Annotated in this window: 38 protein-coding genes and 5 tRNA genes; 30 read left to right on the plus strand and 13 right to left on the minus strand. The window is 68.4% G+C overall.

The features are described 5' to 3' along the window. Positions 1 to 493: alpha/beta fold hydrolase (locus tag IEZ09_RS39890; RefSeq protein WP_189259044.1), on the plus strand; the 493-nt coding region annotated here is incomplete at its 5' end. On the opposite strand, the gene IEZ09_RS39895 is transcribed toward IEZ09_RS39890, so the two are convergent. After that, on the minus strand, positions 479 to 2,056 hold the full coding sequence (locus IEZ09_RS39895) for a monocarboxylic acid transporter (protein WP_189259045.1): 1,578 nt from the start codon (positions 2,054 to 2,056) through the stop codon (positions 479 to 481). The genes IEZ09_RS39890 and IEZ09_RS39895 overlap by 15 nt on opposite strands. Continuing rightward, complete coding sequence (locus tag IEZ09_RS39900; RefSeq protein ID WP_189259046.1) at positions 2,053 to 2,463, minus strand: DUF485 domain-containing protein; 411 nt, start codon at positions 2,461 to 2,463, stop codon at positions 2,053 to 2,055. The genes IEZ09_RS39895 and IEZ09_RS39900 overlap by 4 nt, the downstream gene beginning before the upstream one ends. A gap of 334 nt (positions 2,464 to 2,797) precedes the next feature. On the opposite strand from IEZ09_RS39900, the gene IEZ09_RS39905 reads away from it, so the two are divergent. The 6 genes from IEZ09_RS39905 (at position 2,798) to IEZ09_RS39930 (ending at position 8,557) form a co-directional block, all read left to right on the plus strand. Beyond that, positions 2,798 to 5,419, plus strand: coding sequence for a sensor histidine kinase (locus IEZ09_RS39905; protein ID WP_229813365.1), 2,622 nt, complete (start codon positions 2,798 to 2,800; stop codon positions 5,417 to 5,419). After that, positions 5,416 to 5,835: a roadblock/LC7 domain-containing protein gene (locus IEZ09_RS39910; RefSeq protein WP_189259048.1), complete on the plus strand. Its 420-nt coding sequence runs from the start codon at positions 5,416 to 5,418 to the stop codon at positions 5,833 to 5,835. Before IEZ09_RS39905 ends, IEZ09_RS39910 begins: the two co-directional genes overlap by 4 nt. Positions 5,836 to 5,912: 77 nt before the next feature. Then, the gene (locus tag IEZ09_RS39915; RefSeq protein ID WP_229813370.1) at positions 5,913 to 6,383 is read left to right on the plus strand and encodes a DUF742 domain-containing protein; all 471 of its coding nucleotides are present in this window, start codon (positions 5,913 to 5,915) and stop codon (positions 6,381 to 6,383) included. Further along, positions 6,364 to 6,981, plus strand: coding sequence for an ATP-binding protein (locus IEZ09_RS39920; RefSeq protein WP_189259050.1), 618 nt, complete (start codon positions 6,364 to 6,366; stop codon positions 6,979 to 6,981). The genes IEZ09_RS39915 and IEZ09_RS39920 overlap by 20 nt, the downstream gene beginning before the upstream one ends. 195 nt (positions 6,982 to 7,176) lie before the next feature. After that, a complete protein-coding gene (locus IEZ09_RS39925; protein WP_189259051.1) occupies positions 7,177 to 7,743 on the plus strand; it encodes a Uma2 family endonuclease in 567 nt (188 codons plus the stop codon). Positions 7,744 to 7,810: 67 nt separating this feature from the next. Beyond that, a complete protein-coding gene (locus IEZ09_RS39930; RefSeq protein WP_189259052.1) occupies positions 7,811 to 8,557 on the plus strand; it encodes a DUF5919 domain-containing protein in 747 nt (248 codons plus the stop codon). Here the strand turns inward: IEZ09_RS39930 and IEZ09_RS39935 are convergent. Then, positions 8,528 to 9,067 carry a hypothetical protein gene (locus tag IEZ09_RS39935; RefSeq protein WP_189259053.1) on the minus strand — a complete coding sequence of 180 codons (540 nt, stop codon included), beginning with the start codon at positions 9,065 to 9,067 and terminating at the stop codon, positions 8,528 to 8,530. The genes IEZ09_RS39930 and IEZ09_RS39935 overlap by 30 nt on opposite strands. A gap of 92 nt (positions 9,068 to 9,159) precedes the next feature. On the opposite strand from IEZ09_RS39935, the gene IEZ09_RS39940 reads away from it, so the two are divergent. Beyond that, positions 9,160 to 9,624, plus strand: coding sequence for a GbsR/MarR family transcriptional regulator (locus tag IEZ09_RS39940; protein ID WP_189259054.1), 465 nt, complete (start codon positions 9,160 to 9,162; stop codon positions 9,622 to 9,624). 10 nt (positions 9,625 to 9,634) lie between these two features. Beyond that, positions 9,635 to 10,738: an ankyrin repeat domain-containing protein gene (locus IEZ09_RS39945; RefSeq protein ID WP_189259055.1), complete on the plus strand. Its 1,104-nt coding sequence runs from the start codon at positions 9,635 to 9,637 to the stop codon at positions 10,736 to 10,738. Here IEZ09_RS39945 and IEZ09_RS39950 read toward each other — a convergent pair. Genes IEZ09_RS39950 through IEZ09_RS39960 form a run of 3 tightly spaced genes read right to left on the minus strand, consistent with a single transcriptional unit; the run spans position 10,717 to position 13,338 of the window. Beyond that, positions 10,717 to 11,634 (minus strand): COX15/CtaA family protein, encoded by a 918-nt coding sequence (locus IEZ09_RS39950; RefSeq protein WP_189259056.1) that lies wholly within the window; start codon positions 11,632 to 11,634, stop codon positions 10,717 to 10,719. The genes IEZ09_RS39945 and IEZ09_RS39950 overlap by 22 nt on opposite strands. 19 nt (positions 11,635 to 11,653) lie before the next feature. Further along, the gene (locus IEZ09_RS39955) at positions 11,654 to 12,412 is read right to left on the minus strand and encodes an ABC transporter permease (RefSeq protein ID WP_370467789.1); all 759 of its coding nucleotides are present in this window, start codon (positions 12,410 to 12,412) and stop codon (positions 11,654 to 11,656) included. After that, positions 12,409 to 13,338 (minus strand): ABC transporter ATP-binding protein, encoded by a 930-nt coding sequence (locus IEZ09_RS39960; RefSeq protein WP_229813366.1) that lies wholly within the window; start codon positions 13,336 to 13,338, stop codon positions 12,409 to 12,411. The genes IEZ09_RS39955 and IEZ09_RS39960 overlap by 4 nt, the downstream gene beginning before the upstream one ends. 203 nt (positions 13,339 to 13,541) lie before the next feature. Between IEZ09_RS39960 and IEZ09_RS39965 the strand changes: the two genes are divergently transcribed. Both IEZ09_RS39965 and IEZ09_RS39970 read left to right on the plus strand, forming a co-directional pair. Continuing rightward, on the plus strand, positions 13,542 to 14,117 hold the full coding sequence (locus tag IEZ09_RS39965) for a DUF998 domain-containing protein (RefSeq protein ID WP_189259057.1): 576 nt from the start codon (positions 13,542 to 13,544) through the stop codon (positions 14,115 to 14,117). Then, positions 14,114 to 16,105: a glycosyltransferase gene (locus IEZ09_RS39970; protein ID WP_189259058.1), complete on the plus strand. Its 1,992-nt coding sequence runs from the start codon at positions 14,114 to 14,116 to the stop codon at positions 16,103 to 16,105. The genes IEZ09_RS39965 and IEZ09_RS39970 overlap by 4 nt, the downstream gene beginning before the upstream one ends. Here the strand turns inward: IEZ09_RS39970 and IEZ09_RS39975 are convergent. Beyond that, on the minus strand, positions 16,086 to 19,745 hold the full coding sequence (locus tag IEZ09_RS39975) for a patatin-like protein (protein ID WP_189259059.1): 3,660 nt from the start codon (positions 19,743 to 19,745) through the stop codon (positions 16,086 to 16,088). The two genes, IEZ09_RS39970 and IEZ09_RS39975, sit on opposite strands and share 20 nt — an antisense overlap. A gap of 369 nt (positions 19,746 to 20,114) precedes the next feature. Here IEZ09_RS39975 and IEZ09_RS39980 point away from each other — a divergent pair, with 369 nt between their 5' ends. Then, positions 20,115 to 21,320 (plus strand): HNH endonuclease signature motif containing protein, encoded by a 1,206-nt coding sequence (locus IEZ09_RS39980; protein WP_189259060.1) that lies wholly within the window; start codon positions 20,115 to 20,117, stop codon positions 21,318 to 21,320. Between the two features lie 444 nt (positions 21,321 to 21,764). On the opposite strand, the gene mptB is transcribed toward IEZ09_RS39980, so the two are convergent. Beyond that, on the minus strand, positions 21,765 to 23,297 hold the full coding sequence (gene mptB / locus IEZ09_RS39985) for a polyprenol phosphomannose-dependent alpha 1,6 mannosyltransferase MptB (RefSeq protein WP_189259061.1): 1,533 nt from the start codon (positions 23,295 to 23,297) through the stop codon (positions 21,765 to 21,767). Positions 23,298 to 23,421: 124 nt separating this feature from the next. On the opposite strand from mptB, the gene IEZ09_RS39990 reads away from it, so the two are divergent. The 14 genes from IEZ09_RS39990 (at position 23,422) to IEZ09_RS40055 (ending at position 31,328) form a co-directional block, all read left to right on the plus strand. Beyond that, positions 23,422 to 24,093 carry a helix-turn-helix transcriptional regulator gene (locus IEZ09_RS39990; protein ID WP_229813367.1) on the plus strand — a complete coding sequence of 224 codons (672 nt, stop codon included), beginning with the start codon at positions 23,422 to 23,424 and terminating at the stop codon, positions 24,091 to 24,093. Then, on the plus strand, positions 24,090 to 25,544 hold the full coding sequence (gene sufB / locus IEZ09_RS39995) for a Fe-S cluster assembly protein SufB (RefSeq protein WP_189259062.1): 1,455 nt from the start codon (positions 24,090 to 24,092) through the stop codon (positions 25,542 to 25,544). The genes IEZ09_RS39990 and sufB overlap by 4 nt, the downstream gene beginning before the upstream one ends. Position 25,545: 1 nt before the next feature. Beyond that, a complete protein-coding gene (sufD, locus tag IEZ09_RS40000; protein ID WP_189259063.1) occupies positions 25,546 to 26,700 on the plus strand; it encodes a Fe-S cluster assembly protein SufD in 1,155 nt (384 codons plus the stop codon). After that, positions 26,697 to 27,011, plus strand: a complete 315-nt coding sequence (locus IEZ09_RS40005) for a non-heme iron oxygenase ferredoxin subunit (protein ID WP_189259064.1) — start codon at positions 26,697 to 26,699, stop codon at positions 27,009 to 27,011. The genes sufD and IEZ09_RS40005 overlap by 4 nt, the downstream gene beginning before the upstream one ends. 27 nt (positions 27,012 to 27,038) lie before the next feature. Further along, positions 27,039 to 27,812, plus strand: coding sequence for a Fe-S cluster assembly ATPase SufC (sufC, locus tag IEZ09_RS40010; protein WP_189259065.1), 774 nt, complete (start codon positions 27,039 to 27,041; stop codon positions 27,810 to 27,812). A 27-nt stretch (positions 27,813 to 27,839) separates the two neighbouring features. Further along, the gene (locus IEZ09_RS40015; RefSeq protein WP_189259066.1) at positions 27,840 to 29,117 is read left to right on the plus strand and encodes a cysteine desulfurase; all 1,278 of its coding nucleotides are present in this window, start codon (positions 27,840 to 27,842) and stop codon (positions 29,115 to 29,117) included. Further along, positions 29,117 to 29,557, plus strand: a complete 441-nt coding sequence (gene sufU, locus IEZ09_RS40020) for a Fe-S cluster assembly sulfur transfer protein SufU (RefSeq protein ID WP_030470337.1) — start codon at positions 29,117 to 29,119, stop codon at positions 29,555 to 29,557. Before IEZ09_RS40015 ends, sufU begins: the two co-directional genes overlap by 1 nt. After that, positions 29,554 to 29,940, plus strand: a complete 387-nt coding sequence (locus tag IEZ09_RS40025) for a metal-sulfur cluster assembly factor (RefSeq protein ID WP_189259067.1) — start codon at positions 29,554 to 29,556, stop codon at positions 29,938 to 29,940. Before sufU ends, IEZ09_RS40025 begins: the two co-directional genes overlap by 4 nt. A 392-nt stretch (positions 29,941 to 30,332) precedes the next feature. Further along, positions 30,333 to 30,405 (plus strand) — tRNA-Gly (locus IEZ09_RS40030). Between the two features lie 14 nt (positions 30,406 to 30,419). Beyond that, a tRNA-Leu gene (locus IEZ09_RS40035) sits at positions 30,420 to 30,493 on the plus strand. A gap of 1 nt (position 30,494) precedes the next feature. Then, positions 30,495 to 30,567: transfer RNA gene (locus tag IEZ09_RS40040), tRNA-Leu, on the plus strand. A gap of 95 nt (positions 30,568 to 30,662) precedes the next feature. Continuing rightward, positions 30,663 to 30,739: transfer RNA gene (locus tag IEZ09_RS40045), tRNA-Ile, on the plus strand. A 1-nt stretch (position 30,740) separates the two neighbouring features. Continuing rightward, positions 30,741 to 30,815, plus strand: a tRNA-Val gene (locus tag IEZ09_RS40050). A gap of 63 nt (positions 30,816 to 30,878) precedes the next feature. Then, positions 30,879 to 31,328: an NUDIX domain-containing protein gene (locus IEZ09_RS40055; RefSeq protein WP_189259068.1), complete on the plus strand. Its 450-nt coding sequence runs from the start codon at positions 30,879 to 30,881 to the stop codon at positions 31,326 to 31,328. Between the two features lie 15 nt (positions 31,329 to 31,343). On the opposite strand, the gene IEZ09_RS40060 is transcribed toward IEZ09_RS40055, so the two are convergent. Next, positions 31,344 to 31,754: a CBS domain-containing protein gene (locus IEZ09_RS40060; RefSeq protein WP_189259069.1), complete on the minus strand. Its 411-nt coding sequence runs from the start codon at positions 31,752 to 31,754 to the stop codon at positions 31,344 to 31,346. A gap of 136 nt (positions 31,755 to 31,890) precedes the next feature. On the opposite strand from IEZ09_RS40060, the gene IEZ09_RS40065 reads away from it, so the two are divergent. From IEZ09_RS40065 to IEZ09_RS40075, 3 genes are read left to right on the plus strand one after another with little or no spacing between them, the layout of a single operon-like run. Continuing rightward, a complete protein-coding gene (locus IEZ09_RS40065) occupies positions 31,891 to 33,168 on the plus strand; it encodes a prenyltransferase/squalene oxidase repeat-containing protein (RefSeq protein ID WP_229813368.1) in 1,278 nt (425 codons plus the stop codon). Next, entirely contained in the window at positions 33,165 to 34,268 is a 1,104-nt protein-coding gene (locus tag IEZ09_RS40070) for a cytochrome P450 (protein ID WP_189259071.1), read from the plus strand. The genes IEZ09_RS40065 and IEZ09_RS40070 overlap by 4 nt, the downstream gene beginning before the upstream one ends. Further along, a complete protein-coding gene (locus IEZ09_RS40075; protein ID WP_189259072.1) occupies positions 34,256 to 35,086 on the plus strand; it encodes a UbiA prenyltransferase family protein in 831 nt (276 codons plus the stop codon). The genes IEZ09_RS40070 and IEZ09_RS40075 overlap by 13 nt, the downstream gene beginning before the upstream one ends. Here the strand turns inward: IEZ09_RS40075 and IEZ09_RS40080 are convergent. The 4 genes from IEZ09_RS40080 to IEZ09_RS40095 form a co-directional block, all read right to left on the minus strand. After that, positions 35,083 to 35,883, minus strand: a complete 801-nt coding sequence (locus IEZ09_RS40080; RefSeq protein ID WP_189259073.1) for an SAM-dependent methyltransferase — start codon at positions 35,881 to 35,883, stop codon at positions 35,083 to 35,085. The genes IEZ09_RS40075 and IEZ09_RS40080 overlap by 4 nt on opposite strands. 71 nt (positions 35,884 to 35,954) lie before the next feature. Beyond that, a complete protein-coding gene (locus IEZ09_RS40085) occupies positions 35,955 to 37,019 on the minus strand; it encodes a carboxylate-amine ligase (protein WP_229813369.1) in 1,065 nt (354 codons plus the stop codon). 153 nt (positions 37,020 to 37,172) lie between these two features. Beyond that, positions 37,173 to 38,846, minus strand: coding sequence for a GGDEF domain-containing protein (locus IEZ09_RS40090; RefSeq protein WP_189259075.1), 1,674 nt, complete (start codon positions 38,844 to 38,846; stop codon positions 37,173 to 37,175). Positions 38,847 to 38,888: 42 nt separating this feature from the next. Then, positions 38,889 to 39,854, minus strand: a complete 966-nt coding sequence (locus IEZ09_RS40095) for a lycopene cyclase family protein (protein ID WP_189259076.1) — start codon at positions 39,852 to 39,854, stop codon at positions 38,889 to 38,891. 10 nt (positions 39,855 to 39,864) lie between these two features. On the opposite strand from IEZ09_RS40095, the gene IEZ09_RS40100 reads away from it, so the two are divergent. Continuing rightward, positions 39,865 to 40,323, plus strand: coding sequence for a nitroreductase family deazaflavin-dependent oxidoreductase (locus tag IEZ09_RS40100; RefSeq protein ID WP_189259077.1), 459 nt, complete (start codon positions 39,865 to 39,867; stop codon positions 40,321 to 40,323). Positions 40,324 to 40,726: the final 403 nt, after the last annotated feature.

Consider the following 40,726-nt stretch of genomic DNA (forward strand, 5'->3'; position numbering starts at 1 on the left):
ACCTTGTGTCACAACAACCGAGACAAACCTGCGACAGATCACCCGAGACACGACAGCCGACACCTTCGCGCAGGCGGAGACCCCGCAGGGCAGGCGGAACCGCAACGACATGGCCGACCGCCTGCTGCGCGAGGGCATGTCCGGGTACGCGGACGAGGTGCTGTGGAAGATGGTGGCCCGGCACAACGCAGGCCCCGTCTCCGAGCACGTGTCGCGGATGATGCACAACGCCCCGGCGGAAGGGGCCGCGGCGGCGTTGCGGGGCCGCGCGGAACGGCCCGACTACACCGAGTTGCTCGGCACGATCACCGTGCCGACCCTGGTCGTCGTCGGAAGTGACGATGAATACACCCCGGTGCCGGACGCGGAGTACATGCACGAGCGCGTCCCCGGTTCGGCACTGGTCGTGGTCGACGGTGCCGCCCACATGCCGAACCTGGAACGCCCCGAGGTGTTCAACAAAGCGGTGAGCGAACTCCTAGCGCAGGCCTGAGCCGATGCCGGTGAGCCCGCGGACCTCCATCTCCGACTGCTTGGCCGGGTCCGCGGGTTCCTTGCTGAGGATCGTGCCGAGGAACCCGGCCAGGAACGACAGCGGGATCGACACGATGCCGGGGTTGGACAGCGGGAAGTACGCGAAGTCGGCGTCGGGGAACACCGACGACTTCGACCCCGAGATGGCGGGGGAGAACACGATGAGCAGCACGCACGACGTGAGTCCGCCGTAGATGCTCCACAAAGTGCCGCGCGTGTTGAAACGCTTCCAGAACAGCGAGTAGAGCAACGTCGGCAGGTTCGCCGACGCGGCCAGCGCGAACGCGAGAGCGACCAGGAAGGCGACGTTCTGACCGTTCGCCGCGATACCGCCGGCAATCGCGAGCACACCGACGCACACCGCGGTGATCCTGGCGACCCTGACCTCGTCGCGCGGGTCGGCCTCACCGTGCTTGATGACGTTTGCGTAGACGTCGTGCGCGAAGGACGCGGACGCCGTCAGCGTCAGACCGGCGACCACGGCGAGGATCGTGGCGAACGCCACCGCGCAGACGATGCCGAGCAGCACCGTGCCGCCGACCTGGAACGCGAGCAGCGGCGCGGCCGAGTTCTCGCCGCCGGGAGCGCCGGTGATCTTGTCCGTGCCGACCAGGGCCATCGCGCCGAAACCGATGACCAGCGTGCACGAGTAGAAGATCGCCATCATCCACGTGGCCCACACGACCGACCTGCGCGCTTCACGCGCGTTCGGCACGGTGTAGAAGCGCATCAGCACGTGGGGGAGAGATGCGGTGCCCAGCACCAGGGCCAGGGCCAGCGACAGGAAGTCGAGCTTCGACAGGTCGCTCCCGCCGTACTTCACGCCCGGCGCCAGCACCGCCTCACCGAGCGGCGACTTCTGCGTCGCGCGGTCGAGCATCGCGGACATGTCGAAGCCGAACTTGCCGATCAGGAAGATGGTCAGCAACGTGACGGAGAGGATGAGCAGGACGGCCTTGATGATCTGCACCCACGTCGTGCCCTTCATGCCGCCGACCAGCACGTACAGCACCATCACGATGCCCACGACGGCGATGATGATCGCCTGGCCCACCTTGCTGTGCACGTCCAGCAGCAACGCCATCAGGCCGCCGGCGCCCGCCATCTGCGCGATCATGTAGAACAGCGAGATCACGAGCGTCGCGTTGGCCGCGGCGGCGCGGACCGGGCGCTGGCGCATGCGGAACGCCATGACGTCGCCCATCGTGTAGCGGCCGGTGTTGCGCAGCCGTTCCGCGATCAGCATCAGGCCGATCAGCCAGGCGACGACCCACCCGATCGAGTAGAGGAATCCGTCGTAGCCGTTCACCGCGATGGCACCGGAGATGCCCAGGAACGACGCCGCGGAGAGGAAGTCACCCGAGAGCGCGATGCCGTTCTGGGTGCCGGTGAAGCTGCTGCCCGCCGCGTAGTAATCCGAGGCGCTGACGTTCCGCGTCGACGCCCGGTACACGATGTACAGCGTCAGCAGAACGAAGATGCCGAAGACGGACAGGTTGATCGCGGTGTTCGCCCCGGTCACGCGAGCTCCTCATCGGTTTCCGCGAGTGCGCGGACCTTTTCGACCTGCGGGTCGAGCCTCTTCTTGGAGTAACGCGCGTACGCCATCGTGATGATGATGGTCGTCACGAACTGGAGGAATCCCATCGTGAGCCCGACGTTCACCGTTCCGAAGAGCGGCGTGCTCATGAAGTCGGCGGCGTAAGCGGAAAGCAATACGAACGTTACGTACCAAGCGAGGAACAGCAGTGTTGCGGGGAGAATAAAACGCGTCACGCGCCGCTTCAGCGCGAGGAAATCCTCACTCGTTTGGATGGCACCGAAATCAGGCTCACCGTCACCATCGATAAGCAATGAGTGATGACGCTCGTCAAAGGTCGCGAAACCGGGGGTGGCCGGGCGTGACACGGAGGGCAGCGCCTTCGTCATCAACCGCTCGCATTCGTTACGGGGAGTACCCGGCGACCGCCGTGGAGGCGGCTTCGGCCGGACCGGGGGTGGAGGGCGCAAGCGTAACCACGCGTGGCGGTGAGTCAATCCCCCGAACCCGCAGGACCACCCCATGAGGTGGGCTGTCACGGTGCGTGATCGGTTGGCCACGCCCCAGGTCGTTGTCGCGTCACGCTCTCTGGCCTACTATCCGCTAACACCCGATACGGCTGATCGGCGATATCGAGCTGCGGGTGACTCAAGTCGCGGGGATTCACCAGGCCAGGAGGTAGCCGATAGTGGGGCACTTCGAGCGCGCCTTGGGGATCATTTCGTGAATGTCGAGTGGAGAAAGATCAGCGACTGGCGCAACTGGCGCCTGCCGGTCAAGCTCGGCGTCGTGCTGCTGGTGCCGGTCGCCGTGGCGATCGGTGCGGGCACACTGCAGATCTCCGGTTACGTCGACCGGTCCAACAACTACGTGCAGATGCAGGGCCTGGTCCGGCTGCGGGCAGATCTCGCGCCATTGATCTCCAGCGTCCAGCAGGAACGCACGCTCGCCGCCCAGAGCGCGACGAGCGGTTCGGGCGTCGGCGCGTACCAGAACCAGATCAGCGCCACCGACAACGCCGCCGCGACCGTGCGCCGCCGCGTCGACCGCACCGATGGTCTGAGCGAGGTCGCCCGCAACCGCTTCACCGAGATGCGCAGCCAGCTCGACACGTTGAAGAGCGTGCGGGAGAAGGTCGTGCAGGGCGGCGACGGCGGCGACCCGAGCGGCGGCACCATCGGCTACACGAGCGTCGTGAAGTCGATGCTGGACTTCGAGCAGGCCCTCATCAGCCAGCTCGGTGACGAGGCCATCGCGGGTACGGCACTCGCGCTGCACAACATGGTCATCGCGCAGGAGCAGGTCTCCCTGCAGCACGCGATCGTCTTGGCCGGGATCGGCCGGACCAAGCTGCTCGGCGCCGAGGTGCGCTCGCTGGAGCAGTCCGACATCCGGCTGCAGGACCGCCTGGGCGACTTCCAGGCCATCGCCACGACCGAACAGCGCCGCGACTACGAGCAGACCGTCACCGGCATCGCCGTGGCGACCCGCAACACGCTCGTCGAACGCGCGCTCACCCAGCCCGACGGCGTTCCGGCGCCCACCACGCGGGCCGGTCAGCCGAAGCCGCCGCCGTCGTTCGGCATCGCGGTCGACGAGTGGAACACCGCGTCCAGCACGACCACGCGCCTGATGGAGAAGGTCACCCGCGCGCTGCAGGACGAGCTCGGCAACTCGGCAGCCGCGCTGCAGGACGACACGTCCAACAAGGCGGGCGCGGCCGCGGTCATCCTGCTCGCGATGCTGATCATCGCGGGTGCGCTCGGCTTCGTCATCGGCCGCTACCTGCTGCGCTCGCTGTCCGAACTGCGGCGCTCCGCGCTCGACGTGGCGCACCACCACCTGCCGGAGGTCGTCGCCGCGATCCGCGCCGACCGCAAGCCGGACACCGAGATCGAGCCGGTGCCCGTGCACACCACCGAGGAGTTCGGCCAGCTGGCGCGCGCGTTCGACGCCGTGCACGAGCAGGCCATCCGGTCCGCGGTCGAGCAGTCGACGCTGCGGTCGGGCATGAAGAACATCTTCGTCAACCTGTCGCGCCGCTCGCAGGGTCTCGTCGAACGCCAGCTCAAGCTCATGGAGGAGCTCGAGCGGCACGAGGAGAACCCCGAGCAGCTCGCCAACCTCTTCAAGCTCGACCACCTCGCGACGCGCATGCGCCGCAACAACGAGAACCTGATGGTGCTGTCCGGCACCGACGTCGCCCGCCGGTTCCACCAGCCGGTGCCGCTGGCCGACGTGCTGCGCGCGGCCGCGTCGGAGATCGAGCACTACCAGCGCGTCGTCGTGAAGTCGACGCCGTCGGTGGAGATCGTCGGCTACGCGGCCAGCGACCTCGTGCGCCTCGTCGCCGAGCTGCTGGACAACGCCACCGCGTTCTCCGCGCCCACCACCCAGGTCATGATCGGTTCGCGGATCGACCAGCAGGGTTCGGTGCTCGTCGAGGTCGCCGACCAGGGCATCGGCATGGGCCCCGCGGAGCTGACCGAGGCGAACGAGCGGCTTTCCTCTGGTACAGAGGACGATGTGCCGGTTTCGCGCCAGATGGGTCTTTTCGTCGTCGGTCGTCTCGCGGCCCGCCACGGCATCACCGTCCGCCTGCGCGCGCCGGGAGAGGGTCGTGAGGGTCTGCGCGCGTTCGTCCTCGTGCCGTCGGAGCTCGTCCGCTCGCACGAGATGCCGGCCGAGCCCGCCCAGCCGCGCCACGCCGCGCTGCCGCAGCCGAAGCAGGTCGCGGCGAAGCCGCACGTGGTCGTGAAGACCCCGAACCTGGCCCCGCCGCCCGCGCCGGCTCCGGTCGCTCCCGCCATCGACCACCCGCGCGAGTCGGCCGAGTGGACCTCGTTCCGCGGCGCCGCGATCGAGGAGCCGTTGCCACAGCGGCAGTCCCGCCCGGCGCCGAACGGGTCGCCGAACGAGACGCGGCCCACCCCTGTTGAGACGACGTCTTCCTGGTTCGCCGGGAGCGGCGTCTCGGACGAATCGATCAACGGTGATCATTCGTCGCCAGCCTCCCGACCCGGACCGTCACCCTCCGCAGCGGCTTCCTGGTTCGGCAAGAAGCCCGCGGGCGGGGTCTGGGAACAGCCGGGCGACCCCGCGACGGACGCCGGTGAGACAGACGCCGGCTTGCCGAAACGGGCTCCGCGCAAGAATCTGCTCCCCGACCTCGCGGCACGTCCCGAGGGCGGCACACGTCCGCCGGCACCGCCGAAGCGCGATCCGGAGCGAGCACGAGGCTTTCTCGCGAGCTACCAGACAGGCATCCGCCAGATGCCGCTGGGCAGCAACGGGAACGGAAACGGCCAGGGGAAGAACGGCCTGGGGAACGGGGAAAAGGCATGAGCACGCCTCAGTCGCGCCAAGTGGACCAGTTCGGCTGGCTCATCACGAACTTCACCGATCGCGTGCCCGGTGTCGCGCACGCGATCGTCATCTCGGTGGACGGGCTGCTGCTCACGAAGTCCGCCGGTCTGCCACCGGATCGCGCGGAGCAGCTGTCCGCCATCGCGTCGGGCGTCGCGGCGCTCACGATGAGCGCGTCACGATGCTTCGAAGGTGGCGGAGTGTTGCGCACCGTGATCGAGATGGACTACGGGATCATGCTCCTCATGTCCATTCGAGACGGATCTTGTCTGGCGGTTCTCGCCGCGCCCGACAGCGACGTCGGCCAAGTGGCCTACGAGATGACCGTGGTCGTCGACCAGGTGGGCCAGATCCTCACTCCCGAACTGCGAGCGCAGCTGCACAGCGTGAGGTGATCATGAGTTCGGCCGCTGACGCGCACCGACGACGCAGGCGGGCGGAAACGCCAGCCGAGCAGACGTTCGCCGACCTGATGAATGGGTTTTCCCTGGACTCAGGCCGAAAGCGAACGCGCTCCGCGTCCTCTGTGCCCGCGCGGGAAGCGACTCCGGTTGCAGAGCCGCAGGAAACACCGGTCTTCGAGACTGTGGTCCCGGAGCCGCCCGACGCCTCGATCGTGCGTGCATATGCCTGGACGGGCGGGCGCACACGGTCGAACATCAACCTCGAGATCGAGACACTTGTCTCCGCCAATGATCAGAGTCGGCAGTCTGCAGGTATCTTGCAGGCTGAGCACCAACACGTCGTCGAGTTGTGCCGCTCGCCGCGATCCGTCGCGGAGGTGGCCGCACTGATGCGGCTCCCGCTGGGAGTCGTCAAGGTGCTGCTCGGCGACATGGCGGAACGAGGTCTGGTGGACGTGCACCAGACCGCTTCCGCGGGCGGTGTGACGCCGGACCTCGGGTTGATGGAGAGAGTGCTGAGTGGACTACGTCGGCTCTAGATTTCCCGATTTCGGGCCCCCTGGGCCGCCTGGTCGGGAGCTGACTTCGGCCAAGGTCGTCGTCGCCGGTGGCTTCGGCGTCGGCAAGAGCACTTTCATCAGGTCGATCGTGGAGAACGATCTGCTGACCATGACAGCGCTCCCACCGGAACGCGCAGGTCTGGTCACCGAGCTGGTGCGCATCCAGTTCGGCCGCGTGTGGCTCGATCCGGGCCTCGCCCTGCACCTCTTCGTGGCCCCGCAGTGGCAGGACCCGCGCGCGGGCTGGAACGACGTGGTGCGCGGTGCCGTCGGCGCGGTGGTGCTGTTCGACGTGATGCGTCCCGCGGACTCCGTGGACGCCATGCGGTACTTCGAGGATCACAAGATCCCGTACGTGCTGGCGCTGAACAACGTGCACGCGTCTGTCCGGTCGGACGTGAAGGCCATCATCCGCGGGATGGGCATCGCTCCCGAGGTTCCCGTGGTGAACTGCGATCCGCGGGTGCGGTTGTCGGTGCGCGAGACCCTGATCTCGCTGGCGGAACACGCGAAGCTGGACCGCTGGCGGCGTCGCCCCGGACCCGACGAGACCACACCTCTCGCGCCTGTCTGCTGACTTGGAATCGCTCCACGTGGAGCGATTCCAAGCGGTAACTCCTTCCGGTTGTTTGGCCCCGAGAAAGTGGTGCCAGGGGTGTCGGCGCCATAGCGTCTCTGCTGATGGCCGTCGCTTCTGTGGCAGCCGTGGCGGCACGTGCAGCACTGAATCGTGGGCCGACCGGAATCAGAGTGCCAGGCAAGGGGTGACGCGATGACCACCGCGCGGCGTCTGGACGGCTACACCCTGGACGACTGGGAGAGCCTTGATCCCCAAGAGGGCCGTCGCATCGAGCTGGTCGGCGGGCGGTTCGTGGTGACTCCCACTCCTGCTGCCAAGCACCAGAGGGTCGGCGACAGGCTGGCGCGAATCCTCGACGATGCGGTTGCCGCGGAGGGTATGGAGGCTCTGACCGCCATTGGCGTCCGGGTCAGCAAGCACTTCGGCTACATCCCGGACGTGGTCGTGGCGACCGAGCGCGTCGAGACCGTGTCCGTCGACGTCGCGAACGTCGCACTGGTGGTGGAGATCGTCAGCCCGTCCACGAAGAAGAGCGACCGCCTGGAAAAGCCCGCAGCCCTGGCCGCCGCCGGTGTGCCCGCTTACTGGCGTGTTGAGCTCGACGGTGCAGACGACCCGACCATCTACTGCTACCGCCTGGACAACGGCACCTACACCGAAGTCGCCACGTTGATCTCGGGCAACGCGGGAGCTGTGGCCGTCACCGGCACCATCTCGGTGTCCTTCGATCCGGCGGATCTGCATCGCCCGCGTCGCTGAATTTCCAGCCGCCACACCGCACGTGCGCCGTAACCTTCCACCGAAACGGCGATGAGCGGAGGAATGGTTGAGCGGCTGGATCGGCAGAGCACGGGCGTTCGTCACCGACGACAACCTCGACCTCTACCTCCTCGCCCTGGTAGGCCTGGTCTTCACCGTCCTCGGCATCACCGGCCTGTCCGACGTCACGACGCTGGCCTCCGCCGTGCTGGCACTCCTCGCGATCCTCGCCTTCTCGCAGATCAAGTCGAGAAAGCTGACCCAGCGGATCAACGGGGCCCGCAGCGGTGCCGTCGCGCTGCGCGGTGAGTTCCCGCCGGACCTGATCGACCGCCGCGCGAGCGCCTCGGACATCCTCCTGATCGGTCTCACCATGACCAGGACCGTGCAGGGCATGCGCACGGACCTGCCCACGGTGCTGAAGACCGGCGGACGGGTGCGCGTGCTGGTGCTCGATCCCACCGACGAGCGCCTGATGGTGATCGCGGACCGGCACCGGGCGCACTCCCAGGGCGTCGAGCACCTGCGCGCCAGGATCCGGGCGACGCTGGACGACCTCACCTCGGTGCGGGAGCGGCACGGCGGCCGGCTGGAGATCCGGGTGCTGTCCACCATCCCGTCGGCGGGCTTCAACTGCCTGGACGTGCGCAAGCCGAACGGCGTCGTGTGCGTGCAGCACTACGAGTTCCACCCCGAGGGCGAAGCGGCTCCGATCATGGTGTTGTCGAAGGACGACGCTCCCTGGTACCAGCGTTTCGCCGCGGAGGCCGAGCGGCTGTGGGAGTCAGGCGCGGACTGGCCTGCGAAGGTCTAGCAGCTGCTGGGTGTGCAGGGGCACGTGACCTGACGCGAGCCCGTTGACGAGATCGGCGAGCGGGACGGGCTGGTCCAGCAGGAGTTCGTCGTTCGACATGAGGAACGACGGCACGAGCACCGCGGCGGCCTGCTCGGTGAGCCGGTCGGCGATGTCGCAGAGGATGGCGGCCTGGTCGCGGACGCGTGCGATGAGCGCGGTCCTGCCGGGGTGTTCGGCGATGATCCGGTCGAGGTTCCAGCGGTCGAGGCAGATCCGGTTGTCGAACGTGGGACGTGCACCGGACACCACCCCGAGCACGACGGCGGCCGTCGCGGCGTCGACGCTGAGCATGTGGGCCAGCACCTGGTCGGCGTTCCACCCGCCGTCGAGGGCTTCGCCGAGGTCGGGTGCCGCCGCCACTTCGAAGAACTTCTCGTAGGCGAGGCGAAGTGCGGTCGTGTCCATCGGTGCTTCCTTGTCGACGTGGGGAGTGATGCGCAACCGATGGTTGCACGTCTGGGTGATCACTTGCAACCTTCCGGTTGCACAAGCATTGACAAGATCGCTACGATGACTTCAGTGTTGACCGAAAGAAACGCCCCTGGAGAAAGGGCACCGTCATGAGCCTGGGCAGGGAAACCCGGCTGTCCGCCTGGATCGAACGGTTCGCGGCCCACTTCGCCGAGGAGGGCATCCCGCTGATCGGCGGCCGCATCCTCGGCTACCTCCTGGTCTGCCAGCCGGTGGAGCGCACCGCCGCCGAGCTCTCCCAGGAGCTGGAGGCGAGCAGCGGGTCGATCAGCACGAACCTGAAGTACCTCGTCAACGTCGGCCTGGTGACCAAGCGGACCCGGCGCGGCAGGCAGGCCGCGGAGTACCGGATCAACGAGAAGGCCTGGTCGGAGTTCGTGCAGCGCAAGCTCAACGCGATCGCGAGCGTCCAGACGCTGACCGACGACGGCATGCGGCTGCTCAGCGGTGACCCGGAGCGCGCGATGCGGCTGCGGACCGTCGACCACCTCTACGGTTGGCTCTCAGCGGAACTTCCGGCTTTGTGGGAGCGCAGGCCCGCCGCACCCAAGTAGCTTGGGATGCATGTGGCACCCGTTTCGCGACGACATCGAGTACTACGAGGAGCGGGCCAGAGGGCTGCTCGCCTCGGCGTGGGACGGTGTGCCCGGTGCGCTCGAGGTCTTCGACGACGTGCCGCTGACCGACGAGGGCGCGCACACCGTTCTCGCCCAGGCGCACGGGTGTGCGGACTGGAAGGCGTTCAGGGCCCACATCCGCAAGCCGCGCCCGTTCGCCCGCGCCTACCAGGCCATCGAGCTGCAACACCCCGATGAGCTGAAGGCGATCATCACGCGCGACCCGTGGCTGGTGAAAGCCAGTGGTACCAACGGGAACGACCTGCTCGGGCTGTCCGCGGCCAAGTGCGACGAGCGCCTCGTCAGGGTGCTGCTCGACGACGGCGCGGACGTCAACCACCAGAACGTCCACGGCTGGACGGCGTTGCACCAGGCGGCCTACAAGGATCTCCCGCAGCTGGCCCAGCTGCTGCTCGACCGCGGCGCGCGCACCGACCTCGAAGCCCGCGGCGAGGGCGGCACCCCGCTCACCATCGCGTTGTTCTGGGGCAACAGGCAAACCGCGGAACTGCTGACACAGCACGGAGTTCACCCGCCGAACCTGCGCACGGCGGCGGGCCTCGGCAACCTCGACCTCGCCACCGAACCGGAGGCGAAGCGCGGCTATTACCGCCCGCACAGCGGTTTTCCGCGCTGGTGGCCGACGAACGACCCGCAGGAAGTCCTCGACGAGGCGTTGTCGTGGGCCGCCCGCAACGACCGCGCCGAGGTGTTCGGCGATCTGCTCAAGCGCGGCGCCAGGATCGACGCGGACGTCTACCGCGGCACGGCGCTGGCGTGGGCGGCGTGGCGCGGCCTGGAGAACGCGACCCGCGCGCTGCTGGACCTGGGCGCGAACCCCAACCAGCGCACGGGTTTCGGCGGCCCGATGCACGGCGAGGGCGTCACGGCGCTGCACCTCGCTGCCGAACGCGGCCACCTGCCGATCATCCGGATGCTGCTCGACGCGGGCGCCGACAGGTCCATCAGGGACGTGAACTTCGAGGCGACGCCCGCGAACTGGGCCGGGCACAACGACCAGCGGGAGGCTCAGGCCTTGCTCAGCGCCTGATCGCCGGAAGCGGGCAGCTCGACCTCGTGCGTGCGCTCGCGCGACGACGTCCACAACGCCGCCGTGGCAACGACGACCGCGCCGGCGCCGAGCACGTGGAGCGACACGAGCACCTCGGGGACACCCGTCCAGTACTGGACCATGCCGAGCGCGCCCTGAGCGAGGACGACGCCGACGAGCGTCCAGTAGGTGCGGGTCCGCGTGAAGAACCCGACCGCGATCAGCAGGCCGAGGAACAGGAACAGCAGGTCCGCGTGGATCTGCGCGAGCGTCGCGACCTCGATATCCAGGCGCGGCGTCGAGGCGTCACCGGCGTGTGGCCCGGCGGCCGTCACCCAGGTGCCCGCGAGCAGCAGCGCGCCGAGCACGGCGGCCATTACCACCTGGAGCTTCATCAGCGGGGCCGGCACGAGCAGCCGGGCGGGGCCGTCGCCCTCGGACAGCGAACGGACGAGCAGCACGGCGAGCCACACCAGGACCATCGAGATCATGAAATGGATCGACACGGTGTACCAGGCCAGTCCGGCCAGCACCGTGATGCCGCCGACGACCGCCTGCAGCGCAACGCCACCGAGCTGGATGAGCGCGAGCGTCAGCACCCTCTTGCGGCGCGGCAGGTGGAACCAGGCCGCCAGCACGCAGAGACCCGCGATGACGCCGACGACACCCGTCAGCGTGCGGTTGCCGAACTCGACCCACTGGTGCAGGGCGGCGACCTCGGGGTGCTGCACCGGCACGACGCTGCCCTCGACGCACTGGGGCCACGTCGGGCAGCCCAGTCCGGAGCCGGTCACGCGGACGATCGAGCCGGTCACCGCGATTCCTGCCTGCGCGATGACGACGGCAATCGCGAGCGCGCGCTGCCAGGAAACGAGGAGGGCGGTCAGCTTCGACACGCCTTGATGGTAGGTGTGGTCAGGTGAGCTTCGTCGTCCGGGTGGCCAGTGCCCCGGCCACAACTCCCCAGGCCACGAGCACTGCGACGGGGCCCACACCCGGTGCAGTGCCGTACACCACAGAGGTTTCCAGGGCCTGCGCGAGAGCGGCCGACGGCAGCAGGTGCACGAAGCCGACCGGCACCGACAACGCCACACCGCCGACCATCAGCAGCACGAACCACACGATGTTCGCGAGCGCCAGCACGATCTCGGCTCGCAGCGCGCCACCCAGCAGCACGCCCAGCGCACCGAACGACAACGTGCCCAGGATGATCAGCAGGATCACCCACGGCAGGCCGGACAGCGGGAAACGCCACCCGAGGATCAACGCGGTGATGCCGAGCAGCAGGATCTGGATCGCCACCACGGCCAGCGCGCCGCTCACCCGCCCGGCCACGAGCAACCACCGCGGCAACGCCGAAGCCGCCAGCCGCTTCAGCACGCCGTAGCGCCGGTCGAACCCGAGCGCGATGGCCTGCCCGGTGAACGCCGACGAGATGATCGCGAGCGCGAAGATCCGGGCGGTGGCCGAGCCCACGCGCGGCTCCGGCATCGGGATCACCGTCATCAGGCTGAGAGCGACGAGGAGCGCCAGCGGGATGATGACGGTGAGCAGGATCTGCTCGCCGTTGCGCAACGTCAGCAACGCTTCCGTGCGGGCGTGCACGAACAGCATCTTCGGCAGCGACCCGCGGCCGGGCGCGGGCTTGAACGTGCCGGGAGCGAAGGTGGTCACGAACGCAGCTCCCTGCCGGTCAGCTCCAGGAAAACGTCTTCGAGGCTGCGCTTGGCCACCGTCAGCTCCTCGGCCAGCACACCCTGCTGCGCGCACCACGACGTGACGGTCGACACGACCTGCGGGTCGATCAGCCCCTCCACGACGTACGCGCCCCGCGTCGCCTCGCGCACCTTCAGCCCCTCCGGCAGTGCGGCGGACAGCAACGACGTGTCGAGCCCCGGCCGGGCGCGGAACCGCAGCTGCTGGTCGTCCGCGCGGTTCGCGGTGAGCTCGGAGGGCGAGCCCTGCGCCACGACGCGACCCTGATCGATGATCACGACGTCGTCGGCCAGCGCCTCGGCCTCGTCCATGAGGTGCGTCGTCAGCAGCACGGACACGCCGTCGTCCTTCAACGCGCCCACGAGGTCCCACACCAGCCGGCGCGCCTGCGGGTCCATGCCCGCGGTCGGCTCGTCGAGGAACACGAGCTCGGGGCGTCCGATCAACGCGCACGCGAGCGACAACCGCTGCTGCTGGCCGCCGGAGAGCCTCTTGTAGGGAGTGCGGACGGCACCGGAGAGCCCGAGCACCTCGATCAGCCACTTCGGATCGAGCGGGTTCGCCGCGCACGCCGCCACGAGGTTCAGCATCTCCTCGGCGCGAATGCCGGGATATCCGCCACCGCCCTGCGGCATCACGCCGATGCGCGGCCGCAACGACTCGTCGGCCGGAGAGAGGCCGAGCACGCGCACGGTGCCGTCGTCGGCCGAGCGGAAGCCCTCGCAGATCTCGACCGTCGTCGTCTTGCCCGCGCCGTTGGGCCCGAGGAGGGCCAGCACGGTGCCGGGCTGCTGGACGAGGTCGAGGCCGTCGACGGCGGTCTTCGAGCCGTACCTCTTGACCAGCCCCGACACTTCCACCGCAGGCTGGGGATTCGGGCTCACGAACGGCAAGCCTAGGCGGTCCCGCCCGCCTGGGAACGCGGGGGCCTTGCGTTCCCCAGAAGGAAACGCAAGGCCCCCGCGTTTCCTGAAGCACGGCTGAAGAGGGTGGGGCTGGCCCTACCCCCAGGAGTCAGGGACACCTCAGGGTTTGCTCGGGGGAGTTCCCCATTGGTTGATCAACGCCGTCGCAAGAGACTTTTGACGTGCTCGAAACGGGGGCGAACAGACGAGGACTGGTGGTCGGGGGACTGGTGTTGTCACTGGTTCCGATTTTTTACCTGCATGTCGTGTCGGCAGGGCAGCTGAACCCGATCACGGATGTGATCAGCGACTACGTGTTCGTTCACAACGGCACGGGCTGGCTGGCGGCGACGTCGCTTTGTCTCGCCGCCGTTTCGATGTTGCTCGCCGTCAACCTGCGAGGTGTAGGCAGGTCAGCGCAGTGGCTGATCGGCATCTGGTCGGCAGGCCTGACCGTGTCGACGATCTTCCCGACCGATCCGACGGGGGCGCCGACGTCCATGTCGGGCTACATCCACCGGTACGCCGGCGCGGTGATGTTCGTGGCGTTGCCGGCGGCCGGAGTGCTCATCGCCCGCAAATTTCCGGCTCTGCTCGGTATCGCAATAACGGCCAGCGTGTCGAGTGCGGCATTTCTGGTCAGTCACGTTTCGTTCGCCGGATTCGAGGCGCGCGGCCTGACCGAACGCGTTTTGTTCGCATCCCTTTACGGACTTCTCTTCGCCATAGCGGCCCTACAGGTGAGGCGCACGACATGACCCTGCTCGCCATTGCGCTCGCCGTGCTCGGCGCCGTGTGCTTCGCGCTCGCGGCCCGCCTGCAGCACGACGCGGTCGCCGAGACCGGGGCACGGGTCGGCGTCCTGCGCCAGCCGCGGTGGCTCGGCGGGCTCGCCCTGCTCATCGCCGGTGCCGGGGTGCACGCGGTCGCGCTCGGCATGGCGCCGCTCACCGTCGTCCAGCCGATCGGCGTGCTCGCGATCGGGATGACCGCGTTGCTGGACCGCCGTTTCCGCGAGCTGCCGGCGATCCTCATCACAACCGTGGGCGTCGGTGCGTTCGTGTTCCTCGCGTCCGGCAGTGCCACCGCCACTCAGGTCGCGCCTGATGCCGAACTCACGGCCGGTTTCGTGGTCCTCGGCGCGATCGCGGTGCCTGGAGTGATCGCCGCGCTCACGACGAACGCCCGCATCAGGGCCGTGGCGTTCGCATCGGCCGGTGGTGTCGCGTACGGGTACGTCTCCGTGCTCATGCGCGCCGTCTCGCAGTCGGTGCAGCAAGGCGGGTTCGGGCTCTCGCACGTCGCGTCCGTGCTCGGCATCGCCCTCTCGCTCGCCGTCGGTGGCTGGCTGGTCCAGCACGCCTACGCCGGCGGGCCCCCTCATCTCGCCGTCGCCTGCCTGACCGTGGTGGATCCGCTGGTCGCGGTCGGCATCGGCGCCTTCCTGCTCGGCGAGGCCGCGCACCTGTCCCCGTGGACCGGTGCCGCGCTGATCGCCTGCGCGCTCGCCGCAGCCAGCGGTGTGTTCGCCCTCGCTCGTCAACCACAACTCGTGCCGAACACTCGATCGGAGCTTCCCGTGAACACCTCCAGCGCGCTGCGCGTCGTCATCGCCGCCGACACGTTCCCGCCGGACGTCAACGGAGCCGCGCGGTTCGCCCAGCGCCTCGCCATCGGCCTCGCGTCCCGCGGACACGACGTCCACGTCATCGCCCCGGACTCGCCCAGGGCCACCGAGATCGACGGCGTGACCGTGCACCGGCTCCGATCGCACCGGCTGCCGTTCTACCCCGACTTCCGGTTCTGCCTGCCGTGGCAGGCGTCGAAGGAGGCCGACGAGCTGATCAAGTCGCTCAAGCCGGACGTCGTGCACGTCCAAGCACACTTCGTGGTGGGCCGGTTCGTCCTGAACTCCGCCGTCGCCCAGGGCATTCCGACGCTCGCCACGAACCACTTCATGCCGGAGAACCTGTTCAGCCACGCGCACGTGCCCGCGTTCCTGCAGGGCCTGTCCCGCAAGTGGGCCTACCGCGACCTGGCGCGGGTGTTCGGCCGGGCCGACATCGTCACCGCGCCGACGCCGCGTGCCGTGCAGTTGTTGCACGACAGCGGTTTCCCCGAGCGCGCGGTGCCGGTGTCGTGCGGCATCGACATCTCCCGCTACCAGCGTTCCGTGACCCGCAACGACCGCCCGACCGCGTTGTTCGTCGGCCGGCTGGACGAGGAGAAGCGCGTCGACGAGTTCCTGCGCGCCCTGGCCCGCGTGCCCGGCGCGTACGGCGAGATCGTCGGCGACGGCACGTGCCGCGCCGAGTGGGAGCTGCTGGCCCGCGACCTGGAGATCACGGACCGCGTGAAGTTCCACGGCTTCGTGTCCGAGGACGACCTGCTCGACGCGTACGCCCGCTGCGACCTCTTCGTCATGCCGGGTGTCGCCGAGCTGCAGAGCCTCGCCACGATGGAGGCGATGGCCGCGGGCAAGCCGGTGATCGCCGCGAACGCCATGGCACTGCCGCACCTCGTGCACACCGGCCGCAACGGCTGGCTGTTCGAGCCCGGTGACGTGAACCAGCTGGCGCAGCGCCTGCACACGCTGGTCCACGACGCGCCGATGCGGGCCCGCATCGGCGCCGCCAGCAGCGAGATCATCTCGCACCACGCGCTGGCGGCGACCCTGGAGCGCTTCGAGGCCCTCTACGCGCGGGCGATGGGCCGCCCGGCGCCGGTCATCGCGCTGGCGGCCTGAGCTTCTGCTCGATCCGTTGCGCCACCACCAGTCCGGTGGGGGAGAGGGTGAGCTTCGAGGGGGGCTCACCCTCTCCCCTGATGAGGAACCGGTAGAGCGAGGCGTGACCTTCCAGCCGTTCGCGCAACGTCTCCGCGATGTCGCAGCCGTCCGGGTAGATCGCCGGAATCGCCTCACCGACGAGCTGCCTGCGGATCCTGCGGCGTTCCGCCCGCGGCACGTACCAGGACGTGATCAGCAGCAGCGTCAGGCCGAACGCCAGCGCCGTGCCGATCACCGCCTGCCAGCCCCACCCGCTCGGCCCGATGATCAGCAGGACGTCGGCGATCGCGAGGTAGCCGATGCCGTAGACGGCGGCCCAGCCCGCCGTCGCCGCGGCAGGCGGCTCCGCTCGTTCGGTGCCCCAGACACCTTCGACCCGGCGCCAGCGCTGCAACGACTTGCCGCCGCTCAGCGCCATCCAGATCCCGAACGCTCCACAGAGGACGGACGTCGGGATCACGAGCCAGGGCTTGGTGTGCAGCTCGAACTGCCAGATGCCCCAGACCAGCCCTGCCGCCACCAGCGCGATCAGGGCCTGCTTCCACCGGCGCCTGATGATGTCGATCGGCTTGAAGTCGGCCAGCACCGCCAGCGGTGTGCGGATCGGCGCCGGGAGCGAGCCCAGCACGAGCAGCGCGGTGACCACCACCGCCACGCCCGCCACGGTGACCGTGCCGGTCGTGATCTGCGCCCGGTCGTCCGGCAGCCGGTCGACGGCTATGGCCGCCAACGGGATCACGGGTGACAGCAGCACCAGCCCGTGCAGCATGGTGCCGCTTCTCAGTGCCGCGTAACCGAAAGCGGCGAGAAGACTGGCCGCACCGATCGCCGCGCCCGGCCCCGCCGCCCACGTGGGCAGCAACCCGAACAACGCCATCACGACCAGCGCGCCACCGACCGCGAGCCCGAGCAACCCCAGGAACTGCGCCAGGTTGCCGCCTCTGGTGAGCCCGGTGATCGTCCAGTACGGAAGCAGCGCCGCGCCCCGCAGCGTGCGGGTGATCGGCCGGACCGCCCGCAGCCCCGCCCGTTCGGAGTCGGCGACCGTGACCGCGACGGCAGCAGCCGTCGCGGCCGTGCGGATCATCTGGTCCGACGCGGCTTCCTGCGTCAGCGGCTCGCGGCCGATCCCGGCGCGGTCGAACGCGGTGAGCGCCGCCATGCCCAGCGTGACCGTGTGCTCCTGCGGGTATTCCAGGCGCCGCAGCAGGTCCGCGTGTTCTTCCAGGAAGAGTTCGCCGCGTGAGCGCTTGTCCGCGCCGTCGCCCCGGTCGGCGATGATCGCGGCCCTCAGCCGGGGGAGCTCCTCGCAGATGATCCGCCAGTGCAGACCCCACGCGGCCAGTTCGGCGAGCTTCATCGACGACGGCGACAGCTCGTGCTCCGCCTCGTAGATGCCCTGCAGCTCCTTCTTGGCCTCCTCGGCGCACACCGCCACCTGCATCGGCAGCTCGGGCCCGAACATCGCCTTGATCACCGTGTCGACGACGGCCGCCGCGCGCTGCTCCGCCGTGCGCTGGTCGCCCTCCGGCCGCCCGAGCATGTCCATGCGACGCAGCCGGCGCGGGTCGAACAGCACCCGGCACAGCATCGTGGCGCCGTCGAGCCGGCCCCAGATCCAGTCGTTGACCCGCCACGACCGCTTGAGGAACCCGGAGAACCGCGACAGCGACGCCCCGCCAGCCTTGTCGTCGGCCGTGATCGACTGCTGGGCGAACGCGTTGCGCGTCTGCAGCGACACCTGGACCAGCTCGACCGGCGTGTCCAGGCCCGTCGACGCGTCGTCGGACAGGCAGGTGCCCGCGATCTCCAGGGCCAGCAAGCGACTCAGCCAGCGTTCACCGTCGCTCAGCCCGGCTTCGGAGTCCGTGGCCTCGGAGTTGAGCAGCGCGTGCCAGCAGCCGAGCCCGCCCAGCCCGAGCCTGCGCTCGTCGAGGCCGTTCATCACCTGCTGGGCCGCGCCGACGATCCGGCCGATCTCGGCGACCTGCGCCTTGACCTCCAGCCCGAGATGCCCGTCGATCATGTGCTCGTGGTAGCTCGCGAGCCGCCCGGTCCAGTACTCCTCGCCGAGTGAGTCCGACGGCTCCCACGCGAACAGCTCGGTGCGCAACCGGCGCAGCTCCGCCCGAACCTGGTGCAGCTCACGCCGCGTCGTGGCGATCTCGTCGGCCTGCCCGTCCGGCGCCACCCACACGATCCGCTTGAGCAGGTCGAGCGCCGACGCGCCGAGCCGCTCGGCCATCGTGATGCCCCACTCCCAGCCCAGGTCCTCACGGCACACCGTGCTCGGCAGCTTCACCCCCGGCACGTACGGCAGCACGCCGTGCTTCTTCTTCCACTTGCGCTGAGCCGTCTCCGCCGCCCTGCGCGCCCGTTCGAACGACCAGTTGGCCGGATTCCCCTTGGGCAACGCGAACTGCTGCGCGGCGAGCTGCCGCGCCGCGAGCCGGATCTCGACGTCCTCGTAGTGCCCGAAGAGCTTGTCCGCCAACGAGTACACCTCGTCGACGACGTTCTCCCCACCGGCGTGCAACCGCTCCAGCAACGCCATCCGACCACCGCGACTGCTCGCGGCCCGCCGGTTGTGCTCCTCGATCTTCTCGACGTACGTCCGCCCGGCCTGGCTCGACATGGCGCTCAACAACTTGGCCCCGGAACTGACCGTGGTCATCGCCTTGTCGATCGTGTCCGCCACGGGCTCCGACCCGAGCGGCTCTGCGTGCGGGAACACCAGCAACATCACCCGCCGCACCGGCCCGTCCGCGGGCATCCGGTCGATGGCCTCGAGCGCCTCCTTGGTCGGCGTGTTGACCAGCACCCCGCCGTCCACCGCGAACCTGCTCCGGTCACCACCGTTGGCCCAGCTCGCCACATCCGCCATGTCCGGCCGGTCGGGCGTGGCCTGCCCACCGACGGGGATGAAGCTGGGCTCGAACGCGAACGGGAAGCTCGCGGAACTCCGCGCAGCCAGCGCCAGCTGGAGCACGCGATCGTTGAGCGTGTCGGCGGCGAAGTCGTCCCGCGTCTCCTCCGCCACCCAGTCGTAGGGATCGCGCCGGAACGAGAACGACCCCTGGTGCACCGACTGCGTCAGCGGCTGCCCCAGATCGTCGTAGGTGACGGTCGGCACGCCCCCGAGCAGCGTGGTGGTGATCCTGAGGTCGATCGGCCGCTCGTGAGGCTCGGTGGGCTCGAAGTCCGTCGTGAGCCTGGCCAGCGCCTCCTGGAGCCTCGGCAGGAAGAACTCGTCCCCCTTGAGCAAGCTCGCCGGCTCACCCCGGAACGGCGTCCTGAGCAGCTGCTCCATCCGCCCTTGCTCGGCCCACAGATCCCGCAGTCTGCTCAAGTCGGCCTGCTTGTTGACCTGCGACAACGCCAACGCGGCCCCGTTGATGCCCCCAGCCGACGTGCCGGCGATGACATCGGCCCGCGCAGTGCAGCCCACGAGGTCGAGCAACGGCTGATACGTCGTTCCGGCCCTGGTCAGCCGGTCCAGCTCCAGCACGACGCCGCCCATCCAGACGGCGAGGCTCACGCCACCGTTGAGCACGACGGCGAAGCGGACCTCTTCCCGCGACATGGGTTGCTCGGTCATGCCGCACCACCCCCTCCGGCTTCGATCTTCCCCCTAGTGAGTACTCGTCCGCCGAAGGGATGTGGTTACTGACCCGGTTGCACCAGTGGTGGCGTCGTCCGGTCTGGTGGTGCGGGTGACGAGCCGGGTCATTTCATCGTCGCTTCGCGACGATTGCGATTGGGGCTTGACTTCGGGGCCCTTGCGAGGCGCAGGTCGGCCTTCAAAAGCCGGGCAGGGCAGCACCTCACACCCAAAGTCAAGCTCCAATCGCGAGTGCGTGTGGTTGCGTTAGGCGGTCGGATTCCGGGAATTACCGCTTCCCAGTTCACTCGATGGTGTTCATTTTCGACCGTAATATTCTCGTGATCTTGCGGTAGGGTCGAACACGTGAGCGACCCCCGGCTTTCCCTCCTCTCCACTGACGAGCTACTGCGCAGCATCGTCGGCAAGGTGACGGAAATCCGGGCCCGCGAATATGCAGTGATGCAGGACATCGCCGAGCTGAATCGGCGCGGAGCCGCCGCCGAGCTGGGGTACAAAACTCTGCCGCAGGTGTTGCGGCACGCCCTCCGCTGGGACAACCAGACCGCCAAGCGCTGGGTTGATCAGGCCGTCCTGCTCAGCAGTGAGATCACCCCGACCGGCAGCGAAATCACCCCAGCCCTTCCGGTGACCGCCGCGGCGGCGGCCGAGGGCGCGTTGTCGCTCGATCACGTCGCCGCGGTCGCGGAGGCGATGAAGAACCTGCCCGCCGAGGTCGAGAACCTGGTCGTGGAGTGTGCCCGCGACCACGAGCCCGCCGCGGTGCGCGCCTTCGGCAAAGACCTGGCCTACGGCCTCTACCAGAACGACCCCGAACCCCGCGACCCCGAACCCGCGCCCGAAGGCAACCGGCTCACCCTGCGCCAGAACAAGACCGGGGACTGGAAGCTCGCGGCAACCCTGGACGCCCTCACCGGCGCCAAGTTCGCGACGCTGCTCGACCCGCTGGCCAAGCCCCGCCCGGCCACCGAGGAAGGCCCGGACCCGCGCTCGCTCGACGAACGCCAGGGCGACGCCCTGGCCGAACTGATCGACCTGATGCTGCGCGCGGATCAGCTGCCCGAGCACGGCGGCGAGCCGGTCACGCTCACCCTGACCATGGCTTATCAGGATCTGGCCGAGCAGGTCGGTCACGCGGTGCTGGACAACGGCGAGCGCGTCCCCGCTGACCAGGTCCGTCAGCTCGCTTGCACCGCGGGGATCATCCCGATGGTGATGGGCGGCCGGTCGCAGCCGCTCGATGTGGGTCGCCGGTCGCGGCTGTTCACCGCCGGCATCCGCCGCGCCCTGGTCGCCCGTGACCACGGCTGCGCGTTCCCCGGCTGCCACCGGCCGCCCAAGCACTGCGATGCCCACCACATCCACCACTGGGCCGACGGCGGCGACACCCGCATCGACAACGGCGTCCTGCTCTGCCGCCACCACCACACCCTGATCCACCGCAGCGGCTGGGAAGTCACGATCGAGCAGGGCGCGCCGGTCTTCTACCCGCCCGCCTGGCTCGACCCGCTGCGAAAACCCAGACGCAACCTGCTCCACACCGCCGCCTGACCCCGACCAGGGGAACGCGAGCGGCCCACCACGCCAACCGCCACGGCCGTGCAGCTTGACCACGGCCGTGGCACAGCCATGCCCACGATCCGGCCAGGCCCGGCTATACGACACCAACCGCAAAGCCCCGGCCGCCACGCATCTCCAACGGCAAAGCTCCCGCTACCGCGCATTGTCAACGGTAAAGCCGAGGTGCACCCCGGAAACCGCGAAGGCGAAGCCGAGCCGGACAGCACCCGATGCACGCCCGTCCAAGCGGTAATTTCCGGAACCCGACCACCAAAACGCAACCACGTACGAAAGAGATTGGGGCTTGCTGCTTTACCTGCCCGGCTTTTGAAGACCGATCTGCGCCTCGCAAGGGCCCCGAAGTCAAGCCCCAATCGCAATCGTCGCGAAGCGGCGATGAAATGACCCAGCACGTCCATGCGCCGACGAAACGACTCAGGCCGGATCAGACTTCAGAAACGGCCCAACCCGCTTCCGAGCGATCAACACACAAACCGCAAACGTGATGACCGCCCCGGCAACGGCCTGCGGCACCGTGTAAGCCCGCCCGTCGAACGCCGACCCGGTAGGCGGCAAAATCACGGCGATCACAGCCGACGTCACCATCGCGAACGTACGGAACTTGGGCCCGACCACCGCAGTGGCCAGCGGAAGCGCCGCCCACAACACGTACCAGGGCTGCAACACGGGCCCGAGCACCAGGATCGCCCCGAGCGCCGCCCCCAGCCCGTTCATGGCCTTGATCCGCCCCTTGAAGCTGCGCCACAGCAAAATCACCGTGATCACGACCGACACGCCCTGCCCCAGCAGCCGGGTCAGCGAGATCATCGCCTCGGTGTGGTTGCCGAGGCCCAGCATGATCCCGGTTCCCGCCCCGAGGAACCCGAGCGCGGTCGGCGGCGACATCCACGACTTCACGGTCGACGCGACGTTCAGGGTCTCGATCCACCCGAACCCGAACCCGGTGCCCAGGCAGATCGCCACCACACCGACCCCGGCGATGACGGCCATCACCCCGGCCACCAGTACCAGGTGTTTGACCTGGCCGCCGAGTTTGCGCGCCACCAGAACGCCCAGGAACCCGAGCGCGGCCATCGCGGGGATCTTCACCATCGCGCCGCACACGATGATCGCGGAGCCCAGGGTGATCCACGACCACCGCAGCGGTTCCAGCCCGCGCATCGCGAGCTCGAGCCCGACCAGCATCAGGCCGAGCGCCAGGCCGTCGTTGTGCACGCCGATGACGATGTGGAACAGCACCAGCGGGTTCAGCGCGCCCAGCCACAGCGCGCCCACCGGTGGCACGCCGAAGCGGGCGGCCAGGCGGGGCAGCGCCCACACGATCATCGCCAGGCCGCACAGCACCAGCAGCCGGTGCACGAACACGCCGGACACGACGTGGTCGCCGGTGATCATCGCGGTGACCCGGCCGAACGCCAGGAACAGCGGGCCGTACGGGGCCGGCGTCTCGCGCCAGATGTTCGGCACACCGCGCGTGAGGATGTGGTCGACGCCCAGCGCGTTGGCCGGGCCCAGGACGTACGGGTCGAGGCCGCGCGCCGCGATCTCGCTCTGCGCCAGGTACGAGTACACGTCGCGGGAGAACATCGGCACGCAGAAGACCAGCGGCACGGTCCACATCAGCAGCGTGCGGTCCATCTGGCTGCGCGAGACCAGGCGCGCGCGGCCGGGACGCACGAACCGGCCCAGCGCCAGCCAGGCCGAGACGATCATGAAGATGCCGGTCCAGACGACCCCCATCGCGACTGAGGGCATCCTCGAGAAAAGCCCGAGAACAGGCACGCCGTAGAGCGGCGAGTAGATCGGTGCGGCACCGCCGCCGAGTGATCCGACGGTCAGCAACAAGGCGCCGATGGTGCCCCAGCGGCGGACGATGTCCAGCTGACGACGCTCTCGACCGTTCAAGAGGTCGCTCTCCGGAGTCACTGCTCCGCCGGAAGTGGGCATGCGAGCAGGGTATCCAGCCACGTTCAGCCGTGAGTCAGGTCACCCTGTGACCGCGATCTTTGCGACCTCAGGCTAAATACGCAACACTGGTGTTGTGAAAAACGCCGAGACCCACCTTGACGCCGTGCAACAGCACGACGGCAAGACTCGGCGCGCTGTCGCCAGGCTCCTGTTGGAGCAGGGTCCGGTCACCGCGGCAGCTGTTGCCGAGGAACTGGGCATCAGCCCCACGGCCGTGCGCCGTCACATCGACGCACTGCTCGCGGACGGCGAGGCGATCACGAGGGACGCTCCGCGCCAGACCCAACGCGGTCGTGGCCGTCCCGCGAAGCTCTTCCTGTTGACGGATGCCGGACGCGCCCGGTTCGGCCACGCCTACGACGACCTGGCGGTCGCCGCGATCAGGTTCCTCGCGCAGACAGGTGGCGAGGAAGCGGTCAAGGCGTTCGCGCAGAGTCGCGTCGACGCGCTCGTGGACCGGCACCGTTCGGCGATCGTGGCCCAGGCCACACCCGCTGAACGGGCCAAGGCCCTTGCGGCCGCGTTGACCAGGGAGGGCTACGCTGCGTCGGCACGTCACGTAGGCGTGGGCGAGCAGTTGTGCCAGCACCACTGCCCGGTTGCCCACGTGGCGGCTGAGTTCCCCCAGCTGTGCGAGACCGAGACGGAAGCTTTCGCGAACCTCCTCGGTTCTCATGTTCAGCGCCTCGCGACGATCGCCCGCGGCCACGCCGTGTGCACGACGCACATCCCGAACACCTCACGGATCCCAGATGATGGAGGGGAGCCCGCATGACTGCCGCTGCCGAGCAGCGCACGCCCACCACGGTGCAGTCTCCGCTCACGCAGGAAGAGACCATCGCGTCTCTCGGCAACTACGAGTTCGGCTGGGCCGACTCGGACACTGCCGGCGCGAGCGCCCGCCGAGGCCTCAACGAGGACGTCGTCCGCGACATCTCGGCGAAGAAGGACGAGCCCGAGTGGATGCTCGAGTACCGGTTGAAGGCGCTGAAGCTCTTCGACCTCAAGCCGATGCCGAACTGGGGCGCCGACCTCTCTGGGATCGACTTCGACTCGATCAAGTACTTCGTGCGTTCGACCGAGAAGCAGGCCACCAGCTGGGAGGACCTGCCGGAGGACATCAAGAACACCTACGACCGCCTGGGCATCCCGGAGGCCGAGAAGCAGCGCCTCGTCGCCGGTGTCGCCGCCCAGTACGAGTCGGAGGTCGTCTACCACAAGATCCGCGAGGACCTCGAGGAGCAGGGCGTCATCTTCCTCGACACCGACTCGGGTCTGCGGGAGCACCCGGAGCTGTTCAAGGAGTACTTCGGCTCCGTCATCCCCGCCGGTGACAACAAGTTCTCCGCGCTGAACTCCGCGGTGTGGTCCGGCGGCTCGTTCATCTACGTGCCGAAGGGCGTGCACGTCGAGATCCCGCTGCAGGCCTACTTCCGGATCAACACCGAGAACATGGGCCAGTTCGAGCGCACGCTGATCATCGTCGACGAGGGTGCCTACGTGCACTACGTCGAGGGCTGCACCGCACCGATCTACTCGTCCGACTCGCTGCACTCGGCCGTCGTCGAGATCATCGTGAAGAAGGGCGGCCGCTGCCGCTACACGACGATCCAGAACTGGTCGAACAACGTCTACAACCTGGTCACCAAGCGCGCCAAGGCCGAAGAGGGCGCGACCATGGAGTGGATCGACGGCAACATCGGTTCCAAGGTGACCATGAAGTACCCGGCCGTCTTCCTGATGGGCGAGCACGCCAAGGGCGAGGTCCTCTCGATCGCGTTCGCGGGCGAGGGCCAGCACCAGGACGCCGGCGCGAAGATGGTCCACCTGGCGCCGCACACCTCCTCGACCATCGTGTCGAAGTCGGTGGCGCGCGGCGGTGGCCGCACGTCGTACCGCGGCCTGGTCCAGGTCAACAAGCGGGCGCACCACTCGAAGTCGACGGTGAAGTGCGACGCGCTGCTGGTCGACACCATCAGCCGGTCGGACACCTACCCGTACGTCGACGTCCGCGAGGACGACGTCGCGATGGGCCACGAGGCCACGGTCTCGAAGGTCTCCGAGGACCAGCTGTTCTACCTGATGTCGCGCGGCCTCAACGAGGACGAGGCCATGGCGATGATCGTGCGCGGGTTCGTCGAGCCCATCGCGCGCGAGCTCCCCATGGAGTACGCCCTCGAACTGAACCGCCTGATCGAACTGCAGATGGAAGGGGCCGTCGGCTGACATGGCCGCCCTGTCGACTCAACCTCACTCCCACGGCCTGGTTCCGGTCGCTTCGCGCGCCGAGCACTTCACGTCCTACGACGTCGAGGCGTTCGAGGTGCCGGGCGGCCGTGAGGAAATCTGGCGTTTCACGCCTCTCAAGCGTCTTGCCGGTCTGCACTCCGGCGCTGCGGCAACGGGTTCGGTTGCCGTTGAGGTGAACGCCGCAGCCGGTGTCACCGTCGAGACGGTCGGTCGCGACGACGAGCGTCTCGGCAAGGCCGGTGTGCCCGGTGACCGCATCGCGGCGCAGGCGTACTCCTCCTTCGAGAACGCCACCGTCGTGACGCTGCCCGGCGACGCGAAGTCCGAGCCGACCACCGTCACGGTGACCGGCGCCGGGGAAGGCGCTGTCGCCTACGGCCACGTCCTGGTCAAGGCGTCGCAGTTCGCCGAGGGCACGGTCGTCCTGGACTACCGCGGTTCCGGCGCGTACGCCGAGAACGTCGAGTTCCTCGTCGCGGACGGCGCGCACCTCCAGGTGATCGCCATCCACGACTGGGCCGACGACGCGGTGCACGTCTCGCAGCACCACGTGAAGCTCGGTCGCGACGCGTCGATCAAGCACACGGTCGTGACGCTGGGCGGCGACGCCGTCCGCATCACTCCGGTCGTGCAGTACGCGGGCAAGGGCGGCGACGCCGAGCTCTTCGGTCTGTACTTCGCGGACGCGGGTCAGCACCAGGAGCACCGCCCGTTCATCGACCACTCGCAGCCCAACTGCCGCAGCAACGTGGTCTACAAGGGCGCGCTGCAGGGCGAGGGCGCGCACACCGTGTGGATCGGTGACGTGCTGATCCGCGTGGCGGCCGAGGGCACCGAGACCTTCGAGCTCAACCGCAACCTGGTGCTCACCGACGGCGCGCGCGCCGACTCGGTGCCGAACCTGGAGATCGAGACCGGCGAGATCGAGGGTGCGGGCCACGCCAGCGCCACCGGCCGGTTCGACGACGAGCAGCTGTTCTACCTGCAGGCGCGCGGCATCCCGGAGGAGCAGGCACGTCGTCTCGTCGTGCGCGGCTTCTTCCAGGAGCTGATCGCGAAGATCGCCGTTCCCGAGGTGCGCGAGCGCCTCGAGGCCGCCATCGAGGCAGAGCTCGAGGCGGTCGGGGCGTGATCCGCGTGTGTGCACTGTCCGAACTGGACGACCGCAAGCCGTTCGCCACCGAGGTCGACGACGTTGCCGTCGTCCTGGTGCGCAACGGCGAGCGGGTGCACGCGCTCGCCGACGAGTGCTCGCACGCGGCGGTGTCGCTGAGCGAGGGCGAGGTCTCCCGCAAGGGGATCGAGTGCTGGTTGCACGGGTCGTGCTTCGACCTGGAGACCGGCAAGCCCAACTCGCTGCCCGCCACCGAACCGGTTGACGTCTACGCCGTCGACATCCGTGACGGAGACGTCTTCGTCGATGTCACCGTCACCACGAACTGACTTCAGCACCAGGAGATTTAGGTAGTCATGGCCACGCTTGAGATCAAGGACCTGCACGTCTCGGTCGTCAGCGAGGACGCCCCCAAGGAGATCCTCAAGGGCGTCGACCTGACGATCAAGGCGGGCGAGACCCACGCCATCATGGGCCCCAACGGCTCCGGCAAGTCCACGCTGTCGTACGCGATCGCCGGTCACCCGAAGTACGAGATCACCTCGGGCTCCGTCACCCTCGACGGCGAGGACGTCCTGGAGATGTCCGTCGACGAGCGCGCCCGCGCCGGCCTCTTCCTCGCCATGCAGTACCCGGTCGAGGTCCCCGGCGTCTCGATGTCGAACTTCCTGCGCACCGCCGCCACCGCTGTGCGCGGCGAGGCCCCGAACCTCCGCCACTGGGTGAAGGAGGTCAAGGGTGCGATGGCCGACCTCGACATCGACCCGGCGTTCGCCGAGCGTTCGGTGAACGAGGGCTTCTCCGGCGGTGAGAAGAAGCGCCACGAGATCCTGCAGCTGGGCCTGCTCAAGCCGAAGGTCGCGATCCTCGACGAGACCGACTCCGGCCTGGACGTCGACGCGCTGCGCGTCGTGTCCGAGGGCGTGAACCGCTACAAGGCCTCCGGCGACGTCGGCGTCATGCTGATCACGCACTACACCCGGATCCTCAAGTACATCGAGCCGGACTTCGTGCACGTGTTCGCGAACGGCCGCATCGTCGAGTCCGGTGGCCGCGAGCTCGCCGACCAGCTCGAGAACGAGGGTTACGTGAAGTACACCGGCAAGGCGGAAGCCGCCAGCCTGTCCTGACGTTGCAGGTGTTGGAGAGGAGGCGCTGTGACCACCACCGCAGCACCACTGGATGTAACCGCCCTGCGGGCGGACTTCCCCATCCTGTCTCGCACCGTTCGTGACGGGAAGCGCCTGGTCTACCTGGACTCCGGCGCCACCTCGCAACGCCCGACGCAGGTTTTGGACGCGGAAAAGGCGTTCCTGGAGCAGCACAACGCTGCTGTGCACAGGGGCGCCCACCAGCTCGCGGAGGAAGCGACCGACGCGTACGAGGGTGCGCGTCAGCGCATCGCGGACTTCGTCGGCGCCGACTTCGGCGAGCTGGTGTTCACCAAGAACGCCACCGAGGGCTTCAACCTCGTGGCGTACGCGATGGGCAACGCCGCCACGTCCGGCCCCGAGGCCGCGCGGTTCGTGCTGAATCCCGGTGACGAGATCGTCGTGACCGAGATGGAGCACCACGCGAACCTCGTGCCGTGGCAGCAGGTCGCCCAGCGCACCGGCGCCGTGCTCAAGTGGTTCAAGCTGAACCCCGACGGCCGTCTCGACCTGTCCGATGTGGACAGCGTGATCACGCCGCGCACCAAGGTCGTCGCGTTCACGCACCAGTCGAACGTGACCGGCGTGATCAACCCGGTGTCCGTGCTCGTCGCGGCCGCGCAGAAGGTCGGCGCGATCACGGTGCTGGACGCGTGCCAGTCCGTGCCGCACGGCCCGGTCGACTTCCACGCGCTGGGTGTCGACTTCGCGTCGTTCTCCGGCCACAAGATGCTCGGCCCGTCCGGCATCGGTGTCCTTTATGGACGTCGTGAGCTGCTGGAGGCGTTGCCTCCTTTCATCACCGGCGGCTCGATGATCGAGCTGGTGAAGATGGAGGGCTCGACGTTCGCGCCGCCGCCGCAGCGTTTCGAGGCCGGTTCGCCGATGACGTCCCAGGCCGTCGGCCTGGGCGCCGCCGTGGACTACCTGAGCGTCGTCGGCATGGAACGGATCCACGCGCACGAGCACGCGCTGACCGTTGCCGCGCTGGAAGGTCTCGGCTCGATTCCCGGTGTTCGCCTGATCGGCCCGCAGGACGCGGTCGACCGCGGCGGCGCCGTGCCGTTCGAGATCGAGGGCGTCCACCCGCACGACGCCGGCCAGGTGCTCGACAGCCTGGGCATCGCCGTGCGCGTCGGCCACCACTGCGCGTGGCCGCTGCACCGCTGCCTGAACGCCCAGTCGTCGGTGCGCGCGACGTTCTACCTGTACAACACGCTGGACGAGGTCGACGCGCTGGTCGACGGCGTCCGCGAGGCGCAGAAGTTCTTCGGGGTGGCCTGATGCAGCTCCAGCAGATGTACCAGGAGATCATCCTGGACCACTACAAGAACCCCCACGGCCGAGGCCTGCGCGACCCGTACGACGCCGAGTCGTTCCAGGTCAACCCGACCTGCGGTGACGAGGTGACGCTGCGCGTCCACGTCGTCGACGACGTCGTGCAGGACGTTTCCTACGACGGCCAGGGCTGCTCGATCAGCCAGGCCTCGACGTCCGTGTTGACCGACCTCGTCGTGGGTAAGCCCGTGGGTGAGGCGTTCAAGAAGATGGACGCGTTCGTCGAGCTCATGCAGGGCCGCGGCCAGGTGGAGCCCGACGAGGACGTCCTGGAAGACGGCATCGCCTTCGCCGGTGTCGCAAAGTACCCGGCGCGCGTGAAGTGCGCGCTGCTGGGCTGGATGGCGTTCAAGGACGCAGTCGCACGAAGCCAGGGAGCAGCATGAGCACCGAAGAAGTCGTCCGGGGAGCCGAAGGCATGCCGGTCTTCGAGCCCAAGGCTGACGTCGCCGCACTGGACGACGTGGAAGAGGCGATGCGCGACGTCGTCGACCCGGAACTCGGCATCAACGTCGTCGACCTGGGTCTCGTCTACGACATCCGCATCGACGAGGAGAACGTCGCCACCATCGACATGACGCTCACCTCGGCGGCCTGCCCGCTGACCGACGTCATCGAGGACCAGACGAAGGCGGCGCTCACGGGTGGCGCGGGCGGCGGCCTGGTGAAGGACTTCCGCATCAACTGGGTGTGGATGCCGCCGTGGGGCCCGGAGAAGATCACCGACGACGGTCGCGAGCAGCTGCGCGCGTTGGGCTTCACCGTGTGAGTTCTCAAGTTGTGGAACGGCGCGCATCCGCTGGGGTGCGCGCCGTTTTCTTTGGTTCAATAAATGCGTTGCACGGCCACCCGGCCGTCGCCTAACTTGGTTCCTGCAAGACGGACAGAGATCAAACCGGAGGAAGACATGCTCACCAAGGCTCAGCTCGCGGGATGGCGAATTCTCGCCTTCGTCGCCGGTTGCCTTCTGGTGCTGGCGTGGGGCTCCAGGCCGTGACCTCGTAGCAGGTCAAGACCGCGGAGCCGCCAGGGGAAACCCCCGGCGGCTTTTCTTTTGCCCTACCCACAAATGCCGACGAGCTTCGGAAGCGGAACGGATTCCAAACCCGTTTCCCGAGGGTTCGACTCCTTCCGTCGGTGCCGCACAACTGAATAACGCACGCGGTCGTGGTGAACTCGGCGGACACGTCGGTCTTCCAAACCGAAGCAGAGGGTTCGATGCCCTCCGGCCGCTCGCAGCACACGAAAGTGGATCTAGCCCAACTGGCAGAGGCACATGGTTGAGGGCCATGACAGTCGGGGTTCGACTCCCTGGATCCGCACGCCCTCGTAGCCCAACGGCAGAGGCAACGCGCTCAGAACGCGTCCAGTCCAGGTTCGAATCCTGGTGAGGGCACTGCACCAACCACAACCACATCGGGGGACGCGCCGGCGCGCAGGTGATCCTTGCAAGATCGCCCTGGAGGGTTCGACACCCTCGTCTTCCACTGTCGTCCCGTAGCTCAGCTGGTGAGAGCGTCCGTCTGATACGCGGTAGGTCCCAGGTTCAAGTCCTGGCGGGACGACCACCGTCCGGTAGCTCAGGGGAAGAGCATCTGTCTTACAAACAGAGGGTCCCAGGTTCGAAACCTGGTCGGACGACCACCCTTCCCGCACGAAGCCGCAGCCCGCCGTGACCCCGGCGGGCTGCGGCGTACAAAGGGACTCGTGGATCACCCCAGCAGAGCGATCTCCGCCGCCGGCGCCCTGTTCTTCGACGAGGCGGGCCGCATCCTCCTCGTGGAACCCACCTACAAGCCGCGCTGGGAGATCCCGGGCGGTGTTGTCGAGCACGGTGAAACCCCGACCGAAGCCTGCCGGCGCGAGGTCGAGGAAGAGCTCGGCCTGCAACGCGAACCGGGCAGGCTCCTCGTCGTCGACTGGGCCCCGCACAACAACGACGACCGCATCCTGTTCGTGTTCGACGGTGGCATGATCACCAACCCGCGCGAGATCCGCCTCCAGGCGGCAGAGCTCAAGTCGTACGAGTTCGTGACACCGGAACGAGCAGTGGAACGCCTGATCCCCAGGCTGGCGCGCCGGGTCGCCGAAGCGCTGCGGGCCAGGGAATCAGGCGAGATCCGCTACCTGGAGCACGGCGTCAGCCGGCTGTGCTGACAGCCGGTCCGAGGCTCAGGCGTAGACCCGTTCGACGAACGTCGCCAGCTGCTCTTCCGGCAGGTGCCGCGCCAGGTCGGCCTCCGACACCATTCCGACCAACTGGTCGTTCTCGATCACCGGCACCCGCCGGATCTGGTTCTCCTCCATCGTCGCCAGCACGTGCTCCAGCGAGTCCTCGACGTCGACCCAGTGGACGTGGCCGCCGAACTCGCCGCACCGGGTGGTGCCGAGATCGAGTCCGCCCGCCACGGCCCTGATCACGATGTCGCGGTCGGTGATGATGCCGCGCAACCGGTCGTCCGAGTCGCAGATCGGCAGGGATCCGACGTCGAGGTCCCGCATCATGCGGGCGGCCTCGACGAGGCTCGCGTCCGAGTCGACGCACCGGACGCCGGGGTGCATGATTTCGCGAGCTGTTGTCATGACTCCCAGGATCCGCCCGGTTAAACCACCCTGCAGTGTGGTCCTCTGAACGGCCTAGAACCTTGCGGGCCAGATGGTCCAGAGTGCTACTCTCTGTGGTCCTACGGTTACGCAGTTGCTATCTCCGGGGGCCGCGATGAACCTGTTAGCGGAACTGACCGACGATCCCTGGAGCGGCATCACACCGTCCGTGTACGAGACGGGCAGGCTCGTCGCGCTGGCACCGTGGCTGAACGGGCACGAAGCCAGACTCCGGTATCTCGTCGACACCCAGCACCCCGACGGCACGTGGGGCGGACCCGGTGAATACGCGCTGGTCCCGACCCTCAGTGCCGTCGACGCGCTTCAGGGGCACCCGGCGGCGCGCAGAGGCCTCGAGGCGTTGCGCAAGCTGCTCAGCCGTCCGCTGAAGCTGCCGGACACGGTCGCGGTCGAGCTCATCGTGCCCGCGCTCGCCGAAAGACTCGGCCTGCGCACGCCGCTCGACCCGCGTCCGCTGCACGCGCTCAGAAAACGCCCGCTGCCGGAAAAGCTCTGGCACACACTGGAAATCTTCGGTCCCCGTCCCGAGGTCAGAACCGTCGACGGCATCGTCGCCGCCAGCCCCGCCGCCACCGCCGTTCAACTCCAGGGTCCCAGACCCGGTCCGAGCCTCGACTACCTCGACACCGTCCAGCGACGGCACAGAGGTCCTGTCCCCGCAGGCGTTCCGGTCCAGCTGTTCGAACGTTCCTGGATCATCGTCGCCCTGAAGTCCGCGGGGCTCGACGTCCCCGAGCCCATGGCCGGCCAGATCAAAGCCGCGTTCACCCGCGAAGGCGCGGCCGGCGGACCGGGACTTCCCGCCGACGCCGACGACACCGCCACCGCACTGCACGCGCTCGCGTTGTGCGACAGCCCTCGCCCCGCCGAAGCCCTCCACCGTTACCGGGAAGCCCGCCACTTCGCCTGTTTCCCGAACGAGCGCACGCCGTCGACCAGCACGAACGCCCACGCGCTCCAGGCACTCGGCCACGACCGGCAGCTGGAGGAGTGGCTGCGCGACATGCAGCAGCCGGAAGGCTTCTGGCGGGACAAGTGGCACGCCTCGCCCTACTACGCGACCGCCTGTGTCACGAACGCCCTGCGAGGCAACGAAAAGGCCGTCGACTGGGTCCTGCGGACGCAGCGGGACGACGGCTCGTGGGGCCGATGGGAGGGCACCTACGAGGAAACCGCCTACGCCATCAGGATCCTGTCGCACTCCCGCAGGGACGTCACGGAAGCGATGACCCGCGGCGCGAAGTTCCTGCAGGACTGGCAAGATCGCCCGCACCCGCCGCTGTGGCACGACAAAGACCTGTACGCCCCCACGAGAATCATCCGGGCAGAGGGCATGGCGGCGCTCCACCTCGCGTGCGCGGTGTGCCGATGAACCGCACCGAGCTGAGGTTCGCGCTGCAGCTGATCGGGTTCCTGGACTCGGTGGAGGACTTCGAGGACGGCCTGGTCAAGCTCAGGGAACGGCGCTGGCTCGTCTGGCACCCGGACGTGATGGCCGCGCTGTTCCGCCACGACCGCGAGCTGCACCACCCGCCGAGCCGCACGCTGAGCCCGTTGCTGGGCAACCGTTCCGTGCTGTGGCTCGACGGCGAGGAGCACACCGCGTACCGCCGCACGCTCGCGCCCATGTTGCGTGCCAACAGGTACCAGGCCCTGATCGACGAGATGGTCGAACGCTCCATCGCCGAACTGCCGAGCGGTGACCCGGTGGGTCTCGCCACCTGGACCAGAAAGCTGACGCTCAGGATCATCGGCCGCATCGTCTTCGGCGTGGCCGACGACGAGCTGCTCACCGCGTTCAGCCGCTGGCTCGACCGCCGCCTCGGCAGCCGCGTCCGCACCCTCGCCCACCGCTACCTCACGCCAGGCACGACTAGATTCGACCCGCACCTCGACCAAATGCTCCTGCACCGCGCGAAAACCGCAGAACCACCGGCCCTCGCCGCGTGCCTGCCGCCGGAAGACCTGCGCGACCAGGTCGTCTCACTCCTCTTCGCCGGCCACGAGACGACGGCGTCCGCCACCGCGTGGACGGTGTACTGGATCGACCGCACCCCCGGCCTCGCCGAGCAGCTCCTCACCGACGACAGGCTGCTCGACGCCACGATCGCGGAGTCGCTGCGGTTGTCCCCACCGGCCGCGCTCGCCGGAAACCGGATGAGCGACGACGGCATGGTGATCACCCCGAGCATCTACCTGGCACACCGCCGCGCCGCGACCTACGACAACCCGCACGTCTTCGACCCCACCAGAAAACCACCACCTCCAGGTGGCTTCTTCCCGTTCGGCGGGGGAGTGCGCCACTGTCCCGGCAAGGAGCTGGCGCTGCTGGAAATCCGGACGATCGTCACCGCCCTGCTGCGGCACCGGCGGATCAGCCTGACCGCACCCCGCTCCTGCACACCCCAGCTGCGGGGCGCCGCGATGGCGCCACCGCCGAGCCTCGCGATGGTGGCCACGTGCCGGCGCTGACCCACCTCCACCGTCTGGAACACCCCTTCGGCGTGCACTACGCGTGCTGCGCCGCGTGGGGTGCCTGCTACGCGACGAGATTCGACCTCGCCGTGGTGATCGCCGTGCTCGCCAACTTCGTCGCGATCATCTCCGGCAACCCGCTCAACGCCTACGCCGACCTCCGCAACGACATCCACACCGCGGAGAAACGCCATCTGGCCCAGGCGGTGCAGGAGATCGGCGCGGACAAGGTCCTCGCGCTGGCGATCTTCGAGATGATCTTCGCCCAGGCGCTGGCGATCGCCGTGTCGTGGCGGGTCGCGGTCGGCGTCGGGCTGATCCTGGTGCTGTACCTGGCGTACAACCTCGAACCGATCAGGTTGAAACGGCGTGGTTATTCCGGTCCGGTGGTGCTGGCGATCGCCGCGGGGCTGCTGCCGAGCATCACGGCCTACGCGGCGGCCGGGGGACGGGCGGACCCTGCGGTGTGGCTCGTCTTCTCCGGTGTCGCGGCGCTCGCGACCGGCAGGGCGCTGTGGTGGGCCGTTCCGGACCGCGCGGGCGACGCCCACGTCGGGTCGAGAACACCCGCTGTCGTGTACGGCACGAGACACGCGGTCAACGCGACGACACAGCTGACCGCGGGCGGGTTGTTGTTGGTGGGCGGCGGTTTGTGGTTCAGGTTCGGGTGGATGTGGGCGGCGGTGGGCGTCGCGGCGTGCTCGGCGTTCCTGCTCGCGCGCGACCTGCCCACCGCCAGACAGCAGTTGCGGTACGGCATGTCGATGGCCGTCGTGTCGACGGTCGTGCTGGCCGCGATCCCGTTGCTGGCCTAGATCTTGCGCGCCAGGCCGCCGCAGCCCTGGAAGTTCTCGGGATTGCGGTCCTGGATCTCGTCGGGATCCGGTTCCCACAACGGGATCGGCACCACGCCCGGCGAGAGGATCTCCATGCCGTCGAAGAACTGCACCACCTGCTCCGGGTACCGGAACGTGAACGTGGGCAACGGCTGATCCTCGTACATGGCACCGAAAAGCCCCACGGCGGCCAGCATGAACGGGTCGCGGCACGTGTGGGAGAGCCCGAGGTAGCTTCCGGGCGCCAACGCGTCCATGTACTGGGCCAGCACCTTGTGCGGCTCGGCGCTGTCCGGGACGAAGTGCAGCACGTCCAGCACCAGCACGGCGACCGGCTCGGACAGGTCCAGCGTCGTGCGGACCTCCCGCGACTCCAGCACCTGCTCCGGGCGGCACAGATCCGCGCAGAGGTACGAGACCTGAGGGTTGTTCGCGACGATCTCGCGGCCCTCGCTCGCCACGGCCGGATCGATCTCCACGTACACCACGCGCGCGTCGGGCGCGACGAGGTGCACGTTGTCGGCGGTGGGCAACCCGGAGCCCAGGTCGAGGAACTGCCGGACCCCCAGCGCGGTGAGTCTGCTGACGATCCGGCCGAGGAACGCGCGGTGCGTGCGGCACAGGTAAGGCAGATGCGGTGCCGCGGACACGAGGTGGGCCGCCAGCTCCTGGTCGGCCTCCGTGTTGTGGGTGCCGCCGAGCCAGTAGTCCCTGACGCGTGCGGTGTTGGGTTTCTCCGGACCGTTCACTCCCGGTGCCCAGATGGGGGTGGCCACGGGGACTAACTACCGGATCCCGGCTTGGAGGAGCACCAAGCCGCCCCAAGATGTACCCGATCGAGTGAACATCAGGCCGGTGTGGTCTGGGCGACGAGGAATCCCACGACGTCGTCCAGCCTTCCGCGGCGCGCGAACGCCCTCCGCTGCCGTGCCGCACCCGTGCCGTCGAGCAGCAACCTGTCGAGGCCCTCGCTCACCATCTCGTAGTCACCGGCGAACTCCAGCGCCGGACGCACCCACCGCAGCAACGACGCGGCGATCGTCGGCGCGGGAGTCGGCGCACCCGTCACGGGGTCGATGCCGAAGCCCTCCAGACCGTCGCGCGCGGCACGCCACATCGCGACCTTCAGCAGGTGCGGCGGGATCGGCGCGGGCGCCACCCCGGAACTCAGCGCGGTGGAGGCGATTGCGCGCACGAGAGCGGCCATCAGGACCGCTTCCTCCACCGTCGGCGCGACGTCCGACACCCTGAGCTCCAGCGTGGGGTGGCGAGCGGACAACCGCACGTCCCAGTAGAGCATCCCGGCGTCCATCGCCGCGCCGCTCGCGACGATCTCCTCGCGTGCCGCGTGATACTCGGCCGCGGAGTCGAAGTGCGGTGGCGGACCCGAAGTGGGCCAACGGTTCCAGACCACGTAACGCCAGCTCGCGTACCCCGTGTCGCCGTCGAGCCAGTACGGCGAATTCGCCCCCAGCGCCAGCAAGGTCGGCAACCACGGCCGCAGGTGGTTGCTCACGAAGATCTTCGACTCGTCGTCGGGCAGCCCGATGTGCACGTGACAGCCGCAGATCGCGAGATCGTTGGTGAGAGCGCCCATCTCCTGCGCCATCCGGTGGTAGCGCGGGGAGTCCGTCAACGGCGTCGGCATCGTCAGGCCCAGCACGGGAGTTCCGGTCGCGGCGAGCCTCGCGTCGTGGCGCGCCGCCCGTTCGATCAACGCCCTGCGCGCAACGGCGAGCTCGTCGCGCAGCGTCGTCATGTCCGTGCAGATCCCGCTGGCCGATTCCACCTGGTACTGCGCGATTTCCGGCTGCAGGTCCACCTCGTAGCGGTCGGCGCCGGTGAGCACCTCCCTGGCACGGTTGGCCAGATGGCCGGTGGATGCCTCGACCAGAACGAATTCCTCTTCCACGCCAACGGTGAGGAGGCCTTCGATGCTCGTGCGTTGCGCGGGTACCGATTGAGTTCTGCTGCCGACCTGCACGCCGAACCTCCTGTGCGCTGAGTAGCGACCTCGATGCTATGAGTGATCAGGTCGTCGCACAGGAGGCGTTCGGTTGTACTTTCAACTCACCGCGCGTTGCGCGACACCTCGCAGCACATCACGTCGTTCGCTGCCAGGCCGGCCCATCACCCAGCTGGATCCGGCGAGCGACTTCGCGTGCTCCTTGACTGGTGCCAGCAACCGCGACACCTCGCGGTACGACCCCACTGACCCCGCGGCACAGATAAGGGTCGCAAGAGAGAGGGTGATGTGTCGTCCCTCCGCCGTGTACGGCTTGTCGAGCAAACGGGCGGACAACGGCACCGTTTCGTCGAGCCCGGCGAGGATCAGGAAGTCGTCCCCGCCGACGTGCCCGACCTGCACGCCGGGGAACGCGTTCGCGAGCTCGGCGAGGTCGTGCCCGATCTCGCGGATCAGGTCGTCGCCCGCCGCGAACCCGACCGTGTCGTTGACCTGCTTGAAGCTGTCGACGTCCAGCCACGACACCGCGAAGATCTCGCCGATCTCGATGCGCCGCTCGACCTCCTTCGAGAGCGCGTCGCTGCCGGGCAGGCGGGTGAGCGGGCTCAGCGCGGCCGCCTGCTCCACCTTCAGCTCGGCGACGCCCCTGACGACGTCCGCAACGCGCACAACACCCATGCATCGCTCGTTGTGGTCCACGACGATGAGGTCGTCGTTGGTGCGCTCACGGTTCGCATGCGCGACCACGTCAAGAAGGTCGAGCGCGGAGGACTCAGTGCCGATGATGTGCGGCTTGTCCGCCAGCCGTGCGGCTTCTCGTTTCGCGTGCAGCGCGTGCCCGTACGGCCCGGTGACCGCGAGCAGGAACCGGTTGCGGTCCACCGACCACTTCGGCCGGCCCTCGTCGTCCACGAGCACCACGCCCGTGACGGTCGGCTGGCTCGCCAGCACCTCGCGGACTTCCTCGCTCGTGGCGTGTTCGGGCAACGTCGTGGCGGGGTGCAGGAAGTCCGTGACCCTGGGGCCGGCGTTGCGGCGGATCTCCCCGGTCTCCGTGACCGCCTCTGGCGCGATGCGGGCGTTCACCGCCGGTCTTCGCTGCGGAGGCGCGAGCATGTTGCCCTGCGCGTGCCCCACTCCCAGCTTGCGGAGGAACGTCAGCTGCGCCTCGGTCTCCACACCCTCCGCCACGACCTGACCGCCCGTGTACTCGCCGAGGTGCACCAACGACCGCACCAGCGCACACCGCGCCGCGTCGTCGGGCAGGGTGCGCACGATCTCGCGGTCGAGCTTGATGAAGTCCGGCGCGGCGCTCGTGAGCAGGCCGAGCGGCACGTCCCCTTCGCCCACGCAGTCGAGCGCGATGCGAAAGCCGTTGTTGCGCAACGTCTTCAGACCACGGGCGAGCCGGGCGCGGTTGGCGCGCGAGTACGGCTCGCCGACCTCGATGACGATGCTGTCGGGGGAGCGCCGGGCGTCCCTGAGCGCGCCGTAGAGCGGGCTCATGACCTCGGGCTTGTCCGCGACCGTGATCGCGAGCAGGTTGATGTGCAGCGGCAGCAGCAGGTCGAAGTCGGCCGCGGCGCGGACCGCCCGGCAGGCGAGTCCGACGTCGGCGTTGGTCAGCAGTCCCGCCTGGAAGGCGGCCTGGAGCAGATCCTGCACGCTGCCGTCGTGCGGCCGGGCCAGAGCCTCCACCGCTACGACGCCCCCGGTGTTCAGGTTGAACAGCGGCTGGAAGGCGAACCTGACGTCATCCAGTAAGGCGGGCACGTCTCAGATCGTGCAGGGGTGCGTGACCAGCTCCAAGAGGGTTCACCAGGAGTTCATCATCTTGGCGCGAAGGCGCCATGGTGCGGCGCTGAACAGTTTCGCCATCGCGGCCGACGTACCGCGTACGTCCTCACGGCCGGACAGATACGCACGCTGCAGTTCGGCCGGGAGCTGGAAGAACAGCTCGAAGAAGTCCCTCGTCTCGTCGGCGTCCATGCGCAGCAGCACTTCCAGGCCGAACCGCCTGAGTTTGTGGACGATGCGCGCGCTGCGGGACCAGATGACGTGCTTCGGGTCCTCGCCTGCCTTGACGGCCTGGGCGACCTTCGGGGCGAGGTCGAGTGACGTCGCGACGCTGTAGCCGGTCGCGGGGTGGATGAAGCCCGCTGACGCGCCGAACGCCAGGCCATCGGCCCGTGGTGCGTCGAGGGGGAAGCGGACGCGTTCTTCCTGTGGGCCCGGTTCCAGCCGTGTGTGGAGTCTGCGGCGGAGTTCGCTGAGCGGCATGCCTGGGCGACGGGCCAGACAGGTCTCCTCGACCAGCAGCTTGTTGCCACCGAGCGGGACTCGGTAGAGGAACGTGTCGCCGTTGCGCCAGTCCATCAGCGTGGTCTCGGTGCAGTCGGACTCGATGATCGTGCCCACGGCCGTCTGTTCGGCACGGCCCTTGCGCGCGCCTGTGGCGTTGAACGTGTAGCGCGCTTCCGCTGGTTCTTTGAGGACCTGCACGTCCGGTGGCAGCTCGTGGAGGCGTGCGTTGTCGAGCACGACATAGGTGCGTTGGATCAGGTGCTCCTCGCGCGCGTACGCGCGAACAGTCGTGCTGATGGCCTTGGTGGGCGTGTCAGGTGGGAGTTCGTCGGCCCACGCGCCGTAGGTCGCCGTCCAGGGACGATGCGGGTGACGGTCGACGATCGCGGTGTCGAGACCTTCCCGCGCGCACGCGCGGGCCAGCGCGCGGCCGGCCGGGCCACCACCGATCACGAGCACGTCGAACACGAGGTCCATGATTGACGCCGTGGCCAAGACCTTCCGCTCGACCCTCCTCCGGCGCGTCGGCAACGTCGTCATCAGCCGTGCCGTCGCCCTCGGCATCGCGCCCTCCCACTACGTGCTGCTGTCCATCCGCGGACGGCGCAGCGGTGCGGAGCGCACGATCCCCATCCGCCTGATGCGCCACGACGGCCAGGAGTGGTTCGTCGCGCCGTACGGAGTCCGCGACTGGGTGCACAACGCACGGGCTGCCGGCGAAGCGGTCGTGCGAAGGGGACGTAGGTCACGTCGAGTTCGTTTGACCGAGGTTTCCGCGGCTGTCGCGGCGCCGGTGCTGGCCGCGTACGTGAAGAAGGAGCCCGTGACGAGGCCTTTCTTCGACGCACGCGTCGGCGACCCGGTCTCGGCGTTCGAGGCGGAGGCCGACCGCCACCCGGTGTTCCGCGTCGAGAACATGCAGGTCAGCGGTGGTGCGGGTGCATAGGTGACCCCCCGATTTGGAGAGCCGATCACCCCGGTGTAATGTTCTCTCTGCCAGCGCGGAACGGGCCGGAAATCAAAACCGGAACGAGCGGGGCACAAGCCGGAGACAAAGAGCCTCTGAGAGGCCGATTTGACACCGGCGCGAAACACCAAATAAGCTTCAGACACACCAGCCCCGAGTGAAACTCTCCGGAAACGGAGATTGGATCCGGTGAGCGCGTGTTCTTTGAGAACTCAACAGCGTGCCGAAACACAGCCAGTAATATGAAACCCCTCGTCAGGGGTTTCCTTTGAGAATGTTTTACCAGATTGCCAGACCTATTCCGTCTGGCCGATCAAACTAAGTCCTTATTGGAGAGTTTGATCCTGGCTCAGGACGAACGCTGGCGGCGTGCTTAACACAT

This window comes from Lentzea flava (genome assembly GCF_014648475.1).
Taxonomy (GTDB): Bacteria; Actinomycetota; Actinomycetes; order Mycobacteriales; family Pseudonocardiaceae; genus Lentzea; species Lentzea flava.

Excerpts from the sequence above, each read along its gene's own strand:
- IEZ09_RS39900 (WP_189259046.1), bottom strand. The coding sequence starts at position 2,463 with ATGACGAAGGCGCTGCCCTCCGTGTCACGCCCGGCCACCCCCGGTTTC.
- IEZ09_RS39910 (WP_189259048.1), top strand. The coding sequence starts at position 5,416 with ATGAGCACGCCTCAGTCGCGCCAAGTGGACCAGTTCGGCTGGCTCATC.
- IEZ09_RS39915 (WP_229813370.1), top strand. The coding sequence starts at position 5,913 with ATGAATGGGTTTTCCCTGGACTCAGGCCGAAAGCGAACGCGCTCCGCG.
- IEZ09_RS39925 (WP_189259051.1), top strand. The coding sequence starts at position 7,177 with ATGACCACCGCGCGGCGTCTGGACGGCTACACCCTGGACGACTGGGAG.
- IEZ09_RS39940 (WP_189259054.1), top strand. The coding sequence starts at position 9,160 with ATGAGCCTGGGCAGGGAAACCCGGCTGTCCGCCTGGATCGAACGGTTC.
- IEZ09_RS39945 (WP_189259055.1), top strand. The coding sequence starts at position 9,635 with ATGTGGCACCCGTTTCGCGACGACATCGAGTACTACGAGGAGCGGGCC.
- IEZ09_RS39970 (WP_189259058.1), top strand. The coding sequence starts at position 14,114 with ATGACCCTGCTCGCCATTGCGCTCGCCGTGCTCGGCGCCGTGTGCTTC.
- IEZ09_RS39975 (WP_189259059.1), bottom strand. The coding sequence starts at position 19,745 with ATGACCGAGCAACCCATGTCGCGGGAAGAGGTCCGCTTCGCCGTCGTG.
- mptB (WP_189259061.1), bottom strand. The coding sequence starts at position 23,297 with ATGCCCACTTCCGGCGGAGCAGTGACTCCGGAGAGCGACCTCTTGAAC.
- sufB (WP_189259062.1), top strand. The coding sequence starts at position 24,090 with ATGACTGCCGCTGCCGAGCAGCGCACGCCCACCACGGTGCAGTCTCCG.
- sufD (WP_189259063.1), top strand. The coding sequence starts at position 25,546 with ATGGCCGCCCTGTCGACTCAACCTCACTCCCACGGCCTGGTTCCGGTC.
- sufC (WP_189259065.1), top strand. The coding sequence starts at position 27,039 with ATGGCCACGCTTGAGATCAAGGACCTGCACGTCTCGGTCGTCAGCGAG.
- sufU (WP_030470337.1), top strand. The coding sequence starts at position 29,117 with ATGCAGCTCCAGCAGATGTACCAGGAGATCATCCTGGACCACTACAAG.
- IEZ09_RS40025 (WP_189259067.1), top strand. The coding sequence starts at position 29,554 with ATGAGCACCGAAGAAGTCGTCCGGGGAGCCGAAGGCATGCCGGTCTTC.
- IEZ09_RS40060 (WP_189259069.1), bottom strand. The coding sequence starts at position 31,754 with ATGACAACAGCTCGCGAAATCATGCACCCCGGCGTCCGGTGCGTCGAC.
- IEZ09_RS40065 (WP_229813368.1), top strand. The coding sequence starts at position 31,891 with ATGAACCTGTTAGCGGAACTGACCGACGATCCCTGGAGCGGCATCACA.
- IEZ09_RS40070 (WP_189259071.1), top strand. The coding sequence starts at position 33,165 with ATGAACCGCACCGAGCTGAGGTTCGCGCTGCAGCTGATCGGGTTCCTG.
- IEZ09_RS40095 (WP_189259076.1), bottom strand. The coding sequence starts at position 39,854 with ATGGACCTCGTGTTCGACGTGCTCGTGATCGGTGGTGGCCCGGCCGGC.